Here is a 54,657-nt window from a genome sequence, read left to right as displayed (position 1 = left end):
ATCAATGCAAGCGCCGAATTGAGCGGCGGCGGGTTGCCCGAGGCGCGGGTCAGCCTGCGTCAGCCCGTGCCCGGCGCGCCGCTGACCGGATCGGCGACGGTGGCGCCGGTGCGGGTCGGCGACGCCCGGCTGGCGATCGCACCGACGCGCTTCGGTCCGGCGGCGGGCGGCGGCACGCTGGTGACCACCCGGCTGACGATGGACGGGCCGCTTGCCGACGGGCGGGTCGAGGGACTCGACCTGCCGCTGTCGGTGCTGATCGGGCGCGGCGGCGCGATCGCGGTGAATCGCAGCTGTGCGCCATTGGGCTTCACCCGGCTGGCGGTCGCAGGATCGGTGATCGACCGGTCGAGTCTGCCTCTATGTCCGATCGATGGCGCGATGTTCGGGCGCGCCGCGTCGGGGGCGCTTTATGGCGGCGCGCGGATCGCCGGGCCGCGGTTGCGCGGGCGGGTCGGCGAACAGCCGCTGACGATGCAGGCGCAGGCGATCGACGTGCGGGTCGGCAGGCCCGGCTTCGATCTGAGCGCGCTGCAGGTGCGGCTGGGCGACCGCGCGGCACCGACCCGGCTCGACGTCGCGCATCTCGCGGGTACAGTCGATCGCGCGGGGATCGCCGGCAGCTTTGCCGCTGCCGACGGCAAGATCGGGCCGGTGCCGATCCTGCTGTCGCAGGGCGCGGGCCAGTGGAGCCTGGCGGGCGGGGTGCTGACGATCGACGGCGCGGTGAAGGTTGACGACGCCCAGACCGACGCGCCGCGCTACCATCAATTGTCGGTGCCCGACCTGAAGCTGGTCCTCAACGGCGGTTATATCACCGCCGGCGGCACGCTGACCGAACCGCTGACCGGCAAGCCGGTGTCGTCGGTCAGGATCGCGCATTCGCTGCCGAGCGGGCGCGGCGACGCGACGCTCGACGTCAAGGGGCTGCGCTTCGCCAAGGGCTTCCAGCCCGACCGGCTCACCCCGCTCACCGTCGGCATCGTCGCCAATGTCGAAGGCGAACTGGCGGGGCAGGGCAAGATCGTCTGGGCGGGCGGCAACGTCACCAGCAGCGGCGTGTTCCGCACCGAGGGGCTGAACCTCGCGGCGGCGTTCGGTCCGGTCACCGGGCTGAAGGGCGAGATCCGGTTCACCGACCTGCTCGCGCTCGAAACCGCGCCGCATCAGACGGCGACGGTCGCCGAGATCAACCCCGGGATCGCGGTGGTCGACGGGGTGATCCATTATCGGCTGCTCAGTGGCCAGAAGCTGGTGGTCGAGGACGGCAGATGGCCGCTCGCCGGCGGCACGCTGACCCTCGAGCCGACGACCATGGATTTCGGCCAGCCGGTCGAGCGGCGGATGCTGTTCCGGATCGACGGTCTCGACGCGGCGGCATTCGTTCAGCAGCTCGAATTCAAGAATATCGCGGTAACCGGCAAGTTCGATGGGGTGTTGCCGATCATCTTCGACGCGCAGGGCGGCCGCATCGAGGGGGGACAACTGCGGGTGCGGCCCGGCGGCGGCACCTTGTCCTATGTCGGCGACGTCACCAATGCCGATCTCGGGCGGATGGCGCGGATCGCCTTCGATGCGCTCAAGGCGATGCGCTACGATCGGCTGACGATCGACCTCAACGGCTCGCTCGACGGCGAGATCGTCAGCAAGGTCCGTTTCGACGGCACCAACGACGCGCCCAAGACCGACAAGAAGCCCAAGGGGCTGGTCGCGCGGATGCTGGCGCCGGTCACCCGTCTGCCGTTCCGGTTCAATATCACCATCACCGCGCCGTTCCGTGGTCTGGTCAGTTCGGCGCAGACCTTCGTCGATCCGTCGATCGTGCTGCGCAACGTGCCGGTCCAGCCGCAGGCGCCGGCGCCCGCCAATCCCGCGCCGGATCCCGTCCGGCCCCCGACCCCGCCGGCCGCCATTCAGCCCCGGTAAAGCGAGTCCATGCGATGAAAGTCCCGAGATTGACGATGAAGCGTTGCGATGCGAGCCTGAGGCCATGAGCAGATTGCCACTAGCCGTTTTCGCCTTTGCCACGCTTGGCGGTTGCATCCAGATCACGGCTCCCGAAAAGCCGATCGAAATCAACCTCAACGTCAATGTGAAGCAGGAGGTGGTGGTTCGTCTGCAAAAGGATGCCGACGATTTCATCGCCAACAACCCGGAGTTGTTCCCGAAATGACGCGCCTGACCAAGATGTTCCCCCTGATCGCCGGAATCGCGATGAGCCTTTCGGCCGTTCCCGCGCTTGCCGCCGATCCGGTGGTCGAGGCTGCGCTCACCGCCGGCACGGTCGGCGAGCAATGGGATGGCTATCTCGGCTTCGTCAGCGCACCGTCGGCCGACGTGAAGGCCGCGGTCGACGCGATCAACATCAAGCGCCGGGCCGGCTATACCCAGATCGCCAGTTCGCGCGGGGTGACCGTCGATCAGTTCGCGCAGACCACCGCATGCAGCACCTTGCGTGCGGTGAAGGCGGGCCAGAAATATAAATTGAAGGACGGCGGCTGGAATGTCCGCGCCGGCAGCGAATCGATCACCCCGGATTATTGCGGCTAGATTACGAATCATCGCGTGGTCGATGTCGGCGATTTCGCGCGGTCGGCCCTTCAAATGGCGAGTAGTCAGGATTCGTTAAGCTGCCGGGCGGGCTTCCAGGCCGGCTTGCCGACCCATCAAACAATTGACTCGCCTCCCCCCCCTTCCTAAAGGGTCCTCGCCTTGGCGGGATCGCTCGTCGGCATGGGCGCAACTTTCCGGCAAGGGGAGAGGTGACCATGGCGCAGGACGATCCCGGGCAAGACCGGGGAAGCATTGGGGATGAACGCCTGACCACGCTCGATGAGCGTCTCAAGGCTGCCCAGCATGCCGAAATGGTCAGAACGGGTTCGGCGCATAAGAAGCCTGAGAGGGGATATTCCCAGGGCAACCGTGTGCTGACCGAGCTGGTCGCGGGTCTTGCCGGCGGTGGATTGCTGGGCTGGTGCTTCGATCGCTGGCTGGGTACCACCCCCTGGCTCCTATTGGTGATGCTGTTCCTTGGGATCGGTGTCGCCTTCAGGAATATCATTCGGATTTCGCAGGAGCGCCCGGAATGAATTCCGGACGCTTTTGGCATAAGCAGGGGTAGGCAAAGCGTGGCGGCCGAATCAGGCAAGATCGATCCGATGCACCAGTTCCTGATCGAACCTTTGTTCGGTAAGGATTGGGCCATTGCGGGCCATAACATCGCCTTTACCAACAGCGCGCTGTGGATGGTGATCACCTTGGCGGCGCTGTGGATTTTCATGCTCGGCGGCATGAAGCGCGAGCTGGTTCCCGGTCGCTGGCAAGCGGCGGTGGAAAGCTTCACCGGCTTCATCTCGGGGATGATGGCGACGAACATCGGGCCCGAGGGCAAGAAGTTCACGCCCTATGTCTTCTCGTTGTTCATGTTCATCCTGATCTCGAACCTGATGGGCATGATGCCGACCGGCATCTTCGGGCTCCATCCGTTCACGGTGACCAGCCATCTGACCATCACCGGCGTGCTGGCGATCATCAGCTTCGCGATCGTGCTGGTGGTCGGCTTCGCCCGTCACGGCTTCCACTTCTTCTCGCTGTTCATTCCGCACGGCACGCCGGGCTACATGGTCCCGCTGATCTTCCTGATCGAGCTGTTCTCCTTCCTGATCCGTCCCTTCTCGCTGGGTCTGCGACTGTTCGTCGCGATGACCGCGGGCCACATCCTGATGAAGGTGCTGGCCGGGTTCGTGATCAACGGGCTGAACGCCGGTGCGCTGACCGTCGCGATCGTGACGATCCCCAGCTTCGTGCTGATGATCGGCATCACCCTGCTCGAACTGCTGGTATGCGCGATCCAGGCCTATGTCTTCGCGCTGCTGACCTCGCTCTATCTGAACGACGCGGTCAACCTGCACTAAGTTTTCACCAAGGTTTTCAACTGTTTAATCCCAAGGAGTTTATCATGGACGCAGAAGCCGCAAAGCTTATCGGTGCCGGTCTGGCTGCCATCGGTGTCGGCATGGCCGCACTGGGCGTGGGCAATGTCTTCGGTTCGTTCCTCGAATCCGCGCTGCGCAATCCGGCAGCCGCCGATGGCCAGCAGGGCCGCCTGTTCATCGGCTTCGCCGCTGCCGAGCTTCTCGGCCTGCTGGCGTTCGTCGTCGCGATGATCCTGCTGTTCGTCGCGTAAATCTGCCGGGGCCGGTTCGCCGGCCCCCCACTGCCCCAACAGGGACTGCTCGATGCCTCAGATCGCCCAGATTGCCGCGACCTACGCCTCGCAGATCTTCTGGCTGCTGATTGTCTTCGGCCTGATCTATTTCGGGATCGGCCGGGGCATGCTGCCCAAGATCGAAGCGACCGTCGACGCACGCGACAAGAAGATCGCCGACGACCTCGCCGCCGCACAGGCTGCGCGGACGCTGGCCGACGAGACCGAGGCCGCTTACCGGGCGCGCATCGATGAGGCGCGCGCCGCCGTGCAGAAATCCGCAGCCGACGCCAAGGCGGCATCGGCCGCCGAAGCCGAGAAGCGGGTCAAGGCGGCCGATGCCGACCTCGCCGCCAAGGCGGCCGAAGCCGATGCCGGCCTGAAGGCCGCGCAGGCCAAGGCGCTGGGTGAGATCGAAAGCGTCGCCGCCGAGCTCGCCCAGGATATCGTCGCCAAGGTGTCGGGGCTCAGCGTCGACAAGGCGGCGGCCGAAGGCGCGGTCAAGACCGCGCTGGCCAACGGCTGAAGGATCTGACCATGTCCAACCCCGGCTCCGTTGCCGTCGCCGCCAATCTCGCCGATGCCGATCATCTCGAGGGGCTGCCGAACACCACCGCCAGCCAGGCGGTGAACACCGAAGAACATCATGTCGATCCGACCGCGCTCGGCATGAACGCGACCGTCTGGGTCTCGCTGGCGATGCTGGTCGTCATCGTCCTGATGGTCTGGAAGAAGGTGCCCGCGATCCTGGGCTCGATGCTCGACAAGAAGATTGCGGGTATCCGGGCGCAACTCGACGAAGCCTCGGCGCTCCGCGCCGATGCCGAGAAGATCAAGGCCGAATATGAGGCCAAGGCGAAGGCCGCCGCGAGCGAGGCCGAGGCGATGCTCGTCCATGCCCGCGAAGAGGCCGACGCGATCGTCGAGCGCGCCCGCGTCGATGCATCGTCGCTGATCGAGCGCCGCGGCCGGATGGCCGAGGACAAGATCGCGGCCGCCGAGCTTAGCGCCGTTGCCGAGGTTCGCGCCAAGGCCGCCGCTGCGGCGACTGCCGCGGCCGCCGCGCTGATCGCGGAACGTCACGACGCCACCGCCGATACCGCGCTGGTCGACAAGGCGATTTCGGGCCTGGGCACCGCCCGCCTCAACTGAGCCGGCATCATCGCCATCGAAGGGCCCGCCGAGCGATCGGCGGGCCTTTTGCGTTTGGGCCGTGCATCTTTACGATTCCCCCATCAAAGCCGCGTAGATGAGCGATCATGGGCGCGATCGGCTGGATCTGGGCATGCATGCTGCTGTTGGGCGCGGCGCGGGCGCAATTCGCGCATGCGCTGCCGCCCGAGCTGGTCGGCGCGATGCTGCTGTCGGGACTATGTGCCCTGCCTTTGCTGTGGAATCGCACGACCGGACTGCTCGGCGCGGTGGCGCCTTCGGGCCTCGTGCGGGCCGGGCTGGCTTTGCTCATCCTGCTGACCGCCGGTGTCGCCCAACCTGCCGCCGTCGTCGGGATGATCGGTCTTTCCTGAAATAGCCGCGTCGAAATCGTCGGCGGGGTTCAATCCGGGACGGAAACATCCTAGATCAGGATGGTGAACCAGGCCCCCCCGACCGACCGTTTCAACGAAGAAAAAAGCGTCTACACCGTGCGCGGATCGGATGCGCCCGATCTGGAAGCCGGCATCGCCGCGATCCGCAACGTCCTCGACACGCTGCCCGCGCGCCCCGGCGTCTATCGGATGCACGACGCCCGCGGCGACGTCCTCTATGTCGGCAAGGCGCGCGCGCTCAAGAATCGGGTCGCCAACTATACCCAGGTCGCGCGGATGCCGAAGCGGCTTAGCCGGATGGTCGCGCAGACCCGGTCGATGACGATCGTCACCACCAACAGCGAGGCCGAGGCGCTGCTGCTCGAGGCGCAGCTGATCAAGCGCTACCGCCCGCCGTACAATGTCCTGCTGCGCGACGACAAAAGCTTCCCGTTCATCCTGCTGCGCGAGGATCATGATTATCCGCGCATCCAGAAGCATCGCGGCGCGCGCAAGGCGAAGGGGCAGTATTTCGGTCCGTTCGCCAGCGCCGGTTCGGTCACCCGCACCCTCAACGCACTGCAGAAGCTGTTCCTGCTGAGAAGCTGCACCGACAGCTTCTTCGCCAATCGCGACCGCCCGTGCCTGCTCTACCAAATCAAGCGCTGCTCGGCGCCGTGCGTCGGCCGGATCGAAGAAGGCGCCTATGCCGAGCTGGTCGACGATGCGAAGGCGTTTCTCGGCGGCAAGTCGACCCAGGTCCAGAAGAAGCTGGGGGAGGCGATGAGCGCCGCGGCCGAGGCGATGGATTATGAGCTCGCCGCGGTCTACCGCGACCGCCTGCGCGCGCTGACCTTCATCCAGGGCAGCCAGGCGATCAACGCCGAGGGGGTCGCCGACGCCGACGTGTTCGCGATGCACAGCCATGCCGGGACGGTGGGCATTCAGGCCTTCTTCATCCGCGGTGGCCAGAATTGGGGACACCGCGCCTTCTTCCCGGCGCACACCGCCGATGTCCCCGAGGAGGAGGTGCTCGCGAGCTTCCTGATGCAATTCTATGAAGAGGTCCCGCCGCCGCGGCTCGTTCTGGTCGATCGCGATCCGGCCGAGACAGCACTGCTCGCCGAGGCGCTGGGCGAGCGTGCCGGCCGCAAGGTGCAGATCAAGGTGCCCCAGCGCGGCGAGCAGCGTAAATTGCTGGCGCAGGCGCAGCGCAACGCGGTCGAGGCGCTCGACCGGCGGATGGCGGAATCGACCACGCAGAGCCGGATCATGCGCGAGATGGCCGACCTGTTCGAGCTCGACGAGATTCCCGACCGCATCGAGATCTACGACAACAGCCATATCATGGGGACCAACGCGATCGGCGCGATGGTGGTCGCGGGCCCCGAAGGGTTCCGCAAGAACGCCTATCGCAAGTTCAACATCAAGAATCCTGAGACCAAGCCCGGTGACGATTTCGCGATGATGCGCGAAGTGCTCGGTCGGCGCTTCGCACGGCTCGAGAAGGAGGATCCCGAGCGCAAGGGTGGCGACTGGCCCGACCTGCTGCTGATCGACGGCGGCAAGGGCCAGATCAGCGCGGTGTGCGAGGTGCTCGAGACGATGGGGGTCCAGGACGTCGCGATCGTCGGCATCTCGAAGGGCCCCGACCGCAATGCGGGGCGCGAGCATTTCCACATGCCCGACGGGCGCGAGGCGATGCTGCCGCCCAACTCGCCGCTGCTTTTCTATTTGCAGCGGTTGCGCGACGAGGCGCACCGCTTCGCGATCGGGGTGCACCGGACGAAGCGCGCGGCGAACTTCACTTCGAGCCCGCTCGACGATATTCCGGGGATCGGTCCGGCCCGCAAGAAGGCGCTGCTGATGCACTTCGGCACCGCCCGCGCGGTCCGCAGCGCGGCGCTGACGGACCTCGAAAGGGCACCCGGCGTTTCGAAGGCGATGGCACAGGCTATTTACGATTTCTTTCATGGGGGAGGTTAGGACAATGCCATGTCTTTCATGCCCCCTGCTCTGGAACTGGACGAGGCGATGCCGACCCAGGTCCTGATCACGATCGACACCGAGTTGATGCTCGGCCAGTCGGCGGGGGTCGATGACTGGCGCGCCTCCTATGCGCGTTCCTATGAGGCGGCGGGTGTCGGCATCCCCTATCAGCTGCGCGTGCTTGCCCAATATGCGCTGAAGGCCTGTTTCTTCGTCGATCCGATGCCGGCCTGCGTCCATGGCATCGAACCGATCCGGCGGATGGTCGGGCCGATCCTCGAGGCGGGGCAGGAGGTGCAGCTCCATCTCCACCCGCGCTGGGCCGCGGTCGATGGCGGTACGATGACCGGCGCCTACGAACTCAACGAATATGACGAGGCCAGGCAGCGCGACCTGATCGCCCGCGCCCGCGACCTGCTGATGGAGGCGGGCGTGCCCGAGCCGATTGCGTTCCGCGCGGGCAGCTACGCCGCCGACGATGCGACGCTGCGCGCCGCGGCGTCGCTCGGTTTCGCCTATGACAGCAGCCATAATGGCTGCGAACATCCCTGGCCCAGCAAGATCGGCCTGCCCGCCGGTCAGATCACCCCGATCCGCCATGAGGGGATCACCGAAATCCCGGTGACGCTGATCGACGACGGCGCGGTGCCGCGTCACCTCCAGCTCTGCGCGGTGACGATGGGCGAACTGCGCGCGGCGATCGAACATGCCGAGCGGATGGGGCTGCCGCTGGTCAACATCGTCAGCCACAGTTTCGAACTCGCCAACCGCACCGGCACCGCACCCAACCGGGTCCATGTCCGGCGGTTCGAGCATCTCTGCTCCTTCCTGTCGCGCGAACGTGCGCGCTTCCCGACCGCCTTCTTCGCCGATCTTCACAATCTCGATCTCGACGTGCCGTCACAGTTGCTGCCGACCGCCTCGCTGCGCCGGTTCGGGCGGTTCGTCGAGCAGATGTGGTCCAACCAGGTGGCGGAGAGAAGGTAACCCGCTCGTCGCTCCGGCGGAGGCCGGAGCGACGGCTGGAGGTGACAGCGTCATCGATGGGCGCCATGTTGCAACGGTGCTGATCCGTTCTTCCGCCATCATCTGCTCGGTCCGCCAGCATGCCGAACATGGCGCGATCGTGCGGGCGCTGACGCCGCAGGAGGGGCTGCTCGCCGGCTATGTGCGCGGCGGTCGGTCGCGGCGGCTGCGGCCGGTGCTGATGGCGGGCAATCTGGTCGAGGCCGAATATCGCGCGCGGACCGAGGAGCAGTTGCCGGCGCTGACCGTCGAGCTGACCCACAGCCGGGCGGGGCTGTACGCCGAGCCGTTGCCGGCGGCGGCGATCGAATGGCTGTGCGCGCTGACCGCGAGCGTGCTGCCCGAGCGCCAGTCCTATCCCGAGCTCCACGCGGCGCTCGATGCGGTGTTGTCGGCGATCGAATATGCCCCGGCGGCGAGCGGCTGGGCGGCATCGGCGGTGCGCTACGAGCAGTTGCTGCTCGCCGAGCTCGGCTTCGGCCTCGATCTGTCGGCATGTGTCGTCACCGGCGCCAGGGAGGATCTCGGCTTCGTCAGCCCGAAGAGCGCGGCGGCGGTATCGCGCGGCGCGGCCGGCCCCTATGCCGACCGGTTGCTGCCGCTGCCCGGCTTCCTGCTCGATGGCGGCCCGGCGAACTGGGGCGATATCCTCGACGGATTCCGCCTCACCGGCCATTTCCTCGACCGCGACCTGCTGACCGATCGGCGATCTTCGATCCTCGACGCGCGTGGGCGGCTGATCGACCGGATCAAGCGGCTTATTGCCTAGTCGCGCGCAAGCGGGCATGGCGCGCGCAGCTTTTTCAAAGAGGGATTTCAGCCATGCTCATCGCGCTCCTGCCCGGCGACGGAATCGGTCCGGAGGTCCTCGGCGAAGCGGTGCGCGTGCTCGAGGCGGTCTGCGGCGACCGGCTGTCGTTCGAAACCGCGCCGGTCGGCGGCGCCGCCTACAAGGCCGCCGGCCATCCGCTGCCGCCGGCGACGCTCGATCTGGCGAAGCGCGCCGATGCGATCCTGTTCGGCGCGGTCGGCGATCCCGACTGCGACGGTCTCGATCGGCATCTGCGCCCCGAACAGGCGATCCTGGGCCTGCGCAAGGAATTGTCGCTGTTCGCCAATCTGCGCCCCGCGAAATTGTTTCCCGAACTCGCCGACGCTTCGGCGCTGCGGCCCGAGGTCGCGAGCCAGATCGACATGGTGATCGTCCGCGAACTCAACGGCGACGTCTATTTCGGCGAAAAAGGCATGCGCAAGACGGGCGCGGGCCTGCGCGAAGGCTATGACATCATGTCCTATAACGAGGACGAGGTGCGCCGGATCGCGCGGGTCGGCTTCGAGACCGCGACGGCACGGCGCGGCAAGCTGTGCTCGGTCGACAAGGCCAATGTGCTCGAGACCTCGCAGCTGTGGCGCGACGTCATGATCGAGACCGCGGCGGATTACCCGCAGGTCACGCTCAGCCATATGTATGTCGACAATTGCGCGATGCAGCTGGTGCGCAATCCCGGCCAGTTCGACGTGATCGTCACCGGCAATCTGTTCGGCGACATCCTGTCGGACCAGGCGAGCATGTGCGTCGGCTCGATCGGCATGCTGCCGTCGGCCTCGCTCGATTCGAACCAGAAGGGGCTTTACGAGCCGATCCATGGTTCGGCGCCCGACATTGCCGGGCAGGGCAAGTCCAATCCGCTGGCGACGATCCTGTCGGCGGCGATGATGCTGCGCTATTCGCTCGGCATGGCGGCCGAGGCGGACCGGATCGAGGCTGCCGTCGCCACGGCGCTGGCGAGCGGCGTGCGCTCGGCAGACCTCGGCGGAACGGTGTCGACCAGCGCTATGGGCGACGCGGTGCTTGCTGCGCTCTGACGTCCGCTTTCATCGCCCCATCAACTGGCGCGCCGCCGGGAGATAGGTGCGGCCGATGCGGATGCGTTCGCCGTCGGCCATCACCGCGTGCCACACCCCCATGCCGTCATGGCTGAGCTTTTCGATGCGGTCGCGGCGGACGATCGTCGAGCGGTGGAGACGGACGAACTGGCTCGAATCGAGCCGGCGTTCGAGTTCGGTGATCGTCTGGTGGAGCAGGAAGCTGCGCGTGCCGATGTGCAGTCGCATATAATCGCGCTCGGCCTCGATCCGGTCGATGTCCTGGACGGCGATGCGGACCATCTCCGAGCGGTGCGGTACCCAGAATTCCTGGGCAAAATCCGATGCCGGCGCCTGTTCGGGCGGTGCCCGGCGGCGCTCGATCACCCGCGCGACCGCGCGGCCGAGCCGGTCCTGCGACACCGGCTTGAGGACATAGTCGGTCGCCGACAAATCGAACGCGGTCACCGCATATTGATCGAAGGCGGTGCAGAAGATGATCGCCGGCTTGCGGTCGAGCTTCTCGATCGCCCGGGCGACGCCGATCCCGTCAAGCCCGGGCATCGCGATGTCGAGCAGCAGCATCTCGGGTTCGAGCGCGTCGATCAGGCGGAGTGCGGCCTCGCCGTCGGATGCGGTGCCGACCAGATCGATCTGCGGTTCGCGCGCACATAATATCTGCAAGCGCTCGATCGCGAGCGGTTCGTCGTCGACGACGAGGGTGCGGATGGGTGATTCAGGGTTTCGAGTTTCAGGCGCCATTCCGGATCAGTGGCATGAAAAGCGTTACGCCGAAACCACCATTGGGCAGCAGGCCATAGCGGCAGGCGGCGTCGTCGCCGAAGCGCGCCTTGAGCCGGTCAGTGACGTTCTTGAGGCCGACGCCGGTGCCCTTGAGCTTGCCGTCGTCGTCCATCGCGTCGCCGTCGTCCTCGACGGTGAGCACGAGTCCGTGCGAGTCCTCGCGCGCACCGATGAAGATGTGGACCGGCCGCTTCGATCGCGACACGCCATATTTGATCGCATTCTCGACCAGCGGCTGCAGGATCAGGCAGGGCACGCAGGCGTTGCTCAGCGACGGCGGGATCGAGATGTCGACCTTCATCCGCTCGGGAAAGCGCACCGCCTCGATGTCGAGATAGAGCCGCTGGAGCCGGATCTCCTCGGACAGTCGCACATCCTCCTTGGGATCGGCGGTCAGGCTGGTGCGAAAGAAGGTCGAGAGGTTGAGGATCATCCGCTCGGCCTCTTCGGGCCTCTCCTTGAGGACCAGCGTCGACAGCGAATTGAGCGTGTTGAACAGGAAATGCGGATTGACCTGATAGCGCAGTGCCCGAAGTTCGGCATCGCGCGCGGCGGCGCGATAGCCCGCGGACTCGCGCTCGACCGCGCGGACGGCCGCCGCATAGGACAAAGCGAGGAACAGCGCCCCCCAGGCCCCGAAGAAGAAATAGCCGTTGAGCGCCTGGTCGGCGATCTGCTCGAACACCGACTTGCCGTCATCCTCCTCATGGACCGGCATCGCCGATCCAGCCCGCACGACGACGCGCGGGGCGGGGTCGCCGACCGAAATCGACGGGATTTCGATCGGGGTGATCGGTGGCACCGGCGCGGCGCGGGGGGCGGGGGTCGGGGCCGCGACCGGTGCGGCGGGCGCCGCCGGAGAGGCCGGGGTGGCCGGTTTCGTGCTGCCGGGGCGCGGCGGCACCGGGATGCCGCCCATGAGCTCGTCGAGATCGATCTTGATGCCATGGCGACGGGCCTCGGCGACCGCCGCGCGCGCCTCGGCCATGCCACGCTGATACTCCTCCCAGCCTTCGCGCTCGGAGGCCTCGGCATCGTCGCGGTCGGTCTGGGTCCGCGCCTTCTGGGCATCGCGCCGCGCGGCGGCGGCATCGTTCTGCGCCTTTTCGGCCGCGCGCCGTGCCGATTCGGCCTGGCGGATGGCGGCGCGCTGCGCCTCGGTCGCCTCGCGGGCCTGCTCGGTCGCGCGGCGGATCGCCTCACGCGCGACGGCGAGCGCGGCTTTGGCCTGTGCGCGTGCGGCGTCGGCGGCCTGGTTGTCGATGATCGCCTGCTTCTGGCGATATTCCTCGCTCTTGGCGGCGTACATCTTGTCGGTCACCTGGCGCATCGCGATCCAGTTGATCGACGAATAGGCGACCGCCGCCGGGATCGCGAGCAGCGCGACCGCGGTGACGTTGATCGCAAGCGACCTGCCCGCCAAGGGGCGCATGGCGAGATAGACGATATAGGTCGCGAGCATCGACCCCACCGCGACGAGGGCACGCGCGGCGAGCATGTCGGCCTGGTGCTCGCCTCCGATCAGCATCCATCTGACCGTCGCAATCGCGAAATAGGTAAGCCAGAAACACACGATCGAAAGCAAGGCGACCCGCGGACTGACCGTAGCTCCGCGCGGGCCGGAAATGTCTAATGTCATGGGTGTAAATATAGGCACGACATGGTTTCACGTCGCCTGCAATCGGTTGGCGTTGGTCGAACACGCTTTGCCGTTCATCGAAAGTTCAGCTTCCGCGCCCCTGTCGCAACCGATCGCATCCCGGAACAGGCTGTCGCCGCCGTTCGTTGATCCCGGACGAGACAATAAGCGGAGTAGGAGCGATGACCACCGATTCGACGACCCGGGCGACACCGCATATCCGGACCGCCCATGACGCGACCGATGACGACAAGCTGGCGTCGAACCCGAAAAACGAGGATGCCAAGCTCGACGTGGCGCTCGATGAAAGTTTTCCGACATCGGACGCGCCGGCCAATACCCAGCCCGGCAAGGGTCAGGACCCGGCACCGTCGTCGGGCTATGACGAAGAGGCCGAAAAGGCGCGCATGGACAGCAAAGAGTAATCTTGTCAGTGCTTTGGGGTGATGTTGGGGCGTTGTCGAAAGGCGGCGCCCCAAAACTTATCCACCAAAAAATAGCGCCGATGCAACTTTTCGCCGCACCGCTTGTTGCAACGCAGCAAGAAACATGCTCCGTTCATTAACGGAAGCCTCACAAGGGCTTAAGCGTCTGTAAAGCATAAGAGGCGCATCGTCCTTCCAAGGCTTCCTCAAAGGGGGGTGTTGGTATGGGTTCGTACAGCAAACCTGCAGATGGCGCGATGACGCTGGCGGAAATGAAAGAGTTCGCCAGTTTCCCGGCCGCCACGCAACGATATGTCCGCCGATCGCTCGATATCGGCCTGGGGCGCGAGGATGCGCTGGCGCGCTGGTCGCGCGACGTCGTCGAAAGCGCGAGCATCATGGCGCAGGCGCGGATCTACAGCCGCCTCGACCATGTCCGGTGCATGGTGCCCGATGACAGCGGTCTCGATGCGGTCGAGCCGTTCATGGCCCCGCTCATCACTCTTTCGGCCTTCGATCTCGGTCAGGACCGGCTCAACAGTTTCGGCGCCTATCGCTTCCTCTACGAGCGGCTGATCGGCGCGAATGTGCGGCCCTGGCTGCCGGGCGCCTTCTGTGCCGCGGCGGCGCTTCCCCACCTCCATCCCGAAAAGCGGCGGGTGCTGTTGCAGTCGATCAGCGAAGCCGCCGCCACCGCGCCGGGTTGGTCGAACCGCGAGCCGGCCTTCTTCCCCGAATGGGTCGACAAGGTCGAAGTCCGCCTGCCCAACTGAGCCGAACACTCCCGGTCGGCCTTTTCCCGAAACGTTCGGGACGTTACGGAACTGCGAGGTTCGTCGTTCGTCTCCACGACGATCCTGGGAGAAGCAGCTTGCCCATCGTCCGGCTCCATACCCATCGCGTGACCAAGCCCTGGGGGCGGCATGATCTGGCGCCGCTGTTCCCCGACCAGCCGCAGGATGCGGAGCCCGTCGGCGAAATCTGGTTCGAGGACCAGTCGGCCGAACGCGAACTTCTGATCAAATATCTGTTCACCAGCGAGCGGCTGTCGGTGCAGGTCCATCCCGACGATGCCCAGGCGCAGGCGCGCGGCTATCCGCGCGGCAAGGACGAGGCCTGGGTCGTGTTGGCTGCCGAGCCGCATTCGACGATCGCGCTGGGCCTCAAGCACGACATGGATCCCGCGGTGGTCCGCGCCGGCGCGCTCGACGGTTCGATCGAGGGCATGCTTTTCTGGAAACCGGTCGAGGCCGGCGAGGTGATCTATTCGCCGGCGGGGACGATCCATGCGATCGGCGCCGGGTTGCGGGTGATCGAGATCCAGCAGAATCTCGATCTCACCTATCGTTTCTACGACTATGGATCGCCGCGCGAACTCCATCTCGACGACGCGATGGCGGTGTCGCATTTCGGCCCGTTCGAGGGTGGGCCGCCGCCGCGCCAACTCGACGCCGGTCGTACGATCCTGTCGGAAAAGGTCGCCTTCGTTCTCGAACGCTGGACGATGCAGGGCGATTTCGCGCTATCGTCGGGTGACAGGCCGATCTGGCTGCTGCCCGTCGAGGGGGCGATCGATGCCGATGGCGAGCGGATCGAACTGGGCAATGCGGTGATCGCCGAGGGTGAGACCCAGGTGCGGATCGAACCCGGCAGCCTGATCTATGTCGCCTATGCCGGCGCTGACATCATCGCCGACCTGGTCAAGGTCTCCGTCGATCCGGTTGCCGCCGCCTGAGCCGGCGGTGTCAGGCCAACTGATAATGATGGACGAACATCGATACGGCGGCGGTCGCCATCGCGCTCTGGTCGCACGGGTCGACCCCCTTGGCGGCATGGCGTAGCGGGCGGTGGATCAGCATGCCGATCAGCAGGTCGGCGGCGATCTCGGGGCGGTCGATCTTCGCCTTGCCCTGCTCGTTCCAGCGCCGGAAAAGATCGATCAGCATCGCGTCGAACGGCAGGTTTGTCGATTCGTCGAGCAATCTGGCGATCTGCGGGTTGCGCATGCTTTCGGCCATCAGGATCCGCAAGATGCCGATCCGGTCGGGCCGGAACATGTCGGTCTGAAGGATGCGGACCAGCATCGCCAGCAATTCGCGCGGGCTGCTGCTGGTATCTCCGCACAGCGCCTGCGCGGCCACCATTCGGTCGCGATGATTCTCGCCGACCACCGCGACCAATATGCCTTCCTTGCTCGCGAACAGGTCGTAGAGGGTCGACAGCGATCCCCCCGATTCGCGGACGATCTCGCTGACGCTGACCGCGTCATAGCCGCGTTCGAGGAACAATTTGCGCGCCGCCGCCAGGATCGCGGTGCGACGGCGCTCGCGCCGGTCGCTGCCGCCCGGCTGGGCTTCGGTTGCAGGACTTGCCAGGACGGTGCCGGTCATATAGCTCTCCCCAATCGGCCGCCGTTGCCCGGCGATCTTGATCCCATCATGCCGTAATGTATCATACATTACACCGCTTGTATAGAGTGGTGGTGATCGTCGATCATGGTTACTAGGCCTTCCCGGATAATCGAACAGGCAAAGGGCCCCATGAAGCGTCAGCACAGCCTCACCCTGGCGATCGGCCTTGCCCTGGCGGCGTCGGGATGCGGGAAGCAGCAGCCGCCCGCGCCGCCGCCGCCCGAGGTCGAGATCATCACCGTCCAGACCGGCGACGTGCCGATGGTCGCCGAACTGCCGGCGCGGGTGCAGGCCTATCGCACCGCAGAGGTGCGTGCGCGCGTCGACGGCATCGTCCAGCGCCGGCTCTATGCCGAAGGCACCGACGTCAAGCCCGGCAGCGCTCTGTTCCAGATCGATCCCGCCCAGAACCGTGCGGCCTATGCCAGCGCGCTGGCGTCGCTGCGCCGCGCCGAGGCCGCGGCGACCAACGCCCGGCAGGTGGTCGGGCGCTATCAGCCGCTGGTCAAGGAACAGGCGATCAGCGGCCAGGAATATGACGCCGCGGTCTCGACCCAGAGCCAGGGCCAGGCCGACGTCGCGTCGGCCAAGGCCGCGGTCGACCGGGCGAAGCTCGATCTGGATTATACGACGGTGACCGCGCCGATCGCCGGCCGTGCCGGACGTGCGCAGGTGACCGAAGGCGCGCTGGTGTCGGCCGGATCGGCGACGCTGATGACGACGATCGAGCAGCTCGATCCGATCTACGTCAATTTCTCGCAGTCGAGCAGCGAACTGATCAAGCTTCGCCGCGAGATCGCCGAAGGCAAGGTCCGCGACGTGCAGATCAGCCGCGCGAAGGTGAGCCTGTTCCTCGAGGACGGCACGCCCTACGGCCAGGCCGGCTATCTCGATTTCTTCGACCTCGCGGTCGACGAGTCGACCGGCACGGTGTCGCTGCGCGCCGAGATCCCCAACCATCAGCGGATATTGCTGCCCGGCCAGTTCGTGCGGGCGCGGATCATCGCCGGCATCAAGACCGACGGCATCATGGTGCCGGCGCGGGCGGTGCAGGTGACCCCGCAGGGCGCGACGGTGCTGACCGTCGACGCCAAGAATATCGTCGCCGCCACCACGGTGAAGCTCGGCGCGATGCAGGACGGCAAGTGGATCATCGAATCGGGGCTGAAGGCCGGCGACCGGGTGATCGTCGAGGGCGTGCAGAAGGCGCGGCCCGGACAGCCGGTCAGCATCGCCGGCCGCAAGAAATAGGCCGGGCATGATCTCCCGCTTCTTCATCGATCGCCCGGTCTTCGCCTGGGTGATCGCGCTCGGCATCGCGCTGGCCGGGGTGATGGCGCTCAGGGTGCTGCCGGTCGAGCAATATCCCAGCGTCGCCCCGCCATCGATCCAGGTCACGGCGACCTATCCGGGCGCCGATGCACAGACGGTCGAATCGAACGTCACCCAGCCGATCGAGCAGGAGCTCAACGGGGTCGCCGGCTTCCTCTACATGTCGTCGTCGAGCCTCTCGAACGGCCAGGCATCGATCCAGATCACCTTCAAGGCGGGCACCGACGTCGACATCGCCGAGGTCGAGTTGCAGAACCGGCTGCGCCGGGTCGAGCAGCGCCTGCCCGAGGAGGTTCGCCGCCAGGGCATCCAGGTCAACAAGTCGAGCGGCGCCTTTCTCGGCATCGTCGCGATGGTGTCGCGCAGCGGCAAGACCCAGCCGCTCGAACTCGGCCAGATCGCCAATTCGCAGGTGATCGACGAACTGCGCCGGCTGCCCGGCGTGTCCGACGTGCGGCTGTTCGGGTCCGAATATTCGATGCGGGTCTGGCTCGACCCCGACAAGCTGGCGAGCTTCAAATTGTCGCCGGCCGAGGCGCTGGCGGCGGTGCAGGAGCAGAACAGCCAGACCGCTGGTGGCCAGCTCGGCGACCAGCCGATCGCCGGCAACGCCGAACTCAACGCGACGATCATCACCCAGAACCGCTTCTCGCGCGCCGAGCAGTTCGCCGACATCATCCTGCGCGCCAATCCCGACGGATCGACGGTGCGGCTGCGCGACGTCGCCCGGGTCGAGCTGGGCGCCGCCAACTACATCAGCGGCAACCTGCTCAACGACAAGCCGATGGTCGGCATGGCGATCATCCCGACCCCCGACGCCAATGCGTTGCAGACGGTCGCGGCGGTCGGCGCGCGGATGAAGGAACTCGAGACGAGCCTGCCGCCCGACGTCGCCTGGTCGATCCCGTTCGACAGCACCCCGTTCATCAAGGCGTCGATCCACGAGGTCGTGGTGACGTTGGTCGAGGCGATGATCCTCGTCTTCCTGGTGATGTATCTGTTCCTGCAGAACTGGCGGGCCACGCTGATCCCGTCGGTGGTGGTGCCGATCGCACTGGCCGGCGCCAGCCTGGGGCTGTGGATCGCGGGCTTCTCGATCAACGTGCTGTCGCTGTTCGGCATGGTGCTGGCGATCGGCATCCTCGTCGACGATGCGATCGTCGTGATCGAGAATGTCGAGCGCATCATGGCGGAAGAGAAATTGCCGCCGCGCGAGGCGACGATCAAGGCGATGGGGCAGATCACCGGTGCGATCATCGGCATCACCCTGGTGCTGATCGCGGTGTTCGTGCCGATGGCGTTCTTCCCCGGATCGACCGGCGGCATCTATCGCCAGTTCTCGATCACCCTGGTGGTGTCGATCGCCTTCTCGGCGCTGCTCGCGCTGTCGCTGACCCCGGCGCTGTGCGCGGCGATGCTCAAGCCGCATGACGAGGAAAAGCCGAAGAAGCGGCTGGTGCCCTGGCTCGACCGTTTCTTCGCGGGGTTCGACCGGCTGTTCGGCAAGGCGACCGGCCATTATGTCGGCTATGTCGGGCGGATGCTGAAGGCGCCGCTGCGCTGGCTGGGGATCTTCGCGCTGCTCGTCGCGCTGGCGGCGCTGCTCTACTCGCGGATGCCCGGCAGCTTCCTGCCCTCCGAAGACCAGGGCTATGTCGCGACGATCGTCCAGGCGCCGCCCGGGGCGACGATGCAGCGCACCGACGAGGCGACCCAGCAGGCGATGGCGTTCTTCCGCGCCCAGCCGCAGACCAAGTCGATGGTGGTGCTGCGCGGTTTCAGCTTCTTCGGTGCCGGTCAGAGCGCCGCGCAGATCTTCACGACGATGCATCCCTGGGACGAGCGCAAGGGCGTCGCCAACAGCGCCGACACGCTGGTCGGCAAGGCGATGAAGACGCTGATGGGGGTCAAGCAGGCGATGATCTTCACGATCAACCCGCCGCCGATCCGCGAGCTCGGCAATGCCAGCGGCTTCTCGTTCAAGCTCGAGGATCGCGGCGGCAAGGGGCAGGAGGCGCTCACCGCCGCGCGCAACCAGCTGCTCGGCCTGGCATCGCAAAGCCCGGTGCTCGCAGGCGTGCGTCCCGAAGGCATGGAACCCGCGCCGCAGCTCCATGTCGATATCGACCGGGTCAAGGCGCGCGCGCTCGGCCTGACGATCGCCGACGTCAACTCGACCCTCGCGATCGCGTTCGGATCGGGTTACGCCAACGACTTCAACTTCAACGGCCGGGTGCTCAGGGTGCTGCTCCAGGCCGATGCACCCTATCGGATGACCCCGGCCGACGTGCTCAACCTGCGGGTGCGCAACGACCAGAACCAGATGGTGCCGTTCGGCGCCTTCACCACCGCCGAATGGACCTCGGGCCCGCCCCAGCTCCAGCGCTATAACGGCTATTCGGCGGCGACGATCTCGGGGACGCCCGCGCCCGGCCATTCGACGGGCGAGGCGATGGCCGAGATGGAGCAGCTGGCGGGCCAGCTCCCGGCGGGCTTCAGCCATGAATGGACCGGGATCTCGTTCGAGGAGCGCCAGTCGGCGGGGCAGGTCGGGTTGCTGCTCGGCCTGTCGATGATCGTCGTCTTCCTGCTGCTCGCCGCGCTCTACGAAAGCTGGACGGTGCCGGTCTCGGTGCTGCTGGTGGTGCCGCTGGGCATGCTCGGCGCGGTGCTGCTGTCGACGCTGCGCGGCATGTCGGCCGACGTCTATTTCCAGGTCGGGCTGATCACGATCATCGGCCTGTCGGCGAAGAACGCGATCCTGATCGTCGAATTCGCGATCGAGCAGGAGGCCGAGGGCAAGTCGCTGGTCGATGCGACGCTGGCCGCGGTGCGGCTGCGGCTGCGGCCGATCATCATGACCTCGCTCGCCTTCATCCTCGGCATGCTGCCGCTGTTCATCGCGACCGGTGCCGGCGCCGCCAGCCGTCGCGCGGTCGGTACCGGGGTGATGGGCGGGATGATCGCGGCGACCCTGCTCGGGATATTCTTCGTGCCGATCTTCTATCTGGCGGTCCGCCGCTGGCTGACCCGCAAGCCGCCGCATGCGGTCGCGGCGCACCCCGAGGGGGAGGCCGATCATGATTAAGCGCTGGTCGATGGTTCCGGCGCTGCTGCTCGCCGGCTGTTCGCTGGCGCCCGCGCACCGCGCCGGGCCCCTGCCGACGCCCGAGGGTTTTCCGGCCGATTATCTGGTCGGGCCCGACAATCGTCGGGCGGCCGATCTCGGCTGGCACGACTATTTCACCGATCCGCGGCTGCAGCGGCTGATCCAGCTCGCGCTCGACAATAATCGCGACCTGCGGGTCGCGGTCGCGCGGATCGACGAGGCGCGCGGCCAATATCAGGTCCAGGGCGCCGACCGCTTCCCGACCCTCGACGGCAGCGGCAGCTATACCAAAAGCCGGACCCCGATCTCGACCGTTACCCAGGGGGGCGGCGCGGGCGCGACCGGCGGCTTCACCAGCGAGAGCTATCGGATCGGCGCGGGGGTCACCGCGTTCGAGCTCGATTTCTGGGGGCGGGTCCGCAACCTCACCGCCGCCGCGCGCGCCGATTATCTGTCGACCGTCGCCGGCGAGCGCGCGTTCCGGCTGTCGCTGATCCGCGACGTCGCGATCAACTATCTCAAGGCGCGCGAATTGTTCGAGCGGATCGCGATCGCCGAATCGACGGTGTCGAGCCGCCAGGAGGGGCTGCGGATCGCCCGCAAGCGGCTCGATGCCGGGGTGACCTCGGCGCTCGACTATCGCCAGAGCGAGACGCTGCTGACCCAGGCCGAGACCGAGCTGGCGAGCCTCAGGCTGCAGCGCGCGCAGGTGCGCAACTTCACCTATGTGCTGGTCGGCCATGCGGTGCCCGACGACCTGCCCGAGGCGCTGCCGATGGTCGACCAGGGGATCGTCCGCGATATCGGTCCGGGCTTGCCGTCCGACCTGCTCGCCAACCGCCCCGACATCGTCGCCGCCGAGGAGGATCTGCGCGCCGCCGAGGCCAATATCGGCGTCGCCCGCGCGGCCTTCTTCCCGCAGATCAGCCTGACCGGCAGCTATGGCTTCGCCTCGACCGAACTCGACGGGCTGGTCGGCAAGGATAATCGTTCGTGGAGCTTCGGCTCGTCGATCACCCTGCCGATCTTCGACTGGGGGCGCCGCAGCGGCGACCTGAAGACCGCCAAGGCCCGCGCCGAGATCGCGCTCGCCACCTATGAGAAAGCGATCCAGACCGCCTTCCGCGAAGTCTCGGATGCGCTGGCGGGCAAGCGCTTCCTCGCCGAGCAGACCGTCGCCCAGGAACGCGCGCTGACCGCGCAGCGCAAGCTCGCCTCGCTGGCGCGGCTGCGCTACCAGAATGGCGTCGCCCAATATATCGAGGTGCTCGATGCCGAGCGCAATTTGTTCGATGCCGAACAGGCGATGGTCTCGCTGCGCTCGTCCGAATTCCAGAACCTGATCAACCTGTATGTCGCGCTGGGCGGCGGACTGGGCAAGCCCGAGCCTTTGCGGAAATAGGGCGTCGCGTTCGTTCAGAACGCCCAATGTCCAACCGTTCGTGTCGAGCGTAGTCGAGACACATCGCGCGGTGTCTCGACTACGCTCGACACGAACGGTTGCGATGGGTCATTTCCCCCGCGGCTCCGCGCTCAGTCGCGACATCAGGATCGCCGCACGCTTCGCCTGGCGCGGGATCGAGGCGAGGTCGACGGTTTCGCCGGGGGCATGGTCGCCGGTGCTGGCGGTGCCGAGGCCGACATAGCCGTCGACATCTTTGGCGACGAAGCTGATGTCGCCGGCACCGCGCTTGAGCGGATCGAGCGGCGGCATCGCCGGAAGGCCGAGGTCGCGGTTGACGATGTTGAGCGCGTCGAGGATCGCCATGCCGCCCGGGGTCGGCGCCATCGCCGGATAGCCGTCGCGCGGAAAGTCGATCTCGGCGCTGGTGCCGGGGAGATGCTCGGCGACGATCGCCTTCATCTTCGCGCGCACCCGGCTGGTCTGCTCGTCGGACAAGGTGCGCATGTCGCCGCGCGCCTCGGCGATCGGCGGGATGATGTTGCCCTTGCCGGTGGCGGTCGCGCGGATGCCCTGGGCGTCGGTCTGCTCGGTCGCGCCGCCGGCGATCAGGCCGATATTATAGGTGAGGTTGGTCTCGGGCAGCTCCTTGCGGAAGCGGTCGAGGATGCGCACCAGCTCGTAGATCGCGCCATAGCCGACATTGCCCGAGAAGATGCCGCTCGAATGGCCGGTCTTGCCGTGCGCGGTGACGATCCAGCTCGACGACGAGCGCCGTGCGACCGAGCCCATGTCGCGACCGTCCTCGCGCGCCAGCCCCTCATAGTCGAGCGCGACGTCGGCGCGCTTGCCGGCGGCGATCAGGTCGGCGCGCGCGATCGCCACCGGATCGCCGACATTCTCCTCGTCGCCGGTCAGCACGATCTCGATATCGGCCTTGGCGAGCGTGCCGGCGGCCTTCATCGCGCGCAGCGCCGACAGCATCACCGCCATCCCGCCCTTGTCGTCGCTGGCGCCCGGCCCCTCGGCCTTTTCGCCGTCCTTGAGCGTCCAGCTCTGGAATGGGCTGTCGGCCTCGAACACGGTGTCGAGATGGCCGATCAGCAACAGCCGCTTGCCCTTGCCGCTGCCCTTGTGGACCGCGACGATATGGCCCGCGCGACCGGCGGCCTGCATCGGCACCCATTTCACCTGGAACCCGAGCGGCTCGAGCTCGGCGCGCATCATCGCGCCGACCCTGGTCACCCCGTCGAGATTCATCGATCCCGAATTCTGGTTCACCAGCCGTTCGAGCAGGCCGATCGTGCGTCCCTTTTCGGCGTCGACGGTGGCGACCATATTGCGCTCTGCGGGGGAGAGTGCGGCGATCGCCGGTACTGACATCGTTGAAAATAAGCCGCAAAGCAGGATTTTCCGCACATAATCGGCCTTCATGACGCCTCCGGCTTGTATTCGAAGCGATCATGGGGCATATGCTGCAGCGCGTCGATGCCGTTTTGCGGGATTGGCCTTAGAGCAGCGTGATCTCCTGGCCGTTCCAATGGCCAGGCCGGCTCGGGCCCATAAAGACGCAAACCAGGCTTAGGCTTCCCAATTCACGCGGGTCGTCATGTGAACCCGCTGTCACATGGACCCTCCGTTCGTGTGCCCGCAATTTTTTGCGAAAGATCATCTGTGACCAAATTTTCCGAACTCGGTCTTATCGAGCCCCTGCAGCGCGCGCTGGCCGCCAAGGGCTATGACATTCCTACCCCCATCCAGGCGCAGGCCATCCCGGCGCTGCTCGACGGCCGCGACCTGTGCGGCATCGCCCAGACCGGCACCGGCAAGACCGCGGCGTTCGCGCTGCCCTCGCTCAACTATCTCGCCGAGAACCTCAAGCACACCCCGCCGCAGGGTTGCCGCATGCTCGTGCTGGCGCCGACCCGCGAACTCGCCAGCCAGATCGCCGAGAGCTTCGAGCAATATGGCAAGTTCCTGCGCCTGTCGGTGATGACGGTGTTCGGCGGCGTGCCGATCAACCGGCAGATCCGCCAGCTCCAGCGCGGCGTCGACATCCTCGTCGCGACCCCGGGCCGCCTGCTCGACCTGATCGACCAGCGCGCGCTCAGCCTGAAGTTCGTCGAGATCTTCGTGCTCGACGAAGCCGACCAGATGCTCGACCTCGGCTTCATCCATGCGCTCAAGCGCATCGATCAGCTGCTGCCGAAGAAGCGCCAGTCGCTGTTCTTCTCGGCGACGATGCCCAAGACGATCGCCGAACTCGGCGACCGCTTCCTGAGCGATCCGATCAAGGTCTCGGTCGCGCCGCAGTCGACCACCGCCGAGCGGGTCGAGCAGTTCGCGACCTTCTGCAACGCGACCGAGAAGACCGCGCTGCTGATCATGAAGATCCGTTCGGAGCCGATCGACCGTGCGCTGGTGTTCAGCCGCACCAAGCATGGCGCCGACCGGGTCGTGAAGCATCTGCGCGCCGCCGGCATCGCCGCCGAGGCGATCCACGGCAACAAGAGCCAGCCGCAGCGCGAGCGCACCCTGCTCGGCTTCCGCCAGGGCGAGGTGAAGATCCTCGTCGCGACCGACATCGCCGCGCGCGGCATCGACGTCGGCGGGGTCAGCCATGTCTTCAACTACGAACTGCCCAACGTCGCCGAGCAATATGTCCACCGCATCGGCCGCACCGCGCGCGCTGGCGCGACCGGCATCGCGATCGCCTTCGTCGCGGACGACGAGCGTCCCTATCTCAAGTCGATCGAGAAGCTCACCAAGGTGAAGCTCGAGATCCAGCCGCTTCCGGAGAATTTCCTCGCCGAGAAGGCGAAGATGCCGAAGCCGCCGGTTTCGACCAACGAGGGCCAGGGCCGCGGCGGCGATCGCCGCCGTCACGACGGCGGTGGCGCCGAGCGCACCGGCGAGCAGAAGCGCCGCTTCAGCCGCCCCAAGGGTGCGCCCGGCGCACACAAGGGCGCGGTCCGCAAGTTCGGCGCGCGCTAAAAGTCGATTGAAAGTCGATATCGAAACGCCATCCCAGCCTTGCTGGGGTGGCGTTTTTCTTTAAATGAGCCGCTGTCGCATCCGCGTCAGTCGCTCGACCGCCATGTCGAGGGTCGCGTCGTCCTTGGTGTAGCAGAGCCGCACCAGCGTCCGGATCGGGTCCTCGGCATAGAAGGCCGACATCGGGATCGTGACCACCCCACCACCGTCGGCGCGCGCCATCCGCTCGGCGAAGGCGACATCGTCGAGCGCGATGCCCGAGGCGGGCAGGTCGATCGTCACGAACCAGGTCGCCTGTGCGGGCAGCACGACATAGCCGGCGGCGCGCAGCCCATCGATCAGCCGCGCGCGCTGGGCGGCGAAGCCGTCGCGCATCGCCACGAACCAACCGGCCTCCTTGGCCAGTCCCTCGGCCACCGCCCATTGCAGATTGGGCGGGGTGGTGAAGGTCAGGAACTGGTGCACCTTGGCGAGCTGCCGCGCGAGCGGCGCCGCGGCGATCAGCCAGCCGACCTTCCAGCCGGTCAGCGCGAAGATCTTGCCCGCCGAACCGATCTTGATCGTCCGCTCGCGCATGCCCGGCAGCGCGATCAGCGGGATATGGTCGCGGTCGAAGCGGACATGCTCCCAGACCTCGTCGCACAGCGCGATCGCGTCATGGGCGATGCAGCGTTCGGCGATGCGTTCGAGCGTCGCGCGATCATACATCGTGCCCGTCGGATTGACCGGATTGTTGAGGATGACGAGCCGGGTCTTCGGCCCGAACGCGGCATCGAGCGCTTGCGGGGCGATCGTCCAGTCGGGCGGGTCGAGTCGCAGCAGCCGGGCGACGCCGCCGGCGCGTTCGACCATCGGCAGATAGGCGTCGTAGAGCGGCTGGATCAGCACGACCTCGTCGCCGGGCGAGACGATGCCGAGAATCGCCGCGGCGATCGCCTCGGTCGCCCCCGAGGTAACGATAACCTCCGACGCGCCGTCGAGGTCGAGCCCCTGGTCCTGCGCATAATGCGCGGCGATCGCCTGACGCAGTTCGGGCAGGCCGGCCATCGGCGGATATTGGTTGGAGCGGGTCAGCAGCGCATCGGCGGCGGCGCGGCGGACATCCTCGGGGCCGGGCGCATCGGGGAAGCCCTGGCCCAGGTTGATCGCGCCGGTCTCGCGGGCGAGCGCCGACATCGCTTCGAAGATGGTGGTCGGCAGCCGCGCGTAGACCGGGTTCATGCGTTCTTCTTGAAGCTCTTCAGCCGGTGCCAGACGAACCAGGCACCGCCGACGACGATCACCAGCGCAATCACCACCTCGAGGCTCTTCATGATCTCGTGCAGCCGCGGATCGGTCGCCCAGCGATCGCCGAGCTTCATTCCCGCCCAGGTCAGCACGAAGCAGAACGGCCAGGAGCCGAGGAAGGTGTAGAGGTGGAAGCGCCACAGCGGCATGCGCGCCACCCCGGCCGGGAAGGCGATGAACGAGCGGACCGCCGGCAGCATCCGGCACAGCAGAACGGTCAGATCGCCCCAGCGCACGAAGAAACGCTCGGCGCGATCGAGGTCGCTATGGCTCATCAGCACATATTTGCCCCAGCGGTCGACGAACGAGCGGCCGCCGCGCTTGCCGAGCTCATAGGCGGCGATCGATCCGATGTTGCAGCCGATCGCGCCCGCGGTCGTCGCCAGATAGAGGTCGAACCGCCCGGTCGAGACCAGATAGCCCGAAAAGGGCATGATGATCTCGGACGGCAGCGGGATGCAGGCGCTTTCGATCGCCATCAGCGCGACGATGCCGAGATAGCCGCTGCGCGAGATGACCGCGATGATGAAGACCGCCAGTGCGGACAGGATAGCGTGGAGCATGATCCCGCCATAGGCACAGAGGGTGGCGGCTGTCGATGGCCGTTGGCCGCCATCCCGACGAAGCGGGATGGCGGCGGGATATTACAGCACGTACTTGCTGAGATCGGTGTCGCGGGCGACCTCGCTGAGCTGGCCGGTGACATAGGCCTGGTCGATCGTCACGGTGACGCCGTTCATGTCCTCGGCGCCGAAGCTGACATCCTCGAGCAGCTTCTCCATCACCGTCGACAGCCGGCGCGCGCCGATATTCTCGAGCTGGGCGTTCACCTCGGCAGCGATCCTGGCGATCGCCGCGATGCCGTCGTCGGTAAAGGCGATCTCGACACCCTCGGTCGCGATCAGCGCACGATATTGCTCGGTCAGGCTGGCGCGGGTGTCGGAGAGGATCCGAATAAAGTCCTCTTCGGTCAGCGCCTTGAGCTCGACCCGGATCGGCAGGCGGCCCTGGAGTTCGGGCAGCAGGTCCGATGGCTTGGCGACATGGAAGGCGCCGCTGGCGATGAACAGGATATGGTCGGTCTTGAGCGGACCATATTTGGTCGCGACCGTCGTCCCCTCGATCAGCGGCAGCAGGTCGCGCTGGACGCCTTCGCGCGACACCGATCCGCCGCGCACGTCGGACACCGCGATCTTGTCGATCTCGTCGAGGAAGACGATGCCGTTCTGCTCGGCGTCCTGGAGCGCGATCCGGCTGACCTCGTCCTGGTCGAGCCGTTTGTCGGCCTCTTCGTCGACCAGCTTGGTCCAGGCCGCGCGCACCGTCATCTTGCGGCGCTTGGCCTTGCCCTGGCCGAACGCCTTGCCCATCATGTCGCCGAGGTTGATCATGCCGACCTGGCCGCCCATGCCGGGGACCTCGAACGGCATGCCGCCCGAATCCTCGACCTCGATCTCGATCTCCTTGTCGTCGAGCTGATGCTCCTCGAAGCGCTGGCGAAAGGAGAGGCGGGTCGCCTCGCTGGCGTCCTTGCCGACCAGCGCGTCGAGCAGCCGCGCCATCGCCGCTTCCTCGGCCTTGTCCTTGACCGCGGCGCGGCGGCGCTCCTTTTCGAGTCGCACCGCCTCCTCGACGAGGTCGCGGGCGATCTGTTCGACGTCGCGGCCGACATAGCCGACCTCAGTGAACTTGGTCGCCTCGACCTTGACGAAGGGCGCGTCGGCGAGCTTGGCCAGCCGCCGGCTGATCTCGGTCTTGCCGCAGCCGGTGGGCCCGATCATCAGGATGTTCTTCGGCGTGACTTCGTCGCGCAGATTTTCGGGCAGGCGCTGCCGGCGCCAGCGATTGCGCAGCGCGACCGCGACCGCGCGCTTGGCGTCGGCCTGGCCGACGATATGCGCGTCGAGCGCCGCGACGATCGCCTTGGGAGTCAGATTCTCGTTCATTCTCTGTCCTGGAAACGCGGCGCGATCGCGCCGCGAGGGGCTGAAATATCAGTCTATCAGTCGACGGCCGAATCGAGGGTTTCGATCGTCAGATTGCCGTTGGTGAACACGCACAGATCGGCGGCGATCGCCATGGCCTTGCGGCACAGCGTCTCGGCGTCATTCTCATAGTCGACCAGCGCGCGCGCGGCCGACAGCGCGAAATTGCCGCCCGATCCGATCGCGGCGACGCCATTGACCGGTTCGAGCACGTCGCCATTGCCGGTGAGGATCAGGGTGACGTCCTTGTCGGCGACGATCATCATCGCCTCGAGGTTGCGCAGATATTTGTCGGTCCGCCAGTCCTTGGCGAGTTCGACCGCGGCGCGCAGCAACTGCCCGCCATGCTGTTCGAGCTTGCGTTCGAGCCGGTCGAACAGGGTGAAGGCGTCGGCGGTCGCGCCGGCGAAGCCGCCGATCACCGATCCGTCACCGAGCCGCCGCACCTTGCGCGCGTTGGGCTTCATCACCGTATTGCCCATCGATACCTGTCCGTCGCCGACGACGACGACCTTGCCGCCCTTGCGCACCGACAGGATCGTGGTGCCGTGCCATTTTGGAAGTTCGCTCATACTGGTCCCGTTGCTTTGCGAACCGGATATGGGGAGCGGCTCCAGCGCTTGCAATCGGCCGGAACGATGTCGCTTTTCCGGACAGCGGCGCCCTCATGCAATCGTTGCCCTATGCGAAATATTTAACCAGAATGTCACAATGTAAGCGCGCCGATTCGTGGGGGATGGGACGCAGGATGACGACCAACGACAGAGCATGGCTGGATGACTGGCGGCCGGGGGCCACCGATCATTATGTCTGGGCGCTGCAGCGCGTCCCTGGCGTGCGTCTCGACGATCACCTCGCCGATCCCTGGGGCAAGGCGGCGCCGCCTTTCTGGATGACGGCGCCGTCGGTGCGGATCGTCCAGATCGTCGACAAGCGCGACGACGGCGCCTGGTTGCCATCGCGTTCGCTGGGGGGCGATACCGGCTGGTGCTGAAACCCGCCCATCGACGGGCGGCAAATGGTTTAAGCGGCGTTAGCCACCAATCCTAACCCGTCGCACACGCCGCAGCCGCTATCCGTCGCTCACAGGATTGCGAGTAGCGGAGCGTTTGGATGATCAGCCTCGATGGATTCGGCATCGGCAGCTATGACGAGCGCGAAGAGCCGCGCCACGATGTCCAGTTCAAGGGGCGGCTGATCCCGTCGCCACGGCTGTCGTTCGACAGCCTGTTGTCCGACGACGAATCGGTCAGCGGGGTCACCATCACCAACATCTCGCAGGATGGTCTCGCGACCCGCGGCAATGCCGATCTGGTCGCCGGATCGATCGTGCGGTTCGAGGTGCCGCTGATCGGCTGGCGCGACGCCGAGGTACGCTGGATCGATGGCGAGCGCTGCGGCTGCCGCTTCCTCGAACCGCTGACCCATGACGAGCTGCATGCTGCGATCGTCGGCAGCCCGGTGTTCAAGGCGGGCTGTCCGCCGTTCGTTTCGCAGATGGCAGGGTGAGCAATATGCTGAGCAGTCTCTTCAGGTCGCGGTCGCAGCCGATGCCGCCATCGTTCCGCGCGGCGCCGGTCCCGGCCGATGCGAACAAGCGCCGCGACCGCCGCTGGACGGTCGCGCTCGATGCGATGATGGTGATCGACGGAGCGCTGACCCCGGTCCATGTGCTCGATCTGTCGCTGCAGGGCGCGCTCGCGCACAGCGGCGTCGGAGCGCCGTCGAACAGCCTGGTGTTCGTCCACTGGCGGGGATTCGAAACGCTGGCGCGGGTCGTCTGGGCGCGGGGCGGCCGCTTCGGCCTCAAATTCCAGACCCCGCTGACCCCCGCGCAGCTCAACGGGATCGTCACCGCGCACGCCTGAGCCGACGGGAAAATGCGGCGCCGAATCAGTACGGCGCCGCCGATTCGATATCGGCATGGCGGGCGATTCGTATGAATCTCCCACCATGCCGGGTAACGGTCAGTGCGCGGACGGAGTCGGCGCGCTGGTCTGGATCACGGTCGCCGTGACAGGAGCCGGTGCGGCGGCGGGCTGCACCGTCGCACTGCCGTCCGGCAGTGCGACCGCCAGCTGCTCGCGCGTATAACCCTTATATTCGGTGCCCTGCGTGATTACCGCGCTACGCCCGGTCACGAAGGCGCCGAACGGCCCAACGGCGACCACCGCGCCGACGGCCGCACCGGTATTGCCCTGGCCCTCGACGCGATAATGGCCCGAGATCGGGATGTGCCGACCGCCCAGTTCGATCTCGGTCAGATCGAACTCCATCTTGGCCGATTTGCCGAACGCGCCCTTGCCGGTGCGATAGCTGATCTGTCCCCATCCGCGGGTGCCGCGCGGAATGACGATATAATTGCCGAGCATGACGTCGCGCGCGACCGACAGCTCGAACTTCTGGCCTTCCTTGACGCTCTTCGAATTCACCTCGCGGTTGGTCGACAGCAGCAATTCGGTATTGCTCGGCAGCAAATTGCCGCTCGGCGGTGCGACCGCGGTGACCGGGACCTGCGCGACGGCAGGCACGCATAGCGTCGTGGCGAGCGCAGCCGCGCCCGTCGCAAAAATCCGGATATTCATCTTTACCCCCTCGTGAAGAACGAAGATCCCCATCTTCGTTCGCGACAAGCATGGGCATTTCGCACGCCGGGTCAATCGAGGTTGGTCCGGAATGGATGCATCTCTGCGGTATGGGACAGACGCAAAAAAGCCGGGTCATTTCTGACCCGGCTTTTGCTTGGTCGGGGCGACAGGATTCGAACCTGCGACCCCTTGACCCCCAGTCAAGTGCGCTACCAGGCTGCGCCACGCCCCGTCCAAGGCTGCGCGCTTTAGGCGGCGATTCTCCGCTTGGCAAGCGCCCGGTTGCGCCTTGCCCCACGAACGTGATAGGCGGCGCGCCACTTCGAGGCCGCCTGTGCGGCCCGCATCCATTTCCGGGGACACCGCCAAATCATGTTCGCTTCACCGGCTTTCGCACAGGCTACGGGCGCCACCGCCGACGGCAGCGGCATGGCGATGATCATGCAGTTCGCACCGCTGATCTTCATCTTCGTGATCTTTTATTTTCTGCTCATCCGCCCGCAGCAGAAGCGCGCCAACGATCATCGCAAGACGGTCGACGCGGTCAAGAAGGGCGACACCGTCGTCACCGGCGGCGGGCTGATCGGCAAGGTGACCCGGGTCGACGAGACCGAGGTCGAGGTCGAGATCGCCCCGAACGTGCGGGTCAAGGTGGTGAAGGCGACGCTCTCCGACGTCCGCACCGCCGGCTCGACCAAGCCCGCGAACGACTGATCGCACGATGCTCGATTTCCCCCCGTGGAAGGTCTGGAGCATCATCCTGGTGCTCCTCGCCGGCGTGCTGCTCGCCGTGCCCAGCTTCGTCCCCGAGGCGACCACCGACCGGATCGGCCTCGGCCATCTGCCGCGCATCAATCTGGGGCTCGACCTTTCGGGCGGCAGCCATCTGATGCTCGAGGCGGATACCGCCGACCTCGCCAAGCAGAATCTCGCCAAGATGGAGGACCAGGTCCGCCTCGAGCTGCGCCGCAACGATCCCAAGATCGACATCGGCGACATCTCGACGATCGATGGACGGCTGTCTTTTGCCGTACGCAACGGATCGCAGCTCGATACCGCGGTCGAGCGGTTGCGCACCCTGACCCAGCCGAGCGGGATGACCGGCCAGCGCGATTGGGACGTCCGTGTCGTCGACGGAACGCGGGTCGTCCTGACCCAGACCGACCAGGGCCTTGCCGCCGCGGTCGACAGCGCGATGCTGTCGGCGACCGAAGTCGTCCGCAAGCGCATCGACGAACTCGGCACCAAGGAGCCGAACATCGTCCGCCAGGGCAAGGATCGCATCCTCGTTCAGGTGCCGGGCCTCCAGGACCCCTCGGCGCTCAAGGCGCTGATCGGCAAGACCGCCAAGCTCGAGTTCAAGCTGGTCGACCAGATGGCGACTCCGGACCAGCTCGCGTCGGGCCGCGCGCCGGTCGGCAGCGAAGTCCTGCCTTATCCGAACAATCCGCTCGGAGTGCCGGTGATCGCGGTCAAGCGCCGCGCGATCATCACCGGCGACGAAGTGATCGACGCCAAGCAGGCGTTCGACAGCCAGACCAACGAAGCCATCGTCAACATCACCTTCAACGCCGAGGGCGGCCGCAAATTCGCGCGGGTCACCCAGGAGAATACCGGCAAGCCGTTCGCGATGATCCTCGACGGCAGCGTGATCTCGGCGCCGAGCATCAACGAGCCGATTCTCGGCGGCCAGGCGCGCATTTCGGGCCGTTTCACCACCGACAGCGCCAACCAGCTCGCGATCGCGCTGCGATCGGGCAAGCTGCCGGTCGCGCTCAAGGTGGTCGAGGAACGCACCGTCGGCCCCGAACTCGGTGCCGATTCGATCAAGGCGGGCACCACCGCCGCGGCGATCGCCGCGGCCGCGGTCGTGATCTTCATGCTGGTCAGCTATGGTCGGTTCGGCTTCTACGCCGACTGCGCGGTGGTGATTAACATCTTCGTGATCCTGGGGGTGATGGCGCTGTTCAACGGCACCCTGACCCTGCCCGGCATCGCCGGCTTCGTGCTCACCATCGGTACCGCGGTCGACGCCAACGTGCTGATCAACGAGCGCATCCGCGAGGAGTTCAAGCGTGGCCGAACCCCGTTCCAGGCGGTCGAGCTCGGCTATAAGGAAGCGAGCCGGACGATCTTCGAGGCGAACGTCACCCATGCGATCGCGGGCGGCATCATGTTCGTGCTCGGGTCGGCGCAGGTGAAGGGGTTCGCGCTGGTGCTGCTGATCGGCATCGCGACCTCGGTGTTCACCGCGGTGGTCTTCACCCGCATGCTCGTCGCCCATTGGCTGCGCAAGACGCGGCCGACCACGCTCAACGTCTGATCGGATAGAGTCCCATGCGTTTGCTGAAACTCGTCCCCGACGATACCAATATCGGCTTCGTCCGCGTTCGCCACATCGCCTTCGTGCTGACCGCGCTGCTGACGGTCGCGTCGATCGCGCTGGTCGGGATGCGCGGGCTCAACCTGGGTGTCGACTTCGTCGGCGGCCTGATGATCGAGGCGAAGTTCACCTCGCCGCCGCCGCTCGACAAGGTCCGCGGCACGATCGACGGCCTCGGCGTCGGCCAGGGCGCGCTCCAGCAGTTCGGCGATCCGAACAGCGTCTCGATCCGCCTGCCGCTGCCCGCAAGCAGCGACGAGGGCGCGAACAACAAGGTCGTCGCCAAGGTCTCCGACGCGCTGCGCAAGGACTATCCTGGAATCACCTTCCCGCGCTACGACACCGTGTCGGGCAAGGTCTCGAACGAGCTGATCGAGAACGGCATCCTCGCGGTGGTGCTCGCGGTGCTCGGCATCGCGGTCTTCTCCTGGTTCCGCTACGAGTGGCAGTTCGGCGTCTCGACCTTCGTCGCGATCGTCCACGACGTGCTGATGACGTTGGGCTTCTTCGCGCTGACCCGGCTCGAATTCGACCTCAACATCGTCGCGGCGGTGCTGACGATCATCGGCTATTCGATCAACGACAAGATGGTGATCGACGATCGTATCCGCGAGAATATGCGCAAATATCGCCAGATGGACATGAAGGCGCTGATCGACCTGTCGGTCAACGAGACCCTGCCGCGGACGGTGATGACCTCACTGACGATCATGCTCGCATTGGGCGCGCTGCTGCTGTTCGGCGGCCATGTGCTGCGCGGCTTCACCGCGGCGATGATGCTCGGCATCGTCGTCGGCACCTATTCGTCGGTCTATGTCTCGTCGTCACTGCTGATCACGCTCGGCCTTGAACCGCAGAAGTTCGACAAGAAGCCCAAGGAAGGCCGGCCGGGCGCCGAGCGCGTCGGCCCCAAGGGCTGATGGTAAGCTTCGATCGCGAGCAGCCGGCGAGCGGGCCGGTCATCGCCGGCTTCTCGGGCAATGCCTATCGGGTCGGCGACCGGATCGTCCCCGGCGGGCTGTGGCTGACCCCCGAGACTGCGCGCGACTGGCAGGCGCCGTCGATCGAGGCGCTCGCCGCGGCCGACCTGGTCGACCTGCTGGCGACGATGCCCGTGCCCGAATTCCTGCTCCTCGGATCGGGCCCGCGGATGCTCCGCCCCTCGCCGGCCTTCACCATCCAGGTCGAGGCGATGGGTTTCGGGATCGAGGTGATGGACAGCCGCGCCGCGGCCCGCGCCTGGAACGTGCTGCGCGGCGAAGACCGCTGGATCGTCGCGGCGCTGATGCCGCTGGGCTGACTAGAGCATTTTCAAGTCGGGTGGAATCACCTGACGGCTCGGAAAATGCGGCAAACAAAGACAATTTAGAGCATGTCCTGATCAATCTGATCAGGACATGCTCTAAAGTCGGTGCAGTGCGACGATATGCGCGAGATGCGCATAGAGCGCTTCGCTGTTCCGTTCCCAGGTGAAGCGCGCCGCCGCTGCGGCGACATCTGCCTGGGCCGGCGGGCTCGCCAATATCTCGCGCACCCCGGCCGCGATAGCGTGCGGTGAGGCATCGACGATCCGCCCGGCTGCCGGCCGGTCGACGACCTCGCGCGCGCCGCCGACATCGGTGATGACGATCGGGGTGCCGCAAGCGAGCGCCTCGACCCAGACATTGGCGAGCCCCTCCGCCTGCGAGGTGAGCACCAGCGCATCGGCGGCGGCGAGCAGCGGCGGGATCTCCTCGTGGGGCAGCGGCCCGGTGAGACGCACCCGGCCGGCAAGCCCGGCGGCGTCGATCTGCGCCTGCAGCGTGTCGTGATAGGGCCCGCGCCCGACGATGAGCAGGCTGGCCTCGGGGAGCGCGCCCATCGCCTCGATCACCAGATGATGGCCCTTGGGCGGGATCAGGTTGCCGATCGACAGCAGCAACGGTCCTTCGATCGCCAGCGCGGCCTTGGCGGCGGTGCGATCGACCGGCCGGAATGCGCGCTGGTCGACCCCGGTATGATGGACCTTGATCTTCGCCTCGGGCAGGCCGAGTCGCACCATCTCGCGCTTGAGCGCGGCCGATACCGCGAGCAGCCCGTCGGCGGCGAGGCCGGCCTTGCGGATCTGCGCGGCGCTCGGCCCATGATGTCCCCAGAAATTGATGTCGGTGCCGCGCGCCTTGATCGAGAAGGGAACGCCGAGCGCGCGGGCGAGCCCGGCCGCCGCCGGCCCGTCGGGATAGAAGAATTCGGCGTCGATCACATCGAACGCGAAATCGCGCCGGATCGTCTCGAGCAGCGGCAGCAGCGCGCGCCGCATCGCGATCGGATTGGTCCGCTCGCCGATCCGCGGCAGCGTCCAGAAGCGCGGACGATAGACGTCGAGGCCCTTCCAGTCCTCGCGCGTCGGCAGTTCGGTCAGCGCGCGATAATTGGCGTGCCGTTGCAGCCAGCGAAACGGCGGCAGCGCGAGCGGTGCGACCACCCGCAGATCGACATCGGGGCGGGCGGCCAGCGCCCGGGTCTGCCGCTCGACGAAGCCGCCGAAGGTCGGGCGGCTGGCGTCGGGAAACAGCGTCGAGAGGGTCAGGACCTTGAGCATTGCACGACTTCGCTTTCGATCGAATTTCGGTTCACCGATCCCCCATTGGCGTTGCCTCTACCCTCGGCTAAGAAGCGGCCATGCTGCGTAACGCCACCCGTCCGATCATCCTGTTGATCGCCGCCGCCCTTGTCACCCCTCTGGCCGGTTGCGCCAGCAACAAAAACAAGGCCGACACCAAATATGTCGCCCGCGACGTGGACACGCTCTACAACGCGGCGAAGGAGCGGCTCGACAAGCGCCAGTACAAGGTGGCCGCGGTCCTGTTCGACGAAGTCGAGCGCCAGCATCCCTATTCGCCCTGGGCCCGCCGCGCACAGCTGATGAGCGCGTTCAGCTATTATCTGGCCCGTGATTATACCGCTTCGATCGCCTCGGCGCAGCGCTTCATCTCGATCCATCCCGGCAATCGCGACGCGCCTTATGCGCTCTACCTGATCGCGATGGATCATTATGAGCAGATCCAGGACGTCACCCGCGATCAGAAGACGACCCAGGAAGCGCTCGACGCGATGAACGAGCTGATGCGGCGTTACCCCGATTCGCGATTCGCAGCCGACGCGCGGGTGAAGGTCGACCTGATCAACGACCATCTCGCCGGCAAGGAGATGGAGATCGGCCGCTTCTACCAGCGGCGCGCCGACTGGCTCGCGGCGGTGATCCGCTTCCGGATCGTGGTCGATCAATATGCGACCACCAGCCACGCCCCCGAAGCGCTGATGCGCCTGACCGAGAGCTATCTGGCGCTCGGTGTGCCGACCGAGGCCGAACGGTCGGCGGCGGTGCTCGGCGCCAACTATCCGGGCAGCAAATGGTATGAGCATGCCTATCAGCTGATTCAGAAGAAAACGCCGAAGGCGTGATCTTCTGAGTTATTTGTGCGCTGCGCTTGGCCCTCAAACGCCGGGCGGTCAGCGTCCGCTGACCTTGGCTTCGCGCCAATAAGGCGCGGCGGCCGTTCGGCCTTGCGGACCCTGCGGCTCCGTTAAATCGGCATGATGGCAGAGGATCGCTTGGCGCGCGGCCATGCGATGTTCTACAGATGTCCGCGATGCTGACCGCGCTCGCTATCCGTGACGTCGTGCTGATCGAGGCGCTCGACCTCGAATTCGGCGAAGGCCTGGGGACTCTCACCGGAGAGACCGGGGCGGGGAAGTCGATCCTGCTCGATGCGCTGGGGCTGGCGCTCGGCGTGCGCGCCGACAGCGGGCTGGTCCGCAATGGCGCGCAGCAGGCGGTGGTGACCGCGAGTTTCGATCTCCCGGCCGATCATCAGGTCGCCGCGCTGCTCGACGAGAACGGCCTGGGCGGCGAGCCCGGCGAGCCGTTGGTGATCCGACGCATCGTCAAGGCCGACGGTGGCAGCCGGGCGCTGGTCAACGGTCAGCCCGCGTCCGCCTCGACCCTGCGCGAACTCGGGGCGATGCTGGTCGAGATCCATGGCCAGCATGACGATCGCGGGCTGCTCAACGCCCGCGGCCATCGCGCGCTGCTCGATATCTTCGGCCGCCTCGACGTGCGCGGTGTCGGCGAGGCCCATGCCGCCTGGCGGCGGGCGGCGGACGCGCTCGACGTCGCGCGCACCGATCTCGACAACGCCGCGCGCGATCGCGAATGGCTCGAACATGCCGTCGCCGAACTGGGCGGTTTCGCGCCCGAGGCCGGCGAGGAAGAGGAACTGGCGAGCGCGCGCACCGACATGCAGAAGGGCGCGCGGCTGACCGACGACCTGACCGCGGTCTCCGCCCATCTCGAAGGCTCCGAAGGCGGGCTGGCGGCGCTGCGTCAGGCGGCACGCCGGCTCGACCGGATCGCGCCGGAACATCCGCTGCTGGCCGAAGCGCTCGAAGCGCTCGACCGCGCGGTGATCGAGGCGTCCGAGGCCGAGGACAGACTGGCCGCCGCCGCCCAGGCGATGAGCTTCGATCCGGCCCGGCTCGAAGCGGTCGAGACCCGCCTGTTCGATCTGCGCGCGCTGGCGCGCAAGCATCGGGTCGCCCCCGATGAACTGGCGGCGCTGCACGCCGAGCTGGCGGCGCGGCTCGACCGGATCGAGGCTGGTGGCGCCGGCCTTGCGCGGCTCGAGGCGGAGGCCGCCGCGGCGCGCGCCGCCTATCTCGATCGCGCGCAGGCGCTCGGCGAAGCGCGTCGGGCCGCCGCTGCACGGCTCGACGCGGCGGTGGCGGGCGAACTCGCGCCGCTCAAGCTCGATGCCGCGCGCTTCAAGACCGTCGTCGAGACGCTTCCGGAAAATCTGTGGGCCGCGCATGGCCGCGACCGGGTGGAGTTCGAGATCGCGACCAATCCGGGGGCGCCGTTCGCACCGCTCGCCAAGATCGCCAGCGGCGGCGAATTGTCGCGCTTCATCCTCGCGCTCAAGGTCGCACTCGCCGAAGAGGGGGGCGCGGGCACGATGATCTTCGACGAGATCGACCGCGGTGTCGGCGGCGCGGTCGCAAGCGCGATCGGCGACCGGCTCGCCCGGCTTGCCGCCAAGGCGCAGGTGCTGGTGGTGACCCACTCGCCGCAGGTCGCCGCGCGTGGGCAGCAGCACTGGCTGATCGCCAAGAGCCATGACGGGCTCGTCACCCGCACCGGCGTGCGCCCGCTCGACGATGCCGACCGGCGCGAGGAGATCGCCCGGATGCTGTCGGGCGCCGAGGTCACCGCCGAGGCGCGCGCGCAGGCGGCGCGCTTGCTCGAGGTGGCATGATCTTTCGCGCTTAGGGTGATCTACCGCATAGCAAGCATGCTCCATTCCGCCCATGATCGATGAAAATCGAGCGAGGCGGGGGCCTGGATGAAAACAGTCACGATCATGGCGTTGGCGCTGCTGGCGACGCCGACGTTCGCAACGCCCAATCTCTACGACCGGGTCGACCAGAAGATCGCCGCGACGCCGGCGATCCGGGCATCGCTCGGCATGCCCGCGCCGCAGATGCGCGACGTCGACTGGATGGTCGGCAAATGGGAAATCGTCGCGCAGGCCGACGGCGCCGATCCGGCCAAGCCCGCCGACGCCAAACCCGGAGATAGGGGCAGCTCGACGGTGACGAAGACGCTGGGCGGGGTGTGGCTCGAGATTCGCGACAATTATCCGAACGGCACCACCGACATCGGCTATCTCACCTATAATGTCGCGACCAACCAGTGGGTCAGCCTGTCGTTCGACGCGCTCGCCAACGCCACCCGCACCGTCGCGGCGGGCTGGAGCAACGGCCGCGCGACTTTCGAAGGCGACGCGGTGATCGTCGGGGTGCCGGCGCGGCTGCAGCAGGTGATCGAGCGGGTGAGCGACGGCGAATATCGGGTGACCAACCAGGAATGGCGCGACGGCAGCTGGCAGAAACTCGATTCGTACCGATATCAGCGGGTCAGCCGATAGCGAGATCGCGCGCTCGATGCTCGATCAGGTCCCAGCGATTGCCGTAGAGATCCTCGAACACCGCGACCATGCCATAAGCCTCGGCACGCGGCGCCTCGACGAAGCGCACCCCGCGCGCGCTCCACGCGGCATGATCGCGGGCAAAATCGTCGGTGTGGAGGAACAGGAAGACGCGGCCGCCGCTCTGGTTGCCGATCGCGCCGGCCTGGCGTTCGTCGGCGGCCCGGGCAAGCAGAAGCCCGCCCTCGCTGCCCGGCGGCGCCACGATCACCCAGCGCTTGTCGGCCGTCAGCGGGCTGTCCTCGCGCAGGTCGAAGCCGAGGATGCCGACATAGAAGGCGATCGCCTCGTCATAGTCACGCACGACGAGCGCGGTGAGAGCGAGCCGCTGCATCGTCAGAACGCCGCCGACTTGCTGTCGAGATCGGGCAGGCCGTCGGTCGACGGGCCCTTGAGCAGCCGTGGCGCGTCGCCGATCTCGACGATGTCGCGGTCATGGCCGATCGCGACCGGTCCGGCGTAGCCGGCGGCGCGGACGCGGGCGACGATCATGTCGTCGCCGGCCTTGCCGCCCATCTCCTTCTTGACGATGTGCGAGAAGACCGCGAGGCCCGGGCGCGCCTCCCTGAACAGCCGCGCCGCCTGTTCGGGGGTGGTGAGCTTGGCGAGGACGCCCTGCATCTCGGGCATCGCCGACAGCCGCGGCGAGAAGGCGATGACATTCTGGACGAGCAGATCGGCGCCGCGCGACACCTGCGACAGGCCGGAGGTGTAGGTGGTGTCGCCCGACAGCACGACCCGACGCCCGGCCCGCTCGATCGAATAGCCATAAGCCGGGTCGCCATCGGCATGCTCGACCGCGAAGGCCGAGACGCGCAGCCCGTCATGATCGTAGATCGGTCCAGGGCGGACCTCGTGAACCTTGACCGCGATCGCCGCGGCGGGATTGAAGGCATTGGTGCGCAGTTGCACGTCATGGCCGTACATCGCCCGCATCCCCGCGACCATCGCCGCGGTGCCCGGCGGCCCCCAGATCTCGATCGGCGCGGTGCGGCCGAGCAGGAACCAGGGCGTCATCCACAGCTCGGGCAGTCCCGAGATATGGTCGCTGTGGAGATGGGTCAGGACGATCCGGGTCACCCGTTTCGGGTTGATCCGCTGTTCGTAGAGCCGCTGGAGGGTGCCGCGGCCGACGTCGAACAGCAGCAGGTCGGCAGGCGCCTCGACCAGCGTCGCATAGCCCTGGCGGTCGGGGGTCAGTTCGGGGCCGCCGGTGCCGAGCAGATGGACGCGCATCGCCGGATCGGCCAGCGCCGGCGGTGCGAGACCGACGAGCATCAACATTGCAAGCCACAGCTTCACGATCGCACCCCCCTTGCGCTAGGACCCGGTCATGACTCCGATCGACCAGATAAGCGAGGCCGAAGCCTCCGAACGCCTCGCCGCGCTAGCCGCCGAAATCGCGCGGCACAATGCGCTCTATCATGGCGATGACGCGCCCGAGATTTCGGATGCAGATTATGATGCGCTGGTCCGCGAGAACGCCGCGATCGAAGCGCGCTTTCCGGCGCTGGTGCGCGCCGATTCGCCGTCGCGGCTGGTCGGATCGGCGCCGTCGGGGCATCTGGCGAAGGTCGCGCATGCGCTGCCGATGCTCAGCCTCGACAATGCCTTTGCCGACGAGGATGTCGCCGAATTCGTCGCGCGCATCCGGCGCTATCTCAGCCTGCCCGAAGCCGAGCCGGTCGCGCTCACCGCCGAGCCCAAGATCGACGGCCTGTCCTGCTCGCTGCGCTATGAACAGGGTGTGCTGGTGCTCGCGGCGACGCGCGGCGACGGCACCACCGGCGAGGACGTCACCGCCAATGTGCGGCATATCGACGATATTCCCGAGCGGCTGGACGGCGACGTTCCGGCGGTTTTCGAGATTCGCGGCGAGGTCTATATGGCCAAGGCCGATTTCACCGCGCTCAACCTACGCATGCTCGCCGAAGTCGAGGATCCGGCCAAGGCGCGCCAGTTCGCCAATCCGCGCAACGCCGCCGCCGGCTCGCTGCGCCAGAAGGATCCGAGCGTCACAGCATCGCGGCCGCTGCGCTTCCTCGCCCATGGCTGGGGCGAGGCGTCGGGGCTTCCCGCCGACACCCAGAAGGGGGTGATGGATGCGATCGCCGGCTGGGGCGTGCCGGTGTCCGACGATCTGGTGCGGGTCGAGGGCGCCGAACCCGCGCTCGCCCATTATCGCGGCATCGAGGCGCGTCGCGCCGACCTGCCGTTCGACATCGACGGGGTCGTCTACAAGGTCGACCGGCTCGACTGGCAGAAGCGGCTCGGCTTCGTCGCCAAGGCGCCGCGCTGGGCGATCGCGCACAAGTTTCCGGCCGAAAAGGCGCAGACCCAGCTCAAGGCGATCGACATCCAGGTCGGGCGCACCGGCAAGCTGACCCCGGTCGCGCGGCTCGAACCGGTGACGGTCGGGGGCGTCGTCGTCACCAACGCGACCCTGCACAATGCCGATGAGGTCGGGCGGCTGAACGTCTGGCCGGGCGACCGGGTGGTGTTGCAGCGTGCGGGCGACGTGATCCCGCAGATCGTCGAGAATCTGTCGCGCGACGAAGCGCGTGGCGCCTGGCCTTTCCCCCAGACCTGTCCCGAATGCGGGTCGGCGGCCGAGCGCGAGCCCGGCGAGGTCGATTACCGCTGCACCGGCGGGCTGATCTGTCCCGCGCAACGGGTCGAGCGGCTGCGCCATTTCGTGTCGCGCCACGCGCTCGACATCGAGGGGCTCGGGTTGGTCCATATCGAGAGCTTCTTCCGCGACAGGCTGGTCGAGGCGCCGGCGGACATCTTCCGGCTGACCCGAGAGACGCTGCTGACCCGCGAGCGCTGGGCCGAACTGTCGGCCGCCAATCTGATCGCGGCGATCGACGCCAAGCGCGCGCCGTCGCTCGACCGCTTCCTGTTCGCGCTGGGCATCCGCCATGTCGGCGAGGTCACCGCGCGCGACCTCGCGCGGCGCTATCGCAGCTGGGATGCGCTCAAGGCGATGATCGACCGGGCGATCGAGGCGCGGGGCGCGATGATCCAGGCGATCGGCGAAAGCGACGAGAAATTCGCCCAGCGCGGCGCCAAGGAACTGGCGGCGATCATCGAGACGCCGGGGGTCGGCCCCGAGGTGGCGTTCGCGCTGATCGATTTCTTCGCCGAACCGCATAACCAGGACGCGGTCGCCGATCTGCTGAGCCAGGTCGCGCCCGCCGACCTGATCCACGAGACCCGCGCCTCCGAAGTCAGCGGCAAGACCGTGGTCTTCACCGGCAGCCTCGAGACGCTGTCGCGCGACGAGGCCAAGGCGCAGGCCGAGGCTTTGGGCGCGAAGGTCGCGGGATCGGTGTCGGCGAAGACCGATCTGGTCGTGGCAGGGCCGGGGGCGGGATCTAAACTGAAGAAAGCCGCCGATCTCGGGATCAGGGTCGTCGACGAGGCGGGCTGGGCGGAGATCGTCGCAAAGGCCGGATAATTTCGATTGCGAAACATATTGCAATCCTTTTCCTAGGCTTTCCTACATAAGTTAATGCCCCTAGGCGCCTTTTCGCTTGGTCGCGGCGAAGGGTTGTGGATAAGGCGGGATCATGCGCGCGGGCATCGCAACCAGGGGGGCTCCGGTTCTGTCGATCGCGGGGCTCGCTGTGGCGATCCTCGCGGCGCTGCTTGCGCTGTTTCTGGTGCGTGCGCAGGCGCGATCGAACGAATGGGTGCAGCATGCGCTGCAGGTCCAGCTCCGGCTAAACCATGTCTCGGAGATGATCCGGACGATCGAATCCGACACGCGCGGCTATATGCTGACCCATGAGCAGGCGATGCGGTCGAGCACCGTCCAGACCGGCGAGCGGCTCGACGCCGCGCTCGACGAGCTGTCGTGGGAGGTCCGCGACAATCCGGTGCAGATCGCCAATCTGGCGCGGTTGCGCAGCCTGATCGCCCAGCGGCTGAGCTTCGCCCGCGTCAACGCCGCGCGCTACGACGATGGCAGGATGATCCCCGCCGATCTCGCGGTGCGCGGTCCGCAACTGATGGCGATGGTCACCGGGCAGATCGAGAAGATGGCCGGGACCGAGCGCGGGCTGCTGGCCCTGCGCCGCACCGAGACCGACCGTCTCGTCTACGGGCTGGGCGCGAGCCTGGTGCTGACGGTGCTGCTGGTGCTCGCAGTGGCGGGAACGATCCTGCGCGACGCCCGACGCCGCGAGGTCGAACTCACCGCCGCCCGCGACGTGGCGATCGCCGCCGAGCGCGCGATCCGCGAGCAGATCGAGCGGCTCGAGGCGGCCGAGGACCAGATCCGCCAGATGCAGAAGATGGAGTCGATCGGGCAGCTCACCGGGGGCATCGCCCACGACTTCAACAATATGCTGGCGATCGTGATCGGCAGCCTCGATCTGGCGCGGCGGCGTCTCGAAGGCGACCCCGAACGGCTCAAGCGCTGCATCAACAATGCCTATGAGGGCGCCGAACGCGCCGCGGCGCTCACCGCGCGGCTGCTCGCCTTTTCGCGGCAGACCCCGCTCGCGCCGATCACGCTGGACATCAACAAGCTCGTCGCCGGCATGTCCGAATTGCTGCGCCGGACGATGGGCGAGCAATATATGGTCGAGACCGTCCTGTCGGGCGGGCTGTGGCGTGCCTTCGTCGATCCGGGCCAGCTCGAAAATGCGCTGGTCAATCTGTCGGTCAACGCCCGCGACGCGATGGCCGAGGGCGGCCGGGTGACGATCGAGACCGCCAATGCCTATCTCGACGACGAATATGCGCGCGACCGTGCCGAGGTCACCCCCGGCCAATATGTGATGATCAGCGTGTCCGACACCGGCACCGGCATGACCCCCGAGGTGATCGCGCGCGCTTTCGATCCCTTCTTCACCACCAAGCCGCTGGGCAAGGGCACCGGCCTCGGCCTCAGCCAGATCTACGGCTTCGCCAAGCAGACGGGCGGCCATATCGCGATCTATTCGGAGCCCGGCCAGGGCACGACGGTGAAGCTCTATCTGCCGCGCCATATGGGCGAGGCGGTCGAGCCGCGGACTTCGCGTCCGCCCGAAAGCGTGCTGCCGACCGCCCAGCCGGGCGAGGTGATCCTGGTGGTCGAGGATGAACAGCGGGTGCGGCACTTCTCGGTCGATGCGCTGCGCGAGCTCGGTTATGTCGTGATCTCGGCGGAGAATGGTTTCGAGGCGCTCAAGGCGATCGATAGCCAGCCGCAGATCACGATGCTGTTCACCGATATCGTGATGCCCGACATGAATGGCCGCAAGCTCGCCGATGCCGCGACCGAGAAGCGCCCCGACCTCAAGGTCCTCTACACCACCGGCTATACCCGCAACGCGGTGGTCCATAACGGCATGCTCGATGCCGGGGTCGCCTTCCTGCCCAAGCCGTTCAGCGTCACCCAGCTCGCGATCAAGGTGCGCGAAGTCATGGATGGGGCGGGAGCCAATCGGCCCGCGTGAGGGGCCGCCATTTGCGCCATGCCGGGCTGCAAATGGCGCCGTCCTTCGCTTCCGGTGCTCACGTACATGAAGTACGCTGCGCTCCGGGTCTCGGACCGCACCATTTTCGCCGCGGCCTGACGCAAATGGCGACCCCTCACATGTCGCGCCTGGCGCCTTATCGGCTTTAGCGCCGCCGCTTGACCATGCGCAGGGTCGGCCAGTCGCCGCGGGTGTGGCGGCGGGCGAGGTAGAGGCCGTGGCGGCGATAGGCGGCGGCAACCGCGTCGGCCTGGGTGTCGAGCAGGCCGGCGAGGATCAGCGAGCCGCCGGGCAGCAGCGCATCGGCGAACACCGGCGCCAGCTCGATCAGCGGGCCGGCGAGGATGTTCGCGATCAGCAGGTCATAGGGTGCTCGCGCCTTCAGGCGGGGGTGGGCGAGGCCGGGGGCGACGACCAGCTCGACCCGCCCGCGGGTACGTCCGACGGGGACGCGATTGACCGTGGCATTTTCGAGCGTGACCTCGATCGACACCGGATCGATGTCCGATGCGATGACCTTCGCCGCTGGCCAGAGCGCGCGCGCCGCGAAGGCGAGCAGCCCGGTGCCGGTGCCGACATCGGCGATATCGTCGAATCGCAGGCCCGCCCGCTTGAGGTGATCGAGCATTTCGAGGCAACCGGTCGTGGTCTCGTGATGGCCGGTGCCGAACGCGCGGCCGGCATCGATCATGAACGGGGTCAGCCCGTCGGGAATGTCGGTCGCATTGGCGGGGGTGTGGACGAAGAAGCGCCCGGCACGGATCGGCTCGAGTCCGGCCTGCGAGAGGGTGACCCAGTCTTCCTCGGGAATATGCTCGATCTGCGGTTTGATCCGCTTCGCCGACGGCACGAGACCGCGGACCAGCTCGATCAGCGCCTTGTCGGGCTGCTGCTCGCAATAGACGTCGAGCTGCCATGCGTCGGGCTTGTCGGGATCGGGCTCGCTGGTCATCAGCGTCGGCAGCGGATCGAGCTCGGCGAGCTCGGGGACATCCTCGGCCAAGCGTTCGGCCTCGGCCTTGGTGCAGGGCAGGCTGATCCGCCAGCTGCCTTCGCGCGCCGCGTTGAACGGAAAGCCGGTCACCCCGTCACCCTTCGGTTCGTCGCCCCGGCGTAGTTTAGCGGACATAGCTGGCCCCGTTGATGTCGATCACCGCACCGGTCATCGACGGCGGCGCCTGAAGCGCCAGGAAAGACGCGGCCTCGGCGACCTCGTCGGGTTCGGCGACCCGCCCCAGCGGGATGTCGGCGAGCAGTTGCTCGCCGTCGCGACTCTCGAGATAGTCCTCGGCCATGCCGGTTCTGGTAAAGCCCGGACAGATGGCGAAGGCGAGGATATTCTCGTGCGCATAGCCGCGCGCGATCGTCTTGGTGATGCCGATCATCCCCGCCTTCGACGCGGCATAATGCCAGTGCGAGGGGCTGTCGCCGCGATAGGCGGCGCGGCTGGCGATGTTGACGATGCGGCCGCCGTCGTGCCGGCGGAAATGGAGCACCGCGAGCCTGCTGAGTTCGGCCGACGCGGTCAGGTTGATCTGCAGCGTCCGCGCCCAGGCATCCGACCAGGCGGTGTCGGGCGCCTCGAGCGCGGCGGTCTCGAACACCCCGGCATTGTTGATCAGCACGTCGATCCGCCCGTCGAGCAGCGCCAGCGCCTGGTCCCAGAGCCGGCGCGGCGCGCCCGGATCGGCGAGGTCGGCGGCGATGATATTATCGTCGCCGTCGGCCGATCGATGGCCGATAATCCGCACATCATCCTGCTGCGCCAGGCGCGCGACGATCGCGGCGCCGATTCCCCGGCTGCTGCCGGTCACCAATATGTTCGTGGTCATGACCGCGCAGTTAGGCGCGCGGCGCCGTCCGGGAAAGGGGCAAGCGGAGCGGGTGGCCGCAACGGGGACGAAACGGTCCCCGGTTGCGGCGGTTTATGCCGCGAGGCGCGAGACGAAGTCGCCGGTCAGGGTTTCGAGGCGCGACAGTTCGTCGTCGACCCCGCGGAAACCGGCCTCGAGCTCGTCGATCTCGCCGGCGACGGTCTCGGTGTCGCTGCGGATCGCCGAGATCGTGCTCGACATCGAATCGGCGGCCAGCGCGGTCTCGTCGACCGCGGCGGTGATCATCGTGACGGTCTGCGCCTGGGTCTCCATCGTCGAACGGATGCGCTCGGCCGAACTCTGGACCTCGCCGACGATGTCACGGATCGCGCCATTGGCGTCGACGGTCTGGCGAGTCGCGGCCTGGATCGCGGCGATCTTGGCGGCGATATCGTCGGTGGCGCGGGCGGTCTGGCTGGCGAGGCTCTTCACCTCCTGCGCGACCACCGCGAAGCCGCGGCCGGCGTCGCCGGCGCGGGCCGCCTCGATCGTCGCGTTGAGCGCGAGCAGGTTGGTCTGGCCGGCGATGTCGCGGATCAGGCCGAGGATCGATTCGATCGCGAGCGCATGGTCGGACAGCACTTCGGACAAAGCGACGGCATGGACCGAACGGTCGGCGGCGCGGGTGGCGATCTGGGCGGCGACCTCGACCTCGGCACGGCTCTCCTCGATCGCGCGGATCAGGCCGGCGGCGGTGTGGGCGGCCTCGCGCATCGCCAGCGCCGACTGTTCGGCGGCGGCAGCGACCTCGGAGGCCTTGCCGAGCATGCCGCGGGCGGCCGACGAGGTATGGCCGGTGCGCTTGCGCAGCCCGCGCGAATCGCCGACCGCGCGGGTCAGCGCATCGGAGATGGTCGAGCGGAACTGCAGGCCTTCGGTCGACAGCGCGCGGGTCTTGCTCGCATGCGACAGCGCGCCGATCTGCATCAGCGACAGGTCGAGATAGAGCGAATGCAGCGTGACCAGCGCCGAGATGCTGGTCGAGACGAATTCGGGACGGTCGGCGAAGCGGCCATGGAGCGCGTTGCACAACACCGCGATCTGGTCGTTGGTATATTTGGCGAGGCGCGAGAAATCATTGCCGCGATTATGGCTGTCGATCACCGTGCCGAGCGTCGCGCGCAGGCTGGCGGTGTCGATCGGGCTGGTGAGCATATGCCGCCACTGGGCGATCATGCCTTCGACCGGGTCGGTGATACGGGTGATCGCCGCCAGCGCCATCTGCGCGGTCGCGTTGCGGCTCATCAGCGCCGGCGCCTGCGCGCGCAGGTCGTCGAAGATCGCGCCGGCTTCATGCCAGATCGGGGCGAGCAGCGTGCCCAGGTCGCCATTGGCATCATAGATCGCCAGCTTGGCGCCGATCTGTTCGTCGGTGAGCGTCATTCCGCCGTCGATGTGCCCCGTCGTCATGATCAGTCCGCTTCCCATTCAGCTATATGGCGACCGGCGAATCCCGTCGGTTGGGAACGGGATAGCCGTCATTGGTAAATGACCAGTTAGCGATGATCGGTGCGATCCGGACGATTCCGGGCGGCCTTGGCCACCTGGCGGGCGGTCGAGGTCGCCGCGCCGCTTGCATGGTGCGATTCATCGTCTAAAGACGATCCGGTCCGACAGAGGGAGGGTTCATGTCGCGCAATCCGGGGCGGCCGCTTTCGCCGCATCTCACCATCTGGAAATGGGGCCCGCACATGCTGGTCTCGATCCTCCATCGCGCCACCGGCACGGCCCTCGCGATCGGAGGCGGTATCGGCTTCGTGTGGTGGCTGGTCGCCGCGGCGATGGGCCCCGACGCCTATGCCACCTTCTACAAGGTCGCGACGTCGTGGTTCGGCTATCTGGTCGGGGTCGGCCTGACCTGGAGTTTCTTCCAGCACATGTTCACCGGCCTGCGCCATTTCGTACTCGACACCGGTGCCGGCTATGAGCTGAAGACCAACCGCACCTTCGCGATCCTGACCCTGGTCGGTTCGCTGCTCGTCACGCTGCTCGTCTGGGGCGTGACCTTCGCCAAGATCACGTCGATGGGGATCAACTGATGGGTACCGGAACCGGTATCGGCCGCGTTCGCGGCCTGGGGTCGGCCAAGCATGGCGCGCTCCATTGGTGGCACCAGCGGGTGACCGCGGCGGGCAATCTGCTGCTCGTCGTCTGGTTCCTGGTCTCGCTGTTCCGCCTGCCGCGCCACGATCATGAGGCGGTCGTGCAGTGGATCCAGTCGCCGCTGGTCGCGGTGCCGCTGATCCTGCTGACGATCTCGGTCTTCTGGCACTTGCGCATCGGCCTGCAGGTGATGATGGAAGATTATGTCCATGAAGAAGGCAGCAAGGTCGCGGCGACGCTGGCTCTGAATCTCTACGCGATCGCGGGCGCCGCGCTCGCCATCTTCTCGATCCTCAAGATCGCATTCGGGGGAGTGCCCGCCTGATGGCCGAGGCTGCATATAAGATCATCGACCATGTCTATGACGCGGTCGTCGTGGGTGCCGGCGGATCGGGGCTGCGCGCCACGATGGGCGCGGCCGAAAAGGGCCTGAAGACCGCCTGCATCACCAAGGTGTTCCCGACCCGCTCGCACACCGTCGCGGCGCAGGGCGGCATCGCCGCCTCGCTCGGCAATATGGGCCCGGATCACTGGACCTGGCACATGTTCGACACCGTCAAGGGCTCCGACTGGCTCGGCGACCAGGACGCGATCGAATATATGGTGCGCGAAGCACCGGCCGCGGTGATCGAACTCGAACATGCGGGCGTGCCGTTCAGCCGCACCGACGAGGGCAAGATCTACCAGCGTCCGTTCGGCGGCCATATGCAGAATATGGGCGCCGGCCCGCCGGTGCAGCGCACCTGCGCCGCCGCCGACCGCACCGGCCACGCCATGCTTCACGCGCTCTATCAGCAGAGCCTGAAATATGACGCCGACTTCTTCATCGAATATTTCGCGCTCGACCTGATCATGGAAGGCGGCGAGTGCAAGGGCGTGATCGCGCTCTGCATGGAAGATGGTTCGATCCATCGCTTCCGCAGCCATGCGGTGGTGCTCGCGACCGGCGGCTCGGGCCGCACCTATTTCTCGGCGACCTCGGCGCACACCTGCACCGGCGACGGCGGTGGCATGGTGCTGCGTGCGGGCCTGCCGCTCCAGGACATGGAGTTCGTCCAGTTCCACCCGACCGGCATCTACGGCGCCGGCGTGCTGATCACCGAAGGTGCGCGCGGCGAGGGTGGCTATCTGACCAACTCCGAGGGCGAGCGCTTCATGGAGCGCTATGCCCCGTCGGCCAAGGATCTGGCGTCGCGCGACGTCGTCGCCCGCTCGATGGCGATGGAGATGCGCGAAGGCCGCGGCGTCGGCAAGAATGGCGACTATATCTACCTGCACCTCGATCATATCGATCCGAAGGTGCTGGCGGAGCGCCTGCCCGGCATCACCGAGACCGGCAAGATCTTCGCCGGGGTCGATCTGACCCGCCAGCCGCTGCCGGTGACGCCGACCGTCCACTATAATATGGGCGGCATCCCCTGCAATTATCATGGCGAGGTCGTCACCCTGAAGGACGGCAACCCGGATTCGGTCGTCCCCGGCCTGTTCGCGGTCGGCGAAGCGGCCTGCGTCTCGGTCCATGGCGCCAACCGTCTCGGCTCGAACTCGCTGATCGATCTGGTGGTGTTCGGCCGCGCGACCGGTTTCCGGCTGGGCGAGCTGATCAAGCCGAACAGCAAGCATGGCGCGGTCGTCAAGGAGGCCGACGACAAGGCGCTGGCGCGGCTCGACCATTATCGCAACGCGTCGGGCGGCACGCCGACCGCGACGATCCGTCTCGACATGCAGCGCACGATGCAGAAGCATTGCGCGGTGTTCCGCGATACCGCGCTGCTGCGCGAAGGCCAGGAACTGATCGACAAGGTCTATTCACGGCTGCAGGACGTCGGGGTCACCGACCGTTCGCTGATCTGGAATACCGATCTGGTCGAGACGCTCGAACTCGACAATATGCTGCCGCAGGCGGTGGTGACGATGCATTCGGCGGCCAACCGCAAGGAAAGCCGCGGCGCGCACATGCACGAGGACTTCCCCAATCGCGACGATGCGAACTGGATGAAGCACACCATCTCGTGGTTCGAAAAGGGCGCGGTCACGCTCGATTCGCGTCCGGTGCACGATTACACGCTCACCGACGAAGCCGAATATATCAAGCCGAAGGCGCGCGTTTACTGACGCGAGCCTGCAGTTTGGGGCGAACGGGAAAGGGGGCTTCGGCCCCCTTTCTTTTTTGGTCAGTCGCTCTTCGCGGCTTCGCGCTCTGCCATGCCGATATCGACCAGCGCGGCGAGCGCGCGTCGCGCGGCGCCGACATCGTCCGCGCCGACCTTTGCCAGCAGCATCGCATCGATCCGTTCGCGCGCAGATGTCTGGACCGCGGCAGCCGCGCTGCCACGTTCGGTCAGTCCGACGCTGAGCTTGCGTCGATCGTCGGGATCGACCGTCCGGGCCAGATAGCCGCGCATCACCAGCGTATCGACCAGCACGCCCGCGGCCTGCTTGGATATCTCCAGTTCGCGGATCAACTGGCCCAGCGGGACGTCGCGGGTGCGCAATGCAAGCCCGCCGATCAGATAGAGGCCGTTGGCGGGAATATCGTCATAGCCGGCATCGTCGAGCGCGCGGCGCATCGCCGAACCATAGGTCTTGCGCGCGTGCCGTAGCAGGGCCGGGATCGCGATCTCGTCATACCAGGGCATATCGGTCATGTCGGTCATGTCGGTCATGTCGGTCATGTCGGTCATGTCGGATTCCAGACTGTCAATCATCAGGATAGTCAATATAACTGACTATCCTGATGATTGACAGTCCCTTTCATCATCCTGCCGCATTTTCGCACTAGGCCCCGCGCATCATGAAGAAAGCCATCATCCTTGCTGCGGGGCAGGGCTCGCGCCTGCTGCCGCTGACCGCCGACCGTCCGAAATGCCTGATCGATTTCGCGGGCAAGAGCCTGATCGCCTGGCAGATCGAATCGCTCGTCGCCAACGGCATCACCGAAATCGCGGTGGTGACCGGCTTCATGGATGGGACGCTCGATGCCGCGCTCGCCGCGCTCGATCATTCCGGCGTGACGATCCGCACCCGCTTCAACCCGTTCTTCAAGGTCGCCGACAATCTCGGCTCGTGCTGGATCGTGCGCGAGGAGATGGATCAGGATTTCATCATCCTCAACGGCGACACGCTGGTTTCGCCGCTGATCGTCAGGACGCTGATCGAGGGTTCGACATCGCCGATCACGGTCACGATCGACGTGAAGGAGGATTACGACCTCGACGACATGAAGGTGCAGCGCGACGGCGACCGGCTGCTGCAGATCGGCAAGCGGCTGGCGCGCGAGGACACCAATGCCGAATCGATCGGCATGCTCGCCTTTCGCGGCGAAGGGCCGACGATCTTCCGCAACCAGGTCGCGGCGATGATGCGCACCCCCGAAGGCGTGCTCAACTGGTATCTCAAGGCGATCCATGCGCTGGCGCCGTCGGGCGTGGTAGGCACCGTCTCGATCGAGGGCGAAGCCTGGGCCGAGGTCGATTTCCCCGAGGATCTGGTGATCGCGCGCGCTCTCACCGAAGGCTGGGTCGCGGCGCGCGCCGAAGTCTAGAGCATGTCCTGATCAGATTGATAAGGACATGCTCTAAATTGTCTTTGTTTTCCGCATTTTCCGAGCCGTCAGGTGATTCCACCTGACTTGAAAATGCTCTAGCCTACGGGCCAGAGCCCCTTCAGCCAGTCCGCCAGCGCGGCCTTCTGATCGTCGTCGAGCGCCACCGCCTCGCCGAGCGCCGGCACCTTCGGCCAGCCGGCGTCGGGCACGGTCACTCCGCCATGGCTGCGGCTGCCTTCGTAGCGCGGCAGCACATGAAAATGGACGTTGGGGTCGACCATCATCAGCATCAGATAGTTGATCTTCGCATAGCCGACCGCCCTGGTCAGCGCGGCCTCGATATCGGCGGTCACTTTGGCCAACTCGGCATGGAAGGGGGGCGGCAGGTCGCCGAACGCGGTCGCGTCCGACTTGGCGGCCAGCACCAGGCTGCCCAGCGTCGGCTGCGACGGACGCAGCAGCACCACCCAATGATCATAGTCGGCGATCAGGGTGCCGGGAAAGCCGAACGCGTCGATCGTCTGGTTCATCGTCATACCGCCAGCCAGGAGGAGATCGGTTCGCCGCGCGCGGCGCGCAGTTCGGCCTGCGCATAGCGCACGAGATGGAACAGGCACGACAAGGCGGTCCACCACGCGACCGCGGTCAGCCCGAGATCGGGGCGTCGGAACAACGTGGCGACGAACAGGATCACCATGTTCGGGTTGCGCCGTGCGGTGATCAGCCGGAACTGGCTGTCGATCCGTTCCCAGACATGGATGTGCATATTGCCGAAGCGCCGCATGAACAGCCCCTCGATCAGCCGCTGCGCGACATAGCCGCCGATCAGCACCGCCTGCACGGTCCAGAAGGCGGTCTGCGAATAGGCCAGGCCCCAGGCCCCCAGGCCGACAGCCCAGGCGAACCACCAGAAGGGGGGATGGACCAGGTCGATGCCATGATCGAAGACATTGCCCCAGGCCGACGAGGTGATCGTGCAGCGCGCCAGCTTGCCGTCGACGGTGTCGAGCACCATGAAGATCAGCCCCGCCGCCATGCCCAACCAATAATGGCCGAACCAGAAGGCGATCGTCGCGACCACGCATAATATCGCGCCGATGCCGGTGACCATGTTCGGGGTCATGCCGATCCGGGCGGCGATGCGGGTCAGCACCAGCGCCCATTCGGGCCAGAGATATTTGGTGAGGATGTCGGTGACGCCCTTATAGGCGCCGAAATAGCTCATCCGTTCGATCGCGCGGACATTGCCCGGGGTCAGCGGCTCGAGCACCGGTTCCTCGCGCTTGCGCAAAAGTTCGTTGTAGAAGACGCGGTGGTCCTCGGCGCGGATGACGTCGACCGGCAGGCCTTCGGGCAGCGGATCGCCCGCCGCCATCGCCGCCTCGATCAGCCTGGCCGAGCGGTTGCCGGTCAGATGGGCGAGCACCGGAACATCGCCGCTGGTCAGCACCGTGCCCGGCCGCGCGAGCATGAATTTCAGCCAGGCCGGTTCGAACACATGGCTGGCGGCGGCGATCACCACCGGTCCGTCGGGATCCTTGCGATCGGCCGACAGCCCCTGCGCCAGCGCGATCCGGCGAAACCGCTCGCCGCTCGACATGCCCCAGATCGGAACGGGGTTGGATCCGGCGCTGATGAAGGCGGGGGCGGGTTGGCTCATCTTTTTCCCGGATATGGCTGAGGTCGTCTCCTTGCCGTCCCGGCGCCAAGCTGGCAAGGCCGTGGACATGACCGCTCCCGGCTTTTCCGCGATCATCCTTGCCGGCCAGCGCCCCGGCGGCGATCCGCTCGCGCAGCATTTCGGCATCGAGGCCAAGGCGCTGATCGACGTCGCCGGCCGGCCGATGCTCGACTGGGTGGCGCGTGCGCTGCTGTCGCGCGGCGATGTCGGACGGGTGATCGTCCTCGCCCAGGATGCGCCGGCGCTGCTCGAACATCCGGGCACGCGCTGGATGCGCGCCGACGCCCGGGTGGTGACCTGCGAGGGCGGCAGCTCGATCGTCGACGGCATCATCGGCGCGCTCGAAGGCCTGCCGCCCGCCTGGCCGGTGCTGCTGACGACCGCCGACAACGTCCTGCTCGACGGTGCGATGATCGACGCGCTGCTCGCGACGGTCGGAGACGCCGACGTCGCGGCCTCGCTGGTCGAACGCCGTACCCTCGAGGCCGCCTATCCCGGCAATCGCCGGACCTGGCTGCCGTTTCGCGGCGGCGCCTATTCGGGGGCGAACCTGTTCTGGCTCGGTACGCCGGCGGCGATGAGGGCGTTGCTCGTGTGGCGCGATATCGAACAGAAGCGCAAGCGCGTCCGCGCGGTGCTGAACGCTTTCGGGCCGCTGCTCGGGGTGCTGATCGCGGTGCGCATCCTCAATCTCGACCAGGCGATCGCCTGGGCGGGGCGCCGGCTGGGGCTGAAGGCGAAGGCGGTGGTGCTGTCGATCGCCGAAGCCTGCATCGATGTCGACAAATTGTCCGACCATGAGATGGTCGAGGCGATCATCGCGGCGCGGGGCCGGAACTCACAGCAGCTTTAGTTTGCGTGCGGTCTTGCCGAGCGCGATCTTGTCGGCGTGCGACAGGCCGATGCGCGCGGCGCACCAGATGCCCGCGAGGATCAGCAGCCCGCACAGCAGCAGACGCGGGGCGTCGGTCAGCGGCGATGCCAG

Annotated in this window: 56 protein-coding genes and 1 tRNA gene (2 of these 57 cut by a window edge); 37 read left to right on the top strand and 20 right to left on the bottom strand. The window is 66.8% G+C overall.

Annotated elements, in window-relative coordinates; all coding sequences use genetic code 11:
• From AC1RM6_RS22560 to leuB, 13 genes are all read left to right on the top strand, one after another.
• On the top strand, positions 1-1,926 hold the 3' portion of the coding sequence (locus tag AC1RM6_RS22560; protein WP_493105358.1) for an intermembrane phospholipid transport YdbH family protein. Its footprint begins 1,239 nt before the window's first position; the window shows 1,926 of its 3,165 coding nt (coding positions 1,240-3,165); its start codon lies beyond the left edge, outside the window; its stop codon occupies positions 1,924-1,926.
• A 64-nt stretch (positions 1,927-1,990) separates the two neighbouring features.
• Positions 1,991-2,173 carry a YnbE family lipoprotein gene (locus AC1RM6_RS22555; protein ID WP_493105356.1) on the top strand — a complete coding sequence of 61 codons (183 nt, stop codon included), beginning with the start codon at positions 1,991-1,993 and terminating at the stop codon, positions 2,171-2,173.
• The gene (locus AC1RM6_RS22550; protein ID WP_493105354.1) at positions 2,170-2,550 is read left to right on the top strand and encodes a YdbL family probable chaperone protein; all 381 of its coding nucleotides are present in this window, start codon (positions 2,170-2,172) and stop codon (positions 2,548-2,550) included. Before AC1RM6_RS22555 ends, AC1RM6_RS22550 begins: the two co-directional genes overlap by 4 nt.
• A gap of 218 nt (positions 2,551-2,768) precedes the next feature.
• The gene (locus AC1RM6_RS22545; RefSeq protein ID WP_493105352.1) at positions 2,769-3,089 is read left to right on the top strand and encodes an AtpZ/AtpI family protein; all 321 of its coding nucleotides are present in this window, start codon (positions 2,769-2,771) and stop codon (positions 3,087-3,089) included.
• Between the two features lie 39 nt (positions 3,090-3,128).
• Entirely contained in the window at positions 3,129-3,914 is a 786-nt protein-coding gene (locus AC1RM6_RS22540) for a F0F1 ATP synthase subunit A (RefSeq protein WP_493105350.1), read from the top strand.
• A gap of 44 nt (positions 3,915-3,958) precedes the next feature.
• On the top strand, positions 3,959-4,186 hold the full coding sequence (locus AC1RM6_RS22535) for a F0F1 ATP synthase subunit C (RefSeq protein WP_012050658.1): 228 nt from the start codon (positions 3,959-3,961) through the stop codon (positions 4,184-4,186).
• Between the two features lie 52 nt (positions 4,187-4,238).
• A complete protein-coding gene (locus AC1RM6_RS22530; RefSeq protein ID WP_493105349.1) occupies positions 4,239-4,733 on the top strand; it encodes a F0F1 ATP synthase subunit B family protein in 495 nt (164 codons plus the stop codon).
• 11 nt (positions 4,734-4,744) lie between these two features.
• On the top strand, positions 4,745-5,359 hold the full coding sequence (locus tag AC1RM6_RS22525) for a F0F1 ATP synthase subunit B family protein (RefSeq protein ID WP_493105347.1): 615 nt from the start codon (positions 4,745-4,747) through the stop codon (positions 5,357-5,359).
• A gap of 107 nt (positions 5,360-5,466) precedes the next feature.
• A complete protein-coding gene (locus AC1RM6_RS22520) occupies positions 5,467-5,733 on the top strand; it encodes a hypothetical protein (protein ID WP_493105345.1) in 267 nt (88 codons plus the stop codon).
• A 63-nt stretch (positions 5,734-5,796) separates the two neighbouring features.
• Positions 5,797-7,719 (top strand): excinuclease ABC subunit UvrC, encoded by a 1,923-nt coding sequence (uvrC, locus tag AC1RM6_RS22515; protein WP_493105343.1) that lies wholly within the window; start codon positions 5,797-5,799, stop codon positions 7,717-7,719.
• A 9-nt stretch (positions 7,720-7,728) separates the two neighbouring features.
• A complete protein-coding gene (locus AC1RM6_RS22510; RefSeq protein WP_493105341.1) occupies positions 7,729-8,709 on the top strand; it encodes a polysaccharide deacetylase family protein in 981 nt (326 codons plus the stop codon).
• Between the two features lie 76 nt (positions 8,710-8,785).
• Positions 8,786-9,517 (top strand): DNA repair protein RecO, encoded by a 732-nt coding sequence (gene recO / locus AC1RM6_RS22505; protein WP_493105339.1) that lies wholly within the window; start codon positions 8,786-8,788, stop codon positions 9,515-9,517.
• A 53-nt stretch (positions 9,518-9,570) separates the two neighbouring features.
• Positions 9,571-10,614, top strand: a complete 1,044-nt coding sequence (gene leuB / locus AC1RM6_RS22500; protein WP_493105337.1) for a 3-isopropylmalate dehydrogenase — start codon at positions 9,571-9,573, stop codon at positions 10,612-10,614.
• A gap of 9 nt (positions 10,615-10,623) precedes the next feature.
• Here leuB and AC1RM6_RS22495 read toward each other — a convergent pair whose 3' ends face one another.
• On the bottom strand, positions 10,624-11,376 hold the full coding sequence (locus AC1RM6_RS22495) for a LytR/AlgR family response regulator transcription factor (RefSeq protein ID WP_493105335.1): 753 nt from the start codon (positions 11,374-11,376) through the stop codon (positions 10,624-10,626).
• Positions 11,366-12,946, bottom strand: coding sequence for a sensor histidine kinase (locus AC1RM6_RS22490; RefSeq protein WP_493105333.1), 1,581 nt, complete (start codon positions 12,944-12,946; stop codon positions 11,366-11,368). The genes AC1RM6_RS22495 and AC1RM6_RS22490 overlap by 11 nt, the downstream gene beginning before the upstream one ends.
• A 293-nt stretch (positions 12,947-13,239) precedes the next feature.
• Here AC1RM6_RS22490 and AC1RM6_RS22485 point away from each other — a divergent pair, with 293 nt between their 5' ends.
• The 3 genes from AC1RM6_RS22485 to AC1RM6_RS22475 all read left to right on the top strand — a co-directional run bounded on the left by AC1RM6_RS22485 (position 13,240) and on the right by AC1RM6_RS22475 (position 15,217).
• Positions 13,240-13,482, top strand: a complete 243-nt coding sequence (locus AC1RM6_RS22485) for a hypothetical protein (protein WP_493105331.1) — start codon at positions 13,240-13,242, stop codon at positions 13,480-13,482.
• A gap of 224 nt (positions 13,483-13,706) precedes the next feature.
• Positions 13,707-14,255 carry a hypothetical protein gene (locus AC1RM6_RS22480; protein WP_493105329.1) on the top strand — a complete coding sequence of 183 codons (549 nt, stop codon included), beginning with the start codon at positions 13,707-13,709 and terminating at the stop codon, positions 14,253-14,255.
• A gap of 98 nt (positions 14,256-14,353) precedes the next feature.
• A complete protein-coding gene (locus AC1RM6_RS22475; protein ID WP_493105327.1) occupies positions 14,354-15,217 on the top strand; it encodes a class I mannose-6-phosphate isomerase in 864 nt (287 codons plus the stop codon).
• Between the two features lie 10 nt (positions 15,218-15,227).
• On the opposite strand, the gene AC1RM6_RS22470 is transcribed toward AC1RM6_RS22475, so the two are convergent.
• Complete coding sequence (locus AC1RM6_RS22470; protein ID WP_493105326.1) at positions 15,228-15,872, bottom strand: TetR/AcrR family transcriptional regulator; 645 nt, start codon at positions 15,870-15,872, stop codon at positions 15,228-15,230.
• 150 nt (positions 15,873-16,022) lie between these two features.
• Here AC1RM6_RS22470 and AC1RM6_RS22465 point away from each other — a divergent pair, with 150 nt between their 5' ends.
• Genes AC1RM6_RS22465 through AC1RM6_RS22455 form a run of 3 tightly spaced genes read left to right on the top strand, consistent with a single transcriptional unit; the run spans position 16,023 to position 21,736 of the window.
• A complete protein-coding gene (locus AC1RM6_RS22465) occupies positions 16,023-17,144 on the top strand; it encodes an efflux RND transporter periplasmic adaptor subunit (RefSeq protein WP_493105324.1) in 1,122 nt (373 codons plus the stop codon).
• 7 nt (positions 17,145-17,151) lie between these two features.
• Complete coding sequence (locus tag AC1RM6_RS22460) at positions 17,152-20,313, top strand: multidrug efflux RND transporter permease subunit (protein ID WP_493105322.1); 3,162 nt, start codon at positions 17,152-17,154, stop codon at positions 20,311-20,313.
• The gene (locus AC1RM6_RS22455; RefSeq protein WP_493105320.1) at positions 20,306-21,736 is read left to right on the top strand and encodes an efflux transporter outer membrane subunit; all 1,431 of its coding nucleotides are present in this window, start codon (positions 20,306-20,308) and stop codon (positions 21,734-21,736) included. The genes AC1RM6_RS22460 and AC1RM6_RS22455 overlap by 8 nt, the downstream gene beginning before the upstream one ends.
• 108 nt (positions 21,737-21,844) lie before the next feature.
• On the opposite strand, the gene AC1RM6_RS22450 is transcribed toward AC1RM6_RS22455, so the two are convergent.
• Positions 21,845-23,119: a M20/M25/M40 family metallo-hydrolase gene (locus AC1RM6_RS22450; RefSeq protein ID WP_493105319.1), complete on the bottom strand. Its 1,275-nt coding sequence runs from the start codon at positions 23,117-23,119 to the stop codon at positions 21,845-21,847.
• A 291-nt stretch (positions 23,120-23,410) separates the two neighbouring features.
• On the opposite strand from AC1RM6_RS22450, the gene AC1RM6_RS22445 reads away from it, so the two are divergent.
• A complete protein-coding gene (locus AC1RM6_RS22445) occupies positions 23,411-24,730 on the top strand; it encodes a DEAD/DEAH box helicase (RefSeq protein ID WP_493105317.1) in 1,320 nt (439 codons plus the stop codon).
• A 60-nt stretch (positions 24,731-24,790) separates the two neighbouring features.
• On the opposite strand, the gene AC1RM6_RS22440 is transcribed toward AC1RM6_RS22445, so the two are convergent.
• The 4 genes from AC1RM6_RS22440 to hslV all read right to left on the bottom strand — a co-directional run bounded on the left by AC1RM6_RS22440 (position 24,791) and on the right by hslV (position 28,574).
• Complete coding sequence (locus AC1RM6_RS22440; protein WP_493105315.1) at positions 24,791-25,951, bottom strand: aminotransferase; 1,161 nt, start codon at positions 25,949-25,951, stop codon at positions 24,791-24,793.
• Positions 25,948-26,580 (bottom strand): DedA family protein, encoded by a 633-nt coding sequence (locus tag AC1RM6_RS22435; RefSeq protein WP_493105313.1) that lies wholly within the window; start codon positions 26,578-26,580, stop codon positions 25,948-25,950. Before AC1RM6_RS22435 ends, AC1RM6_RS22440 begins: the two co-directional genes overlap by 4 nt.
• Positions 26,581-26,661: 81 nt before the next feature.
• Complete coding sequence (gene hslU, locus AC1RM6_RS22430; protein ID WP_493105311.1) at positions 26,662-27,963, bottom strand: ATP-dependent protease ATPase subunit HslU; 1,302 nt, start codon at positions 27,961-27,963, stop codon at positions 26,662-26,664.
• 56 nt (positions 27,964-28,019) lie between these two features.
• Entirely contained in the window at positions 28,020-28,574 is a 555-nt protein-coding gene (gene hslV, locus AC1RM6_RS22425; RefSeq protein WP_493105309.1) for an ATP-dependent protease subunit HslV, read from the bottom strand.
• Positions 28,575-28,750: 176 nt separating this feature from the next.
• Between hslV and AC1RM6_RS22420 the strand changes: the two genes are divergently transcribed.
• From AC1RM6_RS22420 to AC1RM6_RS22410, 3 genes are all read left to right on the top strand, one after another.
• Positions 28,751-28,996, top strand: coding sequence for a hypothetical protein (locus AC1RM6_RS22420; protein ID WP_493105307.1), 246 nt, complete (start codon positions 28,751-28,753; stop codon positions 28,994-28,996).
• 119 nt (positions 28,997-29,115) lie between these two features.
• Positions 29,116-29,511, top strand: a complete 396-nt coding sequence (locus AC1RM6_RS22415) for a PilZ domain-containing protein (RefSeq protein ID WP_493105305.1) — start codon at positions 29,116-29,118, stop codon at positions 29,509-29,511.
• Between the two features lie 5 nt (positions 29,512-29,516).
• Positions 29,517-29,870, top strand: coding sequence for a PilZ domain-containing protein (locus AC1RM6_RS22410; RefSeq protein ID WP_493105303.1), 354 nt, complete (start codon positions 29,517-29,519; stop codon positions 29,868-29,870).
• Between the two features lie 99 nt (positions 29,871-29,969).
• Here the strand turns inward: AC1RM6_RS22410 and AC1RM6_RS22405 are convergent, their stop codons facing one another.
• Both AC1RM6_RS22405 and AC1RM6_RS22400 read right to left on the bottom strand, forming a co-directional pair.
• Complete coding sequence (locus tag AC1RM6_RS22405; RefSeq protein ID WP_493105302.1) at positions 29,970-30,587, bottom strand: hypothetical protein; 618 nt, start codon at positions 30,585-30,587, stop codon at positions 29,970-29,972.
• A 158-nt stretch (positions 30,588-30,745) separates the two neighbouring features.
• A tRNA-Pro gene (locus AC1RM6_RS22400) sits at positions 30,746-30,822 on the bottom strand.
• Between the two features lie 140 nt (positions 30,823-30,962).
• Between AC1RM6_RS22400 and yajC the strand changes: the two genes are divergently transcribed.
• From yajC to AC1RM6_RS22380, 4 genes are read left to right on the top strand one after another with little or no spacing between them, the layout of a single operon-like run.
• Positions 30,963-31,304, top strand: coding sequence for a preprotein translocase subunit YajC (gene yajC / locus AC1RM6_RS22395; protein ID WP_493105300.1), 342 nt, complete (start codon positions 30,963-30,965; stop codon positions 31,302-31,304).
• Between the two features lie 7 nt (positions 31,305-31,311).
• Entirely contained in the window at positions 31,312-32,913 is a 1,602-nt protein-coding gene (gene secD, locus AC1RM6_RS22390; RefSeq protein ID WP_493105298.1) for a protein translocase subunit SecD, read from the top strand.
• 14 nt (positions 32,914-32,927) lie between these two features.
• On the top strand, positions 32,928-33,893 hold the full coding sequence (secF, locus tag AC1RM6_RS22385; RefSeq protein ID WP_493105296.1) for a protein translocase subunit SecF: 966 nt from the start codon (positions 32,928-32,930) through the stop codon (positions 33,891-33,893).
• Positions 33,893-34,273 carry an MTH938/NDUFAF3 family protein gene (locus tag AC1RM6_RS22380; RefSeq protein WP_493105294.1) on the top strand — a complete coding sequence of 127 codons (381 nt, stop codon included), beginning with the start codon at positions 33,893-33,895 and terminating at the stop codon, positions 34,271-34,273. Before secF ends, AC1RM6_RS22380 begins: the two co-directional genes overlap by 1 nt.
• 102 nt (positions 34,274-34,375) lie before the next feature.
• Here the strand turns inward: AC1RM6_RS22380 and AC1RM6_RS22375 are convergent, their stop codons facing one another.
• Positions 34,376-35,554 (bottom strand): glycosyltransferase, encoded by a 1,179-nt coding sequence (locus AC1RM6_RS22375; RefSeq protein WP_493105292.1) that lies wholly within the window; start codon positions 35,552-35,554, stop codon positions 34,376-34,378.
• Positions 35,555-35,634: 80 nt separating this feature from the next.
• Here AC1RM6_RS22375 and AC1RM6_RS22370 point away from each other — a divergent pair, with 80 nt between their 5' ends.
• From AC1RM6_RS22370 to AC1RM6_RS22360, 3 genes are all read left to right on the top strand, one after another.
• Positions 35,635-36,417, top strand: a complete 783-nt coding sequence (locus AC1RM6_RS22370) for an outer membrane protein assembly factor BamD (protein WP_493105290.1) — start codon at positions 35,635-35,637, stop codon at positions 36,415-36,417.
• A gap of 188 nt (positions 36,418-36,605) precedes the next feature.
• Complete coding sequence (gene recN, locus AC1RM6_RS22365) at positions 36,606-38,267, top strand: DNA repair protein RecN (RefSeq protein ID WP_493105398.1); 1,662 nt, start codon at positions 36,606-36,608, stop codon at positions 38,265-38,267.
• An 87-nt stretch (positions 38,268-38,354) separates the two neighbouring features.
• On the top strand, positions 38,355-38,939 hold the full coding sequence (locus tag AC1RM6_RS22360) for a hypothetical protein (protein ID WP_493105288.1): 585 nt from the start codon (positions 38,355-38,357) through the stop codon (positions 38,937-38,939).
• On the opposite strand, the gene AC1RM6_RS22355 is transcribed toward AC1RM6_RS22360, so the two are convergent.
• Both AC1RM6_RS22355 and AC1RM6_RS22350 read right to left on the bottom strand, forming a co-directional pair.
• On the bottom strand, positions 38,929-39,333 hold the full coding sequence (locus AC1RM6_RS22355; RefSeq protein ID WP_493105286.1) for a VOC family protein: 405 nt from the start codon (positions 39,331-39,333) through the stop codon (positions 38,929-38,931). The two genes, AC1RM6_RS22360 and AC1RM6_RS22355, sit on opposite strands and share 11 nt — an antisense overlap.
• A gap of 2 nt (positions 39,334-39,335) precedes the next feature.
• The gene (locus tag AC1RM6_RS22350; RefSeq protein ID WP_493105284.1) at positions 39,336-40,301 is read right to left on the bottom strand and encodes an MBL fold metallo-hydrolase; all 966 of its coding nucleotides are present in this window, start codon (positions 40,299-40,301) and stop codon (positions 39,336-39,338) included.
• Positions 40,302-40,332: 31 nt separating this feature from the next.
• On the opposite strand from AC1RM6_RS22350, the gene ligA reads away from it, so the two are divergent.
• Together ligA and AC1RM6_RS22340 are read left to right on the top strand one after the other, a co-directional pair.
• A complete protein-coding gene (ligA, locus tag AC1RM6_RS22345; RefSeq protein WP_493105282.1) occupies positions 40,333-42,459 on the top strand; it encodes an NAD-dependent DNA ligase LigA in 2,127 nt (708 codons plus the stop codon).
• 112 nt (positions 42,460-42,571) lie between these two features.
• The gene (locus AC1RM6_RS22340) at positions 42,572-44,446 is read left to right on the top strand and encodes an ATP-binding protein (protein ID WP_493105280.1); all 1,875 of its coding nucleotides are present in this window, start codon (positions 42,572-42,574) and stop codon (positions 44,444-44,446) included.
• 166 nt (positions 44,447-44,612) lie between these two features.
• On the opposite strand, the gene AC1RM6_RS22335 is transcribed toward AC1RM6_RS22340, so the two are convergent.
• From AC1RM6_RS22335 to AC1RM6_RS22325, 3 genes are all read right to left on the bottom strand, one after another.
• Complete coding sequence (locus AC1RM6_RS22335) at positions 44,613-45,596, bottom strand: 50S ribosomal protein L11 methyltransferase (RefSeq protein ID WP_493105278.1); 984 nt, start codon at positions 45,594-45,596, stop codon at positions 44,613-44,615.
• Positions 45,586-46,299 (bottom strand): SDR family NAD(P)-dependent oxidoreductase, encoded by a 714-nt coding sequence (locus AC1RM6_RS22330; protein WP_493105277.1) that lies wholly within the window; start codon positions 46,297-46,299, stop codon positions 45,586-45,588. The genes AC1RM6_RS22335 and AC1RM6_RS22330 overlap by 11 nt, the downstream gene beginning before the upstream one ends.
• 93 nt (positions 46,300-46,392) lie before the next feature.
• Positions 46,393-47,751, bottom strand: a complete 1,359-nt coding sequence (locus AC1RM6_RS22325; protein WP_493105275.1) for a methyl-accepting chemotaxis protein — start codon at positions 47,749-47,751, stop codon at positions 46,393-46,395.
• Positions 47,752-47,969: 218 nt separating this feature from the next.
• Between AC1RM6_RS22325 and sdhC the strand changes: the two genes are divergently transcribed.
• Genes sdhC through sdhA form a run of 3 tightly spaced genes read left to right on the top strand, consistent with a single transcriptional unit; the run spans position 47,970 to position 50,559 of the window.
• Complete coding sequence (gene sdhC / locus AC1RM6_RS22320; protein ID WP_493105273.1) at positions 47,970-48,380, top strand: succinate dehydrogenase, cytochrome b556 subunit; 411 nt, start codon at positions 47,970-47,972, stop codon at positions 48,378-48,380.
• Positions 48,380-48,769 carry a succinate dehydrogenase, hydrophobic membrane anchor protein gene (gene sdhD, locus AC1RM6_RS22315; RefSeq protein ID WP_493105272.1) on the top strand — a complete coding sequence of 130 codons (390 nt, stop codon included), beginning with the start codon at positions 48,380-48,382 and terminating at the stop codon, positions 48,767-48,769. Before sdhC ends, sdhD begins: the two co-directional genes overlap by 1 nt.
• Positions 48,769-50,559, top strand: a complete 1,791-nt coding sequence (sdhA, locus tag AC1RM6_RS22310; protein WP_493105270.1) for a succinate dehydrogenase flavoprotein subunit — start codon at positions 48,769-48,771, stop codon at positions 50,557-50,559. Before sdhD ends, sdhA begins: the two co-directional genes overlap by 1 nt.
• Positions 50,560-50,618: 59 nt before the next feature.
• Here the strand turns inward: sdhA and AC1RM6_RS22305 are convergent, their stop codons facing one another.
• Complete coding sequence (locus tag AC1RM6_RS22305) at positions 50,619-51,128, bottom strand: MarR family winged helix-turn-helix transcriptional regulator (RefSeq protein WP_493105268.1); 510 nt, start codon at positions 51,126-51,128, stop codon at positions 50,619-50,621.
• A 110-nt stretch (positions 51,129-51,238) separates the two neighbouring features.
• On the opposite strand from AC1RM6_RS22305, the gene AC1RM6_RS22300 reads away from it, so the two are divergent.
• Positions 51,239-51,988, top strand: a complete 750-nt coding sequence (locus AC1RM6_RS22300; protein ID WP_493105266.1) for a phosphocholine cytidylyltransferase family protein — start codon at positions 51,239-51,241, stop codon at positions 51,986-51,988.
• Positions 51,989-52,086: 98 nt separating this feature from the next.
• Here the strand turns inward: AC1RM6_RS22300 and AC1RM6_RS22295 are convergent, their stop codons facing one another.
• Positions 52,087-52,521 (bottom strand): HIT family protein, encoded by a 435-nt coding sequence (locus AC1RM6_RS22295; RefSeq protein ID WP_493105264.1) that lies wholly within the window; start codon positions 52,519-52,521, stop codon positions 52,087-52,089.
• Between the two features lie 2 nt (positions 52,522-52,523).
• Complete coding sequence (locus AC1RM6_RS22290; protein WP_493105262.1) at positions 52,524-53,651, bottom strand: CDP-alcohol phosphatidyltransferase family protein; 1,128 nt, start codon at positions 53,649-53,651, stop codon at positions 52,524-52,526.
• Positions 53,652-53,718: 67 nt separating this feature from the next.
• On the opposite strand from AC1RM6_RS22290, the gene AC1RM6_RS22285 reads away from it, so the two are divergent.
• A complete protein-coding gene (locus AC1RM6_RS22285; RefSeq protein ID WP_493105260.1) occupies positions 53,719-54,525 on the top strand; it encodes a nucleotidyltransferase family protein in 807 nt (268 codons plus the stop codon).
• Here AC1RM6_RS22285 and AC1RM6_RS22280 read toward each other — a convergent pair.
• Positions 54,511-54,657 carry the end of a lipopolysaccharide biosynthesis protein gene (locus AC1RM6_RS22280; RefSeq protein ID WP_493105258.1) on the bottom strand. The gene runs 1,377 nt beyond the window's last position, so 147 of the gene's 1,524 nt are visible here — the last part of the coding sequence; the start codon falls outside the window, past its right edge; its stop codon occupies positions 54,511-54,513. The two genes, AC1RM6_RS22285 and AC1RM6_RS22280, sit on opposite strands and share 15 nt — an antisense overlap.

Source organism: Rhizorhabdus sp. GW822-FHT03C02 (assembly GCF_058801765.1).
Note: the sequence above shows the minus strand (reverse complement) of the source record. Positions and strands in the feature narration are given on the sequence as shown.

What these genes read in the sequence shown, in the direction of transcription:
- AC1RM6_RS22555 (WP_493105356.1), top strand. Translation starts at nt 1,991, where the DNA reads ATGAGCAGATTGCCACTAGCCGTTTTCGCCTTTGCCACGCTTGGCGGT.
- AC1RM6_RS22550 (WP_493105354.1), top strand. Translation starts at nt 2,170, where the DNA reads ATGACGCGCCTGACCAAGATGTTCCCCCTGATCGCCGGAATCGCGATG.
- AC1RM6_RS22545 (WP_493105352.1), top strand. Translation starts at nt 2,769, where the DNA reads ATGGCGCAGGACGATCCCGGGCAAGACCGGGGAAGCATTGGGGATGAA.
- AC1RM6_RS22535 (WP_012050658.1), top strand. Translation starts at nt 3,959, where the DNA reads ATGGACGCAGAAGCCGCAAAGCTTATCGGTGCCGGTCTGGCTGCCATC.
- AC1RM6_RS22530 (WP_493105349.1), top strand. Translation starts at nt 4,239, where the DNA reads ATGCCTCAGATCGCCCAGATTGCCGCGACCTACGCCTCGCAGATCTTC.
- AC1RM6_RS22525 (WP_493105347.1), top strand. Translation starts at nt 4,745, where the DNA reads ATGTCCAACCCCGGCTCCGTTGCCGTCGCCGCCAATCTCGCCGATGCC.
- AC1RM6_RS22520 (WP_493105345.1), top strand. Translation starts at nt 5,467, where the DNA reads ATGGGCGCGATCGGCTGGATCTGGGCATGCATGCTGCTGTTGGGCGCG.
- AC1RM6_RS22510 (WP_493105341.1), top strand. Translation starts at nt 7,729, where the DNA reads ATGTCTTTCATGCCCCCTGCTCTGGAACTGGACGAGGCGATGCCGACC.
- leuB (WP_493105337.1), top strand. Translation starts at nt 9,571, where the DNA reads ATGCTCATCGCGCTCCTGCCCGGCGACGGAATCGGTCCGGAGGTCCTC.
- AC1RM6_RS22495 (WP_493105335.1), bottom strand. Translation starts at nt 11,376, where the DNA reads ATGGCGCCTGAAACTCGAAACCCTGAATCACCCATCCGCACCCTCGTC.
- AC1RM6_RS22490 (WP_493105333.1), bottom strand. Translation starts at nt 12,946, where the DNA reads ATGCTGATCGGAGGCGAGCACCAGGCCGACATGCTCGCCGCGCGTGCC.
- AC1RM6_RS22485 (WP_493105331.1), top strand. Translation starts at nt 13,240, where the DNA reads ATGACCACCGATTCGACGACCCGGGCGACACCGCATATCCGGACCGCC.
- AC1RM6_RS22480 (WP_493105329.1), top strand. Translation starts at nt 13,707, where the DNA reads ATGGGTTCGTACAGCAAACCTGCAGATGGCGCGATGACGCTGGCGGAA.
- AC1RM6_RS22470 (WP_493105326.1), bottom strand. Translation starts at nt 15,872, where the DNA reads ATGACCGGCACCGTCCTGGCAAGTCCTGCAACCGAAGCCCAGCCGGGC.
- AC1RM6_RS22465 (WP_493105324.1), top strand. Translation starts at nt 16,023, where the DNA reads ATGAAGCGTCAGCACAGCCTCACCCTGGCGATCGGCCTTGCCCTGGCG.
- AC1RM6_RS22460 (WP_493105322.1), top strand. Translation starts at nt 17,152, where the DNA reads ATGATCTCCCGCTTCTTCATCGATCGCCCGGTCTTCGCCTGGGTGATC.
- AC1RM6_RS22455 (WP_493105320.1), top strand. Translation starts at nt 20,306, where the DNA reads ATGATTAAGCGCTGGTCGATGGTTCCGGCGCTGCTGCTCGCCGGCTGT.
- AC1RM6_RS22450 (WP_493105319.1), bottom strand. Translation starts at nt 23,119, where the DNA reads ATGTCAGTACCGGCGATCGCCGCACTCTCCCCCGCAGAGCGCAATATG.
- AC1RM6_RS22440 (WP_493105315.1), bottom strand. Translation starts at nt 25,951, where the DNA reads ATGAACCCGGTCTACGCGCGGCTGCCGACCACCATCTTCGAAGCGATG.
- AC1RM6_RS22435 (WP_493105313.1), bottom strand. Translation starts at nt 26,580, where the DNA reads ATGCTCCACGCTATCCTGTCCGCACTGGCGGTCTTCATCATCGCGGTC.
- hslU (WP_493105311.1), bottom strand. Translation starts at nt 27,963, where the DNA reads ATGAACGAGAATCTGACTCCCAAGGCGATCGTCGCGGCGCTCGACGCG.
- hslV (WP_493105309.1), bottom strand. Translation starts at nt 28,574, where the DNA reads ATGAGCGAACTTCCAAAATGGCACGGCACCACGATCCTGTCGGTGCGC.
- AC1RM6_RS22420 (WP_493105307.1), top strand. Translation starts at nt 28,751, where the DNA reads ATGACGACCAACGACAGAGCATGGCTGGATGACTGGCGGCCGGGGGCC.
- AC1RM6_RS22415 (WP_493105305.1), top strand. Translation starts at nt 29,116, where the DNA reads ATGATCAGCCTCGATGGATTCGGCATCGGCAGCTATGACGAGCGCGAA.
- AC1RM6_RS22410 (WP_493105303.1), top strand. Translation starts at nt 29,517, where the DNA reads ATGCTGAGCAGTCTCTTCAGGTCGCGGTCGCAGCCGATGCCGCCATCG.
- AC1RM6_RS22405 (WP_493105302.1), bottom strand. Translation starts at nt 30,587, where the DNA reads ATGAATATCCGGATTTTTGCGACGGGCGCGGCTGCGCTCGCCACGACG.
- yajC (WP_493105300.1), top strand. Translation starts at nt 30,963, where the DNA reads ATGTTCGCTTCACCGGCTTTCGCACAGGCTACGGGCGCCACCGCCGAC.
- secD (WP_493105298.1), top strand. Translation starts at nt 31,312, where the DNA reads ATGCTCGATTTCCCCCCGTGGAAGGTCTGGAGCATCATCCTGGTGCTC.
- secF (WP_493105296.1), top strand. Translation starts at nt 32,928, where the DNA reads ATGCGTTTGCTGAAACTCGTCCCCGACGATACCAATATCGGCTTCGTC.
- AC1RM6_RS22380 (WP_493105294.1), top strand. Translation starts at nt 33,893, where the DNA reads ATGGTAAGCTTCGATCGCGAGCAGCCGGCGAGCGGGCCGGTCATCGCC.
- AC1RM6_RS22375 (WP_493105292.1), bottom strand. Translation starts at nt 35,554, where the DNA reads ATGCTCAAGGTCCTGACCCTCTCGACGCTGTTTCCCGACGCCAGCCGC.
- AC1RM6_RS22370 (WP_493105290.1), top strand. Translation starts at nt 35,635, where the DNA reads ATGCTGCGTAACGCCACCCGTCCGATCATCCTGTTGATCGCCGCCGCC.
- recN (WP_493105398.1), top strand. Translation starts at nt 36,606, where the DNA reads ATGCTGACCGCGCTCGCTATCCGTGACGTCGTGCTGATCGAGGCGCTC.
- AC1RM6_RS22360 (WP_493105288.1), top strand. Translation starts at nt 38,355, where the DNA reads ATGAAAACAGTCACGATCATGGCGTTGGCGCTGCTGGCGACGCCGACG.
- AC1RM6_RS22355 (WP_493105286.1), bottom strand. Translation starts at nt 39,333, where the DNA reads ATGCAGCGGCTCGCTCTCACCGCGCTCGTCGTGCGTGACTATGACGAG.
- ligA (WP_493105282.1), top strand. Translation starts at nt 40,333, where the DNA reads ATGACTCCGATCGACCAGATAAGCGAGGCCGAAGCCTCCGAACGCCTC.
- AC1RM6_RS22340 (WP_493105280.1), top strand. Translation starts at nt 42,572, where the DNA reads ATGCGCGCGGGCATCGCAACCAGGGGGGCTCCGGTTCTGTCGATCGCG.
- AC1RM6_RS22335 (WP_493105278.1), bottom strand. Translation starts at nt 45,596, where the DNA reads ATGTCCGCTAAACTACGCCGGGGCGACGAACCGAAGGGTGACGGGGTG.
- AC1RM6_RS22330 (WP_493105277.1), bottom strand. Translation starts at nt 46,299, where the DNA reads ATGACCACGAACATATTGGTGACCGGCAGCAGCCGGGGAATCGGCGCC.
- AC1RM6_RS22325 (WP_493105275.1), bottom strand. Translation starts at nt 47,751, where the DNA reads ATGACGACGGGGCACATCGACGGCGGAATGACGCTCACCGACGAACAG.
- sdhC (WP_493105273.1), top strand. Translation starts at nt 47,970, where the DNA reads ATGTCGCGCAATCCGGGGCGGCCGCTTTCGCCGCATCTCACCATCTGG.
- sdhD (WP_493105272.1), top strand. Translation starts at nt 48,380, where the DNA reads ATGGGTACCGGAACCGGTATCGGCCGCGTTCGCGGCCTGGGGTCGGCC.
- sdhA (WP_493105270.1), top strand. Translation starts at nt 48,769, where the DNA reads ATGGCCGAGGCTGCATATAAGATCATCGACCATGTCTATGACGCGGTC.
- AC1RM6_RS22305 (WP_493105268.1), bottom strand. Translation starts at nt 51,128, where the DNA reads ATGACCGACATGACCGACATGACCGACATGACCGACATGACCGATATG.
- AC1RM6_RS22300 (WP_493105266.1), top strand. Translation starts at nt 51,239, where the DNA reads ATGAAGAAAGCCATCATCCTTGCTGCGGGGCAGGGCTCGCGCCTGCTG.
- AC1RM6_RS22295 (WP_493105264.1), bottom strand. Translation starts at nt 52,521, where the DNA reads ATGAACCAGACGATCGACGCGTTCGGCTTTCCCGGCACCCTGATCGCC.
- AC1RM6_RS22290 (WP_493105262.1), bottom strand. Translation starts at nt 53,651, where the DNA reads ATGAGCCAACCCGCCCCCGCCTTCATCAGCGCCGGATCCAACCCCGTT.
- AC1RM6_RS22285 (WP_493105260.1), top strand. Translation starts at nt 53,719, where the DNA reads ATGACCGCTCCCGGCTTTTCCGCGATCATCCTTGCCGGCCAGCGCCCC.